General features: G+C 72.5%; 57 protein-coding genes (2 of these 57 cut by a window edge). 27 read left to right on the top strand and 30 right to left on the bottom strand.

Annotated features, from left to right (window positions below; translation table 11 throughout):
• On the top strand, positions 1-1310 hold the 3' portion of the coding sequence (gene pgm, locus OHB00_RS04315; RefSeq protein ID WP_406431388.1) for a phosphoglucomutase (alpha-D-glucose-1,6-bisphosphate-dependent). It extends 331 nt beyond the left edge of the window; 1310 of the gene's 1641 nt are visible here — the last part of the coding sequence; the start codon falls outside the window, past its left edge; it ends in the stop codon at positions 1308-1310.
• A 229-nt stretch (positions 1311-1539) separates the two neighbouring features.
• Here pgm and OHB00_RS04310 read toward each other — a convergent pair whose 3' ends face one another.
• The 6 genes from OHB00_RS04310 to OHB00_RS04285 form a co-directional block, all read right to left on the bottom strand.
• Positions 1540-3072 (bottom strand): alpha/beta hydrolase, encoded by a 1533-nt coding sequence (locus OHB00_RS04310; RefSeq protein WP_406431386.1) that lies wholly within the window; start codon positions 3070-3072, stop codon positions 1540-1542.
• On the bottom strand, positions 3069-4235 hold the full coding sequence (locus OHB00_RS04305; RefSeq protein WP_406431384.1) for a serine hydrolase domain-containing protein: 1167 nt from the start codon (positions 4233-4235) through the stop codon (positions 3069-3071). Before OHB00_RS04305 ends, OHB00_RS04310 begins: the two co-directional genes overlap by 4 nt.
• Before the next feature lie 104 nt (positions 4236-4339).
• Complete coding sequence (locus OHB00_RS04300; protein WP_406431382.1) at positions 4340-5599, bottom strand: RNA polymerase sigma factor; 1260 nt, start codon at positions 5597-5599, stop codon at positions 4340-4342.
• Positions 5596-5937, bottom strand: a complete 342-nt coding sequence (locus OHB00_RS04295; RefSeq protein ID WP_406431380.1) for a YciI family protein — start codon at positions 5935-5937, stop codon at positions 5596-5598. Before OHB00_RS04295 ends, OHB00_RS04300 begins: the two co-directional genes overlap by 4 nt.
• Complete coding sequence (locus OHB00_RS04290) at positions 5934-6668, bottom strand: nuclear transport factor 2 family protein (RefSeq protein WP_406431378.1); 735 nt, start codon at positions 6666-6668, stop codon at positions 5934-5936. Before OHB00_RS04290 ends, OHB00_RS04295 begins: the two co-directional genes overlap by 4 nt.
• A gap of 106 nt (positions 6669-6774) precedes the next feature.
• The gene (locus tag OHB00_RS04285; RefSeq protein ID WP_406431376.1) at positions 6775-8127 is read right to left on the bottom strand and encodes an FAD-binding protein; all 1353 of its coding nucleotides are present in this window, start codon (positions 8125-8127) and stop codon (positions 6775-6777) included.
• A gap of 184 nt (positions 8128-8311) precedes the next feature.
• On the opposite strand from OHB00_RS04285, the gene OHB00_RS04280 reads away from it, so the two are divergent.
• The 8 genes from OHB00_RS04280 (at position 8312) to hypE (ending at position 17363) form a co-directional block, all read left to right on the top strand.
• On the top strand, positions 8312-9472 hold the full coding sequence (locus OHB00_RS04280; protein ID WP_406431374.1) for an acyltransferase family protein: 1161 nt from the start codon (positions 8312-8314) through the stop codon (positions 9470-9472).
• Positions 9473-9492: 20 nt separating this feature from the next.
• A complete protein-coding gene (locus tag OHB00_RS04275) occupies positions 9493-11163 on the top strand; it encodes a hydrogenase maturation protein (protein ID WP_406431372.1) in 1671 nt (556 codons plus the stop codon).
• Positions 11160-11741, top strand: a complete 582-nt coding sequence (locus OHB00_RS04270) for a hydrogenase maturation protease (protein WP_406431370.1) — start codon at positions 11160-11162, stop codon at positions 11739-11741. The genes OHB00_RS04275 and OHB00_RS04270 overlap by 4 nt, the downstream gene beginning before the upstream one ends.
• Before the next feature lie 67 nt (positions 11742-11808).
• On the top strand, positions 11809-12531 hold the full coding sequence (gene hypB, locus OHB00_RS04265; protein ID WP_406431368.1) for a hydrogenase nickel incorporation protein HypB: 723 nt from the start codon (positions 11809-11811) through the stop codon (positions 12529-12531).
• Positions 12528-14888 carry a carbamoyltransferase HypF gene (hypF, locus tag OHB00_RS04260; protein ID WP_406431366.1) on the top strand — a complete coding sequence of 787 codons (2361 nt, stop codon included), beginning with the start codon at positions 12528-12530 and terminating at the stop codon, positions 14886-14888. Before hypB ends, hypF begins: the two co-directional genes overlap by 4 nt.
• Positions 14889-14891: 3 nt before the next feature.
• Positions 14892-15182 (top strand): HypC/HybG/HupF family hydrogenase formation chaperone, encoded by a 291-nt coding sequence (locus OHB00_RS04255; protein ID WP_406431364.1) that lies wholly within the window; start codon positions 14892-14894, stop codon positions 15180-15182.
• Positions 15179-16306 carry a hydrogenase formation protein HypD gene (gene hypD, locus OHB00_RS04250; RefSeq protein WP_406431362.1) on the top strand — a complete coding sequence of 376 codons (1128 nt, stop codon included), beginning with the start codon at positions 15179-15181 and terminating at the stop codon, positions 16304-16306. The genes OHB00_RS04255 and hypD overlap by 4 nt, the downstream gene beginning before the upstream one ends.
• A 67-nt stretch (positions 16307-16373) precedes the next feature.
• On the top strand, positions 16374-17363 hold the full coding sequence (gene hypE / locus OHB00_RS04245; RefSeq protein ID WP_406445611.1) for a hydrogenase expression/formation protein HypE: 990 nt from the start codon (positions 16374-16376) through the stop codon (positions 17361-17363).
• Between the two features lie 52 nt (positions 17364-17415).
• On the opposite strand, the gene hypA is transcribed toward hypE, so the two are convergent.
• From hypA to OHB00_RS04195, 10 genes are all read right to left on the bottom strand, one after another.
• Positions 17416-17754 (bottom strand): hydrogenase maturation nickel metallochaperone HypA, encoded by a 339-nt coding sequence (gene hypA / locus OHB00_RS04240; RefSeq protein ID WP_406431360.1) that lies wholly within the window; start codon positions 17752-17754, stop codon positions 17416-17418.
• Positions 17755-17761: 7 nt separating this feature from the next.
• Positions 17762-17938 carry a hypothetical protein gene (locus tag OHB00_RS04235; RefSeq protein ID WP_406431358.1) on the bottom strand — a complete coding sequence of 59 codons (177 nt, stop codon included), beginning with the start codon at positions 17936-17938 and terminating at the stop codon, positions 17762-17764.
• A gap of 22 nt (positions 17939-17960) precedes the next feature.
• A complete protein-coding gene (locus OHB00_RS04230) occupies positions 17961-18167 on the bottom strand; it encodes a hypothetical protein (protein WP_406431356.1) in 207 nt (68 codons plus the stop codon).
• A 53-nt stretch (positions 18168-18220) separates the two neighbouring features.
• Entirely contained in the window at positions 18221-18829 is a 609-nt protein-coding gene (locus tag OHB00_RS04225; protein ID WP_406431354.1) for a DUF5947 family protein, read from the bottom strand.
• On the bottom strand, positions 18826-19371 hold the full coding sequence (locus OHB00_RS04220; RefSeq protein ID WP_406431352.1) for a NifU family protein: 546 nt from the start codon (positions 19369-19371) through the stop codon (positions 18826-18828). The genes OHB00_RS04225 and OHB00_RS04220 overlap by 4 nt, the downstream gene beginning before the upstream one ends.
• Entirely contained in the window at positions 19364-21154 is a 1791-nt protein-coding gene (locus OHB00_RS04215) for a nickel-dependent hydrogenase large subunit (protein WP_406431350.1), read from the bottom strand. The genes OHB00_RS04220 and OHB00_RS04215 overlap by 8 nt, the downstream gene beginning before the upstream one ends.
• 59 nt (positions 21155-21213) lie before the next feature.
• Positions 21214-22308 carry a hydrogenase expression protein HypE gene (locus OHB00_RS04210; RefSeq protein ID WP_406431348.1) on the bottom strand — a complete coding sequence of 365 codons (1095 nt, stop codon included), beginning with the start codon at positions 22306-22308 and terminating at the stop codon, positions 21214-21216.
• Positions 22309-22311: 3 nt separating this feature from the next.
• Positions 22312-23943: a hypothetical protein gene (locus OHB00_RS04205; RefSeq protein WP_406431346.1), complete on the bottom strand. Its 1632-nt coding sequence runs from the start codon at positions 23941-23943 to the stop codon at positions 22312-22314.
• 316 nt (positions 23944-24259) lie between these two features.
• Complete coding sequence (locus OHB00_RS04200) at positions 24260-25084, bottom strand: maleylpyruvate isomerase family mycothiol-dependent enzyme (RefSeq protein WP_406431344.1); 825 nt, start codon at positions 25082-25084, stop codon at positions 24260-24262.
• 69 nt (positions 25085-25153) lie between these two features.
• Positions 25154-25642, bottom strand: coding sequence for a TetR/AcrR family transcriptional regulator (locus tag OHB00_RS04195; RefSeq protein ID WP_406445610.1), 489 nt, complete (start codon positions 25640-25642; stop codon positions 25154-25156).
• A 186-nt stretch (positions 25643-25828) separates the two neighbouring features.
• Here OHB00_RS04195 and OHB00_RS04190 point away from each other — a divergent pair, with 186 nt between their 5' ends.
• Entirely contained in the window at positions 25829-27277 is a 1449-nt protein-coding gene (locus tag OHB00_RS04190; protein ID WP_406431342.1) for an aldehyde dehydrogenase, read from the top strand.
• 185 nt (positions 27278-27462) lie between these two features.
• On the opposite strand, the gene OHB00_RS04185 is transcribed toward OHB00_RS04190, so the two are convergent.
• From OHB00_RS04185 to OHB00_RS04165, 5 genes are all read right to left on the bottom strand, one after another.
• Entirely contained in the window at positions 27463-28611 is a 1149-nt protein-coding gene (locus tag OHB00_RS04185) for an ABC transporter substrate-binding protein (protein ID WP_406431340.1), read from the bottom strand.
• 111 nt (positions 28612-28722) lie between these two features.
• Entirely contained in the window at positions 28723-31245 is a 2523-nt protein-coding gene (locus OHB00_RS04180; protein WP_406431338.1) for an ATP-binding cassette domain-containing protein, read from the bottom strand.
• Positions 31246-31257: 12 nt separating this feature from the next.
• Positions 31258-32127, bottom strand: a complete 870-nt coding sequence (locus OHB00_RS04175; RefSeq protein WP_406431336.1) for a branched-chain amino acid ABC transporter permease — start codon at positions 32125-32127, stop codon at positions 31258-31260.
• Between the two features lie 164 nt (positions 32128-32291).
• Positions 32292-33671 carry an FAD-dependent oxidoreductase gene (locus tag OHB00_RS04170; protein ID WP_406431334.1) on the bottom strand — a complete coding sequence of 460 codons (1380 nt, stop codon included), beginning with the start codon at positions 33669-33671 and terminating at the stop codon, positions 32292-32294.
• 118 nt (positions 33672-33789) lie between these two features.
• Positions 33790-34881, bottom strand: a complete 1092-nt coding sequence (locus OHB00_RS04165; protein WP_406431332.1) for an NAD(P)-dependent alcohol dehydrogenase — start codon at positions 34879-34881, stop codon at positions 33790-33792.
• 70 nt (positions 34882-34951) lie between these two features.
• Here OHB00_RS04165 and OHB00_RS04160 point away from each other — a divergent pair, with 70 nt between their 5' ends.
• From OHB00_RS04160 to OHB00_RS04080, 17 genes are all read left to right on the top strand, one after another.
• Positions 34952-35758 carry an SDR family NAD(P)-dependent oxidoreductase gene (locus tag OHB00_RS04160; protein ID WP_406431330.1) on the top strand — a complete coding sequence of 269 codons (807 nt, stop codon included), beginning with the start codon at positions 34952-34954 and terminating at the stop codon, positions 35756-35758.
• 11 nt (positions 35759-35769) lie between these two features.
• On the top strand, positions 35770-36903 hold the full coding sequence (locus OHB00_RS04155) for an acyl-CoA dehydrogenase family protein (protein WP_406431328.1): 1134 nt from the start codon (positions 35770-35772) through the stop codon (positions 36901-36903).
• Positions 36904-36994: 91 nt separating this feature from the next.
• A complete protein-coding gene (locus OHB00_RS04150; protein ID WP_406431326.1) occupies positions 36995-37783 on the top strand; it encodes an enoyl-CoA hydratase/isomerase family protein in 789 nt (262 codons plus the stop codon).
• Complete coding sequence (locus tag OHB00_RS04145) at positions 37768-38139, top strand: Zn-ribbon domain-containing OB-fold protein (RefSeq protein ID WP_406431324.1); 372 nt, start codon at positions 37768-37770, stop codon at positions 38137-38139. The genes OHB00_RS04150 and OHB00_RS04145 overlap by 16 nt, the downstream gene beginning before the upstream one ends.
• Positions 38136-39284: a thiolase family protein gene (locus tag OHB00_RS04140; protein ID WP_406431322.1), complete on the top strand. Its 1149-nt coding sequence runs from the start codon at positions 38136-38138 to the stop codon at positions 39282-39284. The genes OHB00_RS04145 and OHB00_RS04140 overlap by 4 nt, the downstream gene beginning before the upstream one ends.
• A gap of 43 nt (positions 39285-39327) precedes the next feature.
• Complete coding sequence (locus tag OHB00_RS04135; RefSeq protein WP_406431320.1) at positions 39328-40539, top strand: acyl-CoA dehydrogenase family protein; 1212 nt, start codon at positions 39328-39330, stop codon at positions 40537-40539.
• Positions 40536-41516, top strand: a complete 981-nt coding sequence (locus tag OHB00_RS04130) for a phosphotransferase family protein (protein ID WP_406431318.1) — start codon at positions 40536-40538, stop codon at positions 41514-41516. Before OHB00_RS04135 ends, OHB00_RS04130 begins: the two co-directional genes overlap by 4 nt.
• Positions 41517-41528: 12 nt before the next feature.
• Positions 41529-42743, top strand: coding sequence for an acyl-CoA dehydrogenase family protein (locus tag OHB00_RS04125; RefSeq protein ID WP_406431316.1), 1215 nt, complete (start codon positions 41529-41531; stop codon positions 42741-42743).
• Entirely contained in the window at positions 42740-43516 is a 777-nt protein-coding gene (locus OHB00_RS04120) for an SDR family oxidoreductase (protein ID WP_406431314.1), read from the top strand. The genes OHB00_RS04125 and OHB00_RS04120 overlap by 4 nt, the downstream gene beginning before the upstream one ends.
• Positions 43513-44283 carry an SDR family NAD(P)-dependent oxidoreductase gene (locus OHB00_RS04115; protein WP_406431312.1) on the top strand — a complete coding sequence of 257 codons (771 nt, stop codon included), beginning with the start codon at positions 43513-43515 and terminating at the stop codon, positions 44281-44283. The genes OHB00_RS04120 and OHB00_RS04115 overlap by 4 nt, the downstream gene beginning before the upstream one ends.
• Entirely contained in the window at positions 44280-45068 is a 789-nt protein-coding gene (locus tag OHB00_RS04110; RefSeq protein ID WP_406431310.1) for an enoyl-CoA hydratase-related protein, read from the top strand. The genes OHB00_RS04115 and OHB00_RS04110 overlap by 4 nt, the downstream gene beginning before the upstream one ends.
• Before the next feature lie 115 nt (positions 45069-45183).
• Positions 45184-45810: a TetR/AcrR family transcriptional regulator gene (locus OHB00_RS04105; protein ID WP_406431308.1), complete on the top strand. Its 627-nt coding sequence runs from the start codon at positions 45184-45186 to the stop codon at positions 45808-45810.
• Between the two features lie 128 nt (positions 45811-45938).
• Positions 45939-46289, top strand: a complete 351-nt coding sequence (locus OHB00_RS04100) for a nuclear transport factor 2 family protein (RefSeq protein ID WP_406431306.1) — start codon at positions 45939-45941, stop codon at positions 46287-46289.
• The gene (locus tag OHB00_RS04095) at positions 46286-46669 is read left to right on the top strand and encodes a nuclear transport factor 2 family protein (RefSeq protein WP_406431304.1); all 384 of its coding nucleotides are present in this window, start codon (positions 46286-46288) and stop codon (positions 46667-46669) included. Before OHB00_RS04100 ends, OHB00_RS04095 begins: the two co-directional genes overlap by 4 nt.
• 19 nt (positions 46670-46688) lie before the next feature.
• Positions 46689-47009, top strand: a complete 321-nt coding sequence (locus tag OHB00_RS04090; RefSeq protein WP_406431302.1) for an EthD family reductase — start codon at positions 46689-46691, stop codon at positions 47007-47009.
• Positions 47010-47072: 63 nt separating this feature from the next.
• Positions 47073-48614, top strand: a complete 1542-nt coding sequence (locus OHB00_RS04085; protein WP_406431300.1) for a class I adenylate-forming enzyme family protein — start codon at positions 47073-47075, stop codon at positions 48612-48614.
• Entirely contained in the window at positions 48611-49699 is a 1089-nt protein-coding gene (locus OHB00_RS04080; RefSeq protein ID WP_406431298.1) for an MBL fold metallo-hydrolase, read from the top strand. Before OHB00_RS04085 ends, OHB00_RS04080 begins: the two co-directional genes overlap by 4 nt.
• A gap of 109 nt (positions 49700-49808) precedes the next feature.
• Here the strand turns inward: OHB00_RS04080 and OHB00_RS04075 are convergent, their stop codons facing one another.
• From OHB00_RS04075 to OHB00_RS04035, 9 genes are all read right to left on the bottom strand, one after another.
• Complete coding sequence (locus OHB00_RS04075; RefSeq protein ID WP_406445608.1) at positions 49809-50558, bottom strand: SDR family NAD(P)-dependent oxidoreductase; 750 nt, start codon at positions 50556-50558, stop codon at positions 49809-49811.
• A gap of 16 nt (positions 50559-50574) precedes the next feature.
• Complete coding sequence (locus tag OHB00_RS04070; RefSeq protein WP_406431296.1) at positions 50575-51378, bottom strand: SDR family NAD(P)-dependent oxidoreductase; 804 nt, start codon at positions 51376-51378, stop codon at positions 50575-50577.
• Between the two features lie 114 nt (positions 51379-51492).
• Complete coding sequence (locus OHB00_RS04065) at positions 51493-52272, bottom strand: polysaccharide deacetylase family protein (RefSeq protein WP_406431294.1); 780 nt, start codon at positions 52270-52272, stop codon at positions 51493-51495.
• 30 nt (positions 52273-52302) lie between these two features.
• Positions 52303-53376, bottom strand: a complete 1074-nt coding sequence (locus OHB00_RS04060) for an acyltransferase family protein (RefSeq protein WP_406431292.1) — start codon at positions 53374-53376, stop codon at positions 52303-52305.
• A gap of 81 nt (positions 53377-53457) precedes the next feature.
• Entirely contained in the window at positions 53458-53727 is a 270-nt protein-coding gene (locus OHB00_RS04055; RefSeq protein ID WP_406431290.1) for a hypothetical protein, read from the bottom strand.
• An 83-nt stretch (positions 53728-53810) separates the two neighbouring features.
• The gene (locus OHB00_RS04050; RefSeq protein WP_406431288.1) at positions 53811-54767 is read right to left on the bottom strand and encodes a transporter; all 957 of its coding nucleotides are present in this window, start codon (positions 54765-54767) and stop codon (positions 53811-53813) included.
• Positions 54764-55678, bottom strand: coding sequence for an ATP-binding cassette domain-containing protein (locus tag OHB00_RS04045; protein WP_406431286.1), 915 nt, complete (start codon positions 55676-55678; stop codon positions 54764-54766). The genes OHB00_RS04050 and OHB00_RS04045 overlap by 4 nt, the downstream gene beginning before the upstream one ends.
• Entirely contained in the window at positions 55665-56105 is a 441-nt protein-coding gene (locus tag OHB00_RS04040; protein WP_406431284.1) for a GntR family transcriptional regulator, read from the bottom strand. The genes OHB00_RS04045 and OHB00_RS04040 overlap by 14 nt, the downstream gene beginning before the upstream one ends.
• Before the next feature lie 129 nt (positions 56106-56234).
• On the bottom strand, positions 56235-56281 hold the final stretch of the coding sequence (locus OHB00_RS04035; RefSeq protein WP_406431282.1) for a flavin reductase family protein. It continues 562 nt past the right edge of the window; only the last 47 of its 609 coding nucleotides appear in the window; its start codon lies off the right edge, out of view — the gene reads right to left on this strand; it ends in the stop codon at positions 56235-56237.

Genomic DNA, 56281 nt, shown 5'->3' with positions numbered 1-56281 from the left:
ACAGCGCCGACGGCTACACCCCCACCCCCGCCGTCTCCCACGCCGTCCTCACCCACAACCGGGGCCGTACGGCCGGTCTCGCGGACGGGGTCGTGGTCACCCCCTCGCACAACCCGCCGGCCGACGGCGGCTTCAAGTACAACCCGCCCAGCGGTGGCCCCGCCGCATCCGACGCCACCTCCTGGATCCAGGACCGCGCCAACCAGATCATCGCCGGCGGGATGAAGGACGTACAGCGGATCCCGTACGAGCGCGCGCTCGCCGCCGCGGCCACCGGCCGGTACGACTTCATGGGCGTCTACGTCGACGACCTGCCCAGCGTCCTCGACCTCGACGCGGTCCGGGCGTCCGGACTGCGCATCGGCGCCGACCCGCTCGGCGGCGCCTCCGTCGCCTACTGGGGACGGATCGCCGAACGGCACAGCCTCGACCTCACCGTGGTCAACCCCTACACCGACCCCACCTGGCGGTTCATGACGCTGGACTGGGACGGCAAGATCCGCATGGACTGCTCGTCGCCGTACGCGATGGCCTCGCTCATCGAGAAGCGGACCGAGTTCCGCGTCGCCACCGGCAACGACGCCGACGCCGACCGGCACGGCATCGTCACCCGCGACGCCGGCCTGATGAACCCCAACCACTACCTCGCCGTCGCCATCTCCTACCTCTACCGCCACCGCGAGCAGTGGGCGGCCGGCGCCGGCATCGGCAAGACCCTGGTCTCCTCCTCGATGATCGACCGGGTCGCCGCCGACCTCGGCCGTCGGCTGGTCGAGGTCCCGGTCGGGTTCAAGTGGTTCGTGGACGGACTGGTCAGCGGTGCCATCGGGTTCGGCGGCGAGGAGTCGGCCGGCGCCTCCTTCCTGCGCCGGGACGGCTCCGTGTGGACCACCGACAAGGACGGCATCCTGCTCGCCCTGCTCGCCTCCGAGATCACGGCCGTGACGGACAAGACGCCGTCCGAGCACTACGCCGACCTCACCGCACGCTTCGGCGAACCCGCCTACGCCCGCATCGACGCCCCCGCCACCAGGGAGGAGAAGGCCCTCCTCGCCAAGCTCTCCCCGGCCCAGGTCACCGCGGAGACCCTGGCCGGCGAGGCGGTCACCGCGGTGCTCACGGAGGCACCGGGCAACGGCGCCGCGATCGGCGGCATCAAGGTGACCACGGAGAACGCCTGGTTCGCGGCCCGCCCGTCCGGCACCGAGGACGTCTACAAGATCTACGCCGAGTCCTTCCAGGGCCCCGACCACCTCGCCCGGGTGCAGGAGGAGGCCAAGGCGGTGGTGATGACCGCACTCGGCGGCTGACGCCTCGGCACCTCCGGAAGCTCCGCGACGGAGCGGTGGTCAACTCGCGTAGGCACGGCGGCGGGCACGGACCGGGGCCAGGTCCGCCGCGCCCCGGCCGGTGCCCACGGACGAGAGGTTCGCGGCCGGGTGAGCGGCGCGGTGAGCGCGCTCCGTGGCACGAGGCGGGCCACCGACCGCTGTCCGGGCCGGCGCGGCCCGCCCCGGCCACGGGTGCGGTGGGAGGAGCTCAGGGCGTCGGCGCAGAACGCGCGGCGCAGGTGACGTCCGCGGCCGGCAGCCGGCCGGTGGCGAGATACGCGTTGACCGTCGCGTCGACGCAGCCGCTGCCGTAGACCCCGAACACCGCGTGCTGGTCCGCACCGCGCAGGGTCACCAGCCGGGAGGCGGGCCAGTCGCGGTGCACCGCCTGGGCGCCCTCGTAGACGGTGCGAGGGTCGCCGGTCGCGTTGACGAGGAGGGCGGGCAGGTCGTCCCTGATGGTGGTCGGGCGTTCGCGCGGCGGGTCCCAGAAGGCGCACGGCCCGATGTTGTTGGTCACCGGCCCGAACAACGGGTCCTGCGCGCGGGCTAGTCGGACGTCACGCCAGTAGGTCTCCGGGTCGCGGGGCGCGCCCACGTCCCCGCAGAGGAAGGCCATCTGCACACTGCCGTACGCCGACTCGGAACCGGTCAGCATGAACCGGAGCGTGTCGGCGAGCCATGGACCCGGGTCGACCGGCCTGCCGTCGGCCGCGTCCCGCAGGTCGCGGACGGCCGCCGCGAAGTCGCCGTACGCCGCGTCGTTGTCCTGGGAGAGGCCGCTGAAGACGACCATCGGTGTGACGCTGTCGTCCACCCGGTAGCCACCGACCCGCAGCGGGGCGCGCTCGGCCGCGGCCTGGACCCGGTCCACGACCGCCAGTACCGCCTTCGGGCTACGGCCCAGGCCGTAAGTCGTGTCGCGGGCGGCGGCCCAGGCGGCCCAGTCCCGCAGTGCGTGCCGGTTGGCGGGCTCCGAGCCGCGCAGCAGGCGAGGGCTGTACCGGTCGGGGTCGGCCACCCCGTCCAGCACCACCCGGTCCGTGCGCTTCGGGAACATCGTGGTGTACACCTCGCCCAGGTAACTGCCGTACGAATAGCCGAGGTAGGAGATCCGCCGCTCACCGAGCGCCGCACGGATCACGTCCATGTCCCGCGCGGTGTTCCGGGTGGTGACGTACGGCAGGACGTCGCCCTCGTACTTCCGGCAGTCGCGGGCGAGTTCCTCGGCGAGGGCGGTCGAGCGGTCGAATCCGGCCCGGTCGTGACCCGGACCGCGGATCCCCGACCCCGTGGGCCAGTGGCAGTCCAGGGTCGTGCTGCGGCCGACGAAACGCGGGTCCACGCCGACCACGTCGTACCGCTTGCCCACGCCTTTCATCGCCTCCCGCACCCACGGCGGGTCACCGATCGTCTGCCCGCCGGGCCCGCCGCTGTTGAGCAGCAGCGCACCCACGCGGTGGGCGGTGTCGGTGGCCCTGATGCGGGAGACGGCGACGGTGACGGTACGGCCGCCCGGGTCGTCGTAGTCCAGCGGCACGGTGACGTCGGCGCAGCGGGCGCCCGCCTTCCGCAGCGCCTTGCCGGTGTCGTCGCCCGGGCCGAGCACACAGCTCTTCCAGGTGAGGCGCTGGTGGTGGTAGCGGGCCAGCGGGTCCGGGGCATGGGTGGCGGCCGGTGTGGTGCCGAGGGCCAGGGCACTCGCCAGGGCCAGGGCGGCCGTGGCCGCGAAGCCGGTCATGCGGAGCTCCTTTCGGTGGCGCAGACAGACGTGTCGATGAGGTTCTGGAAGTCCAGTTCGGCCTGGAGACTGTCCGGGACCCGGTTCAGGGCGACGGCCACGCTGTGCCCGCCGGGGCCGACGGCGACCAGCGCGCGATGCCCACCGGGCACGGTCCCGGCGTGCCCCCACCACACGCCGCCGCACGACAGCGGCGACGAGATCAGCCCCAGCCCGTACCGGGCACCGGGCCACAGCCGGTCCGGATCGGCGGCCACCGTCCGTTTCATCTCCGCCAGTCCGGCCGCGGGCAGCAGCCGGCCGCCGAGCAGCGCGGTGGCGAACCGGGTGAGATCGCCCTGCGTGGAGACGAGGGCACCGCCGACCCCGCCGAAGGTCATGTTCCAGTCGGTGCCGTCGACGCGCCGCCCGTCGGCGGACGTGAAATAGCTGTGGGAGTACGGCCCTTGGATGCGGGTCTCGTCCCCCGGCCAGTAGGTGTCGCGCAGCCCGAGAGGTCGCATCACCCGGCGGCTGATCTCGTCCTCGGGGCGGTGTCCGGTGACCTTCCGGACGAGCAGGCCCAGCACCAGGTAGTTGGTGGTGGCGTAGTGCCAGCGCCGTTGCGGGTGCGGGAGTTCGAGGGCTCGGGTGATCAACTCGCGCGGTGCGAAACGGCGGTACCGCACCCGGTCCGGGTGCTCCCACTCCGGTGCGTCGAGATGGTCGGGCAATCCGCTGGTGTGCCGCAGGAGTTGCCGCACGGTGATGCTCCGGCCGTCGTAGCCGTGGGCGTCGATCAGGCCGGGCAGGTAGTGGTCGACGGTGGCGTCGAGCGCGAGCCGGTGCTCCGCGGCGAGCTGCAGGACCACCGTCGCGGTGAACGTCTTGGTGACGCTGCCGACGCGCAGCCGGTCGGTGGTGTTCATCGGGCGGCCGGTGCGCAGGTCGGCCGTGCCGGCGGCCGCGGTCCAGCGCCCGCACGGGCCGTCGGCGAGGACCGAGGCGCCGGTGATGTGATCGTCGGTGGTCAGTTCGGTCAGTGCCCGGCGGACACCGGCGTGCGGGCCGCAGCGCTCGGCGAGCTGCGCAGGCGACGACCGTGCGACGGCCGCCGGTGCGGACGCCAGCACGAGCGCCGCCACCGATAACGCCAGGGCGGGCTTGAGGGAGAACGTTGCCATGTGCCCTCACGCTAGGCACGGACCGCCCCGCGATCACTCCGGTGGGCTGCCGCATCCAGCCGGGGGTCAGCCCCCGTCGGAGCCTGCGGCGAACCCCCCGGCGGCTACGCCCGCCGGCACTCCGCGAGGCGCTTCTCCAGGAACCTGCGCTCCGCCGCGTTCTCCGCCGACTCCAGCGCCCGCGCGTACGACTCGGCCGCCTCCCGCATACGTCCCATGCGCCGCAGCAGGTCGGCGCGGGTCGCGGGCAGCAGGTGGTAGCCGGCCAGGTCGCCCGCCGCCTCCAGCTCCGCCACCAGGGCGAGCCCCGCCGCACCGCCCTCGGCCATGCCCACGGCGACCGCGCGGTTCAGCCGGACCACGGGCGAGGGGACGTACCGCTGGAGTTCGCCGTAGAGGCCGGCGATGTCGGCCCAGTCGGTGTCGGCGGCCTTCGGCGCGGTGCTGTGGCAGGCGGCGATGGCGGCCTGGATCTGGTAGGGGCCGGGGCGGCCCCGGCGCAGCGCGCCGTCCAGGAGCGCGGTGCCCTCGTCGATCTCGGCGCGGTCCCAGGCCGTGCGGTCCTGGTCCTCCAGGGTCACCAGGTCGCCGGCCGCGTCCACCCGGGTGTCCCGGCGGGCGTCGTGCAGCAGCAGGAGCGCGAGCAACCCGACGACCTCCGGTTCGTCGGGCATCAGCCGGGCCAGCAGCCGGGCCAGCCGGATCGCCTCGGCGCACAGGCCGGTCCGCATCAGGTCGGCGCCGGCCGTGGCCGCGTACCCCTCGTTGAACAGCAGGTACAGCACGCCGAGGACGCCCGTCGTGCGTTCGGGCAGCAGATGCGCGGGCGGCACCCGGTACGGGATGCCGGCGTTGCGGATCTTCCGCTTGGCCCGCACCAGACGCTGCGCCATCGTCGCCTCGGGAACGAGGAAGGCGCGCGCGATCTCGGGCGTGGTCAGCCCCGCCAGGGTACGGAGCGTCAGCGCGACCCGGGCCTCGATCGGCAGCGCCGGGTGGCAGCAGGTGAAGACCAGCCGCAGCCGGTCGTCCACCACACCGCTGTCGTCCCGTTCACCGAACGGGTCGTACGGCTCCTCGTCCCGTGCCAGCACCGCTGCCTCCCTCAGCTTCCTGGCCCCCACCGTCTCCCTGCGCAGCACGTCCAGGGCGCGGTTGCGGGCGGTCGTGGTCAGCCAGGCGCCGGGGCGGCCCGGCACTCCGTCGCGCCGCCACCGTTCCAGCGCCTGGGCGAAGGCGTCCTGCGCGCACTCCTCGGCGAGATCCCAGTCGCCGGTCACCCTGATCAGGGTGGCGACGACCTGGGCCCACTCCTCGCGGAAGGCTGCGGCGACGGCCTCCTCGACCTCGTCCGTGGTGCTCACTCCCAGACCGGCCGTACCTCTACCGAGCCGCCGGCGAGCGCCGCGGGGTGCCGGGCGGCCAGCGCGATCGCCTCGTCGAGGTCGGCGACCTCGATGACGTCGAAGCCCGCGATGTACTCCTTGGTCTCGGCGAACGGCCCGTCACCGAGCAGCACTTCGGCGCCCTGGACCCGCACGGTCGTGGCGTCGGCGGCGGGCCGCAGCCGGGCGCCGCCCCTGACGACGTCCCGGGTGCGGACGTCGTGAAGGTACGAGGCGAAGCGCGGGTCCTCGGCGATCGCGGCGGGGCTGAGCTCCTCGCCGCCCACGGGGGTGCAGATGAACATGACGTACTTCATGACGGACTCCCCGCCACGGGCAACGAGACATGTTCGTGGGCGATCAGCCAGCTGAAACCGGTGTCCCGGTAGCCGGTGGTCACCCGCACCACCCGGTCCAGGGGCTCCCCGGTCGCACGGGTGCCGTGGATCCTGACGAGGGCGTGGCTGAAGGTGCTGCCCTCCCCGGGGCGCACCCGGAGTTCGAGCACCTCGCGGTGGACCGGCCCGCTCAGCGTCGCGAACCAGGCCTCGGCCGCCTTGCGCAGCGCGCCGATCCCCGACTGCCCCTGCAGACCGGCGGGTCCGAAGAAGTCCACGTCGGGCGCGTAGCAGGCCGCCATCCGGTCGATGTCCCGGGCGCGGGCGGCCGCGGTCAGTTCGGCGTCGATCCGGCGGACGGCCTCCTCGGCGTCCTCCATGAGCCCCTCGTCCCAGAACGGGCGCACCTCCATGGCCCCGATGGTGGCCACCGGGTGCTCGGCGGCGATCCGTACGGCCTCCTCCAGACCGGCGCAGTCGACGACGTCGAACCCGGCCACGTACTCCTTCGTCTCCGCGAACGGCCCGTCGGTCCGCAGCACCTCCCCGTCACGCACCCGCACGGTGACCGCCTGGTCCGGCAGCTGCAGGCGGTGGCCGTACAGCCGGGCCCCACGCCGGACGCCGTGCTCCTCCACCCACGGCTCCACCGGCGCCATCCCGGACGCGTCGGCGGTGTCGTCACCGCAGACCAGCAACATGTACTTCATGATTCCTCCCGGTCCTCAAGAGCTTCCTGCACCCCACCGACGAACGGAGCCGGCCGGAATCGACACCCCGGTGGAACCCGATGCCGACGTCCCTGCCCGCTCCCCCTCACGATGCTCCCCCCAGGCCGTGCCCGCGGCCCAGGACGCCGTGCGGGTCGTGGACGGTCTTGACCTCGGTCAGGGTGCTCCACCGGCTGCCGTAGTGCTCCCGCCAGTCACCGGCGGACATCGGCAGCGCGTTGGCCGGATAGGCGACCGCCCCTTCGGCCCGCGCGTACTCGTACGCCGTGCGGTTGGCGGCCACCATCGGGCCGGCCGCACCCGGGGCGGCGGTGCGCAGCAGGGCGAGCAGATGGACGACCTCGCCACGCGGGCGCCGGAACAGCGGGGCGCGCAGGGTGCGGGTGAGGAGGGGATAGAGCAGGACCAGGCCGTTGACGCGCAGGTCCCGGAAGCCGGGGTCGGTGAGGATGCCGGTCACGACGGACGCGGCGGTGTCGTCGGGGAGGAGCAGGTTCAGCCAGGGGTGCGGGTGCAGCCACTCGCCGGTTCCGCGCAGGATCTCCTCGTCGGTGGCGACCCGGTCGGCGAACTCGGCGTACCCGAGGTCCGTGATCTCGGACGCGGCGAAGGAGAGGCCGCCGAGGAGGCTCCTGTCGTCGGGCGGGGTCGGTCCCCGGTGGGCGGTGACCGCCTCGACCATGTACGTCCAGTCGCCGGCGGAGTCCTCGGTGGGGCGGGCCTGGCCTTCGAGGTAGCCGAAGCGCCGGTCCGTCGCCAGCAGACGCTGGTCGGACAGGTAGGCGTCGAGGTCGGGGTAGAACAGGCAGTAGCGGCGGACCAGCACCGGCGCGGGGGACAGGCGCAGGGTGGCCCGGATGATCACGGCGACCTGTCCCAGGCCGGCCAGGACGGCGTGGAAGAGGGCGCCGTGGTGTTCCGGCGAGCAGACCAGGTGCTCGCCGGCGCCGGTCACCACCTCCAGCTCCAGCACCGAGTCCGCGACCAGGCCGTGCCGGTGACTGGCGCCGCCGAGCCCGCCCACGCTCAGCACACCGCCGACGCCGGCACCGAGGTAGTCGGTGAGGACGGGCGGGGCGAGCCCGTACGGGAGGGTCGCCGCGAGCACGTCCCGCCACAGCGCCCCCGCCTGGACCTCCACCCGGTCCCCGGTCACCGGCCCGACCGCGTTCAGGTCACGCATGTCGAGGACGATCCCATCGCGGGCCTGCCCCTGGCCGTACATCGAATGCCCGCCGGCCCGCGCCGCCACCGGGACCCCGCGCGGCCCGGCATACGCCAGCGTGTCTCTCACCTCGGCCGCCGACCGGGGCCGCACCACCCCCAGGGGCGGCGCGGACACCAGGTGGCCGAAGTCCTCCGCGGCCTCCCGCAGGACCTCCGGGCGGGTGTCCAGTAGTTCCACGAATCGTGCGGAGACACGGTCCGACGACGTCACGCGGCACGCTCCAAAGAGGCCTCGGTCGGCAGGGGCACACCCATCTTCGCGGTGCGGACACGGCGGACGGTCACCGTTTCCCGCACCGACACCTGAAAACCACGACGGGTTTACCCCGGCGGAATCCGGAGAGCAGCGTGACCGGAGTACTGCCCCCGTCCCCGCCCGCCGCTCCCCGGAGCGCATGCCGTATGAGAGGTGTTCTGGTCTGTCCGGCTCCCACGAGACAGCAACCGCACTCGACACGCCGTCCCCTGCCGGCACATCGTCCTCCGCCGGCCCACCGGCCGCCCGCCGCGACGCCTACTTCGACAACGCGAAGTACCTGGCGATCGTGCTCGTGGCCGTCGGGCACGCCTGGGAGCCACTGCGCTCGGACAGCCGTACCGTCACCGCGCTCTACACGTTCGTGTACGCCTTCCACATGCCGGCGTTCATCGTCATCTCCGGCTACTTCTCCCGCAACTTCGACGCGAGCCCGGCCCGGATCAGGCGCCTGGTCACCGGGGTCGCCGTGCCCTATGTGGTGTTCGAGGTCGCCTACACCCTCTTCACCCGCTGGAGCGACCACGCCCCGGACCGCGAGATCAGCCTGCTGGACCCGCTGTATCTGACCTGGTTCCTCGCGGCCCTCTTCGTCTGGCGGCTGACCACGCCGATCTGGCGGCAGCTGCGCCGGCCGCTGCCCGTCGCGCTCGTCGTCGCCGTGCTCGCGAGCCTGTCGTCGTCCATCGGCAACGACCTCGACCTGCAGCGGGTCCTGCAGTTCCTGCCGTACTTCGTGCTCGGCCTGTGCCTGCGCCCGGAGCACTTCGGTCTGCTGCGCCGCTGGAGCGTGCGCGTGGCCGCGGTGCCCGTCGTCGTCTGCGCCCTCGCCATGGCGTACTGGTCGGTGCCGCACCTCGGCTACCGCTGGTTCTTCCACCGGGACAGCGCCGAGCAGCTGGGCGTGCCCGCCTGGTACGGGCCCGTCATGACGCTGGCCACCTTCGGCTGCTCCCTGGTCCTGGTCGCCTGCTTCCTCGCCTGGGTCCCGGGCCGCCGCACCTGGTTCACCGCCCTCGGCGCGGGCACGCTCTACGGCTATCTGCTGCACGGCTTCGTCGCGCAGGGAGCCAAGCCCGCCCATTGGTACGACCCGGCCTGGATGCACGGTCCGCTGGGCGCGCTGACGGCCACCGCCGTCGCCGCGGTGGTGGTGACCCTGCTGTGCACACCGCCGGTGCGCCGGATCTTCAGGTGCGTGATGGAGCCCGGGATGGAATGGGCGTTCCGGGGCTGGGAGGGCCGCCCGGCCCAGGACGGCCGGCGAAACGCCGCGCGGGTCCTTTCCGGGAGCCGTTGAACCGGCGAACATGCCGGATCATGGACATTCTGCTCATCGCGAGCGCGTTCAACAGCCTGTCCCAGCGGGTCTACGCCGAACTGTCCGACCTCGGCCACCGGGTGGACGTCGTCCTCGCCGGCCAGGGCCCCGACGCCGTCCGCCGCGCCGTAGGGGACCGGCGCCCGGAGCTGATCGTCGCGCCGATGCTGAGGACGGCGCTTCCCGAGGACGTCTGGCAGCGGCACACCTGCCTGATCGTGCACCCGGGCCCGCTCGGCGACCGGGGCCCCTCCGCCCTCGACTGGGCCATCGCCGGCCAGGCGGACCGGTGGGGGGTGACCGTGCTCCAGGCCGAGGCGGCCATGGACGCGGGCGCGGTCTGGGCGAGCGAGCCGTTCCCGGTGGCACCGGTCGGCAAGAGCGACCTCTACCGCAACGAGGTGGCCGACGCCGCCCTCACCGCCGTCCACCAGGCCGTACGACGGTACGCGGACGGCTCGTACAAACCGCGGCCGCAGAGCGATCCGGCGATCCACGGGCAGGTCGTCTGGCGGGACGTCTTCCGGCAGGAGCGGCGGCGGATCGACTGGGCGGCCGACGACACCGCGACGGTGCTGCGCAAACTGCGCGGGGCCGACTCGCAGCCGGGGGTGCTGGACGAACTCCTCGGCCGTGAGGTGTTCCTGCACGGCGGCCACCCCGAGGACCGGCTGCGGGGAGAACCAGGGGAGTTGCTCGCGACCCGGGCGGGCGGCGTCTGCCGGGCCACCCGCGACGGCGCCGTCTGGATCCCGGAACTGCGCCCCCGCAGGAACTCCGGCGACCCGGCGCCCTTCCGCCGCCCCGCCACCGACGTCCTCGCCGGTCCGGCCCTCCCCGCGGACCCGGTCCCGCTGGAACTGCCCGCGGACCGCCGGACCTGGACCGACATCCGCTACCGGCAGCACGGCGAGGTCGGCCTCGTCACCTTCTCCTTCCCCGGCGGCGCGATGAGCACCGACCACTGCCGGCGCCTGCTCGCCGCCTACCGGTACGCCCTCGCCCGGCCCACCCGGGTCCTGGTGCTCGGCGGCCGCCGCGACTTCTTCTCCAACGGCATCCATCTCAACGTCATCGAGGCCGCCCCGGACCCCGCCGAGGAGTCGTGGACCAACCTCGACGCGATGGACGACCTGGTCGAGGCCGTGCTGCGGACCACCGACCGGCTCGTCGTGGCCGCGCTCGGCGGGAACGCGGCGGCCGGCGGTGCCATGCTCGCCCTCGCCGCCGACGAGGTCTGGTGCCGCGCCGGTGCCGTGCTCAACCCGCACTACCGGCGGATGGGCCTGTACGGCTCGGAGTTCTGGACGTACTCGCTGCCGCGCCGCGTCGGCGCGGACACCGCCCGGCGGCTCACGGACGAGGCCCAGCCGGTGAGCGCCGCGACGGCCGCCCGGATCGGGCTCGTCGACCGGCTGGTGCCGGTCCCCGCGCAGGGCTTCGCCGCCGAGGTCGAGCGGCTCGCCGCCACGCTCGCCGGCTCGCCGGATCTCACGCGCCGGATCGCCGCCAAGGCCGCGGCGCGCCGGGCCGACGAGGAGGAACGGCCGCTCGCCGAGTACCGGAGCGACGAACTCGCGCGGATGCACGCGCTGTTCTTCGACCCGGACGCCGCCTACCACTCGCTGCGCTCCGAATTCGTCCGCAAGATCCCGGGCGGTGCCCGGTGACGCGCCTGCTGGTGGCGGGCGTCGGCAACATCTTCCTCGGCGACGACGCCTTCGGCCCGGAGGTGATCCGCGCCCTGGAGCAGCGCCCGCTGCCGCCCGAGGTACAGGTCCGGGACTTCGGCATCCGCGGCATGGACCTCGCCTACACCCTGCTCGACGGCTGGCCGGTGGTCGTGCTCGTGGACGCGGCCGTACGCGGCGAACGCCCCGGCACGCTCTCCCTGGTCGAGCCCGAACTCCCCGACGGCCGCCCCGCCGCCCCGCCCGAGGCACACGGCATGGACCCGGCCAAGGTGCTCGCGCTCGCCGCCCACCTCGGCGACGAACCCCTGCCCCGCGTTCTCGTGCTCGCCTGTGAGCCCGGGGAGCTGCCACGCGGCGACGAGGACATCGCCCCCGGTCTGAGCGCACCCGTCCGGGAGGCGGTCGGGCGGGCCGTCGAAGCCCTGCACGCCCTGGCCCCGGCCCTGCTCGCCGACCCCAGGACCACGCCCGCATTGGCCCGCCCGGAGGAATCCGCGGCCCCCGCCCCGCCCGGTCGCCCGCCTACAGCCACCACCGGCGCGCAGGATCGCTAGCGGACCAGGACACGGAACCACCCGCGCCCCCGGTCCGTCCCGCCGGCCCAGCGACCGAGGAGCGCCCATGTGTCAGTCGGAGGAGGTCACCCGGGCCGTCCTGGCCAGGAACGACGGCCTGGCCGCGAGCCTGCGCGGCGACCTGGCCGCACGCGGGGTCGCGGTGGTGAACCTGCTCTCCAGCCCCGGCAGCGGCAAGACCGAACTGCTCGGCCGGGTGCTGGCCCGGGCGGGGGAGCGGGGTGTCCCCGTCGCCGCCTTCACCGCCGACCTCGCCACCGAGAACGACGCGAAGCGGCTGGCCCGTTCCGGAGCGCCGGTGAAGCAGCTGCTGACCGACGGGCTGTGCCACCTGGAGGCCCGGCAGGTCCGCGGCCACCTGGAGGGCTGGCTGCCGCCTGACACCGCGCTGCTGTTCGTGGAGAACGTCGGCAACCTGGTCTGCCCGGCCTCCTACGACCTCGGCGAGCATCTGCGGATCGTGTTGATGGCGGTGACCGAGGGCGAGGACAAACCGTCGAAGTACCCCACCGCCTTCGGCTCCGCGCACCTGGTCGTGCTCACCAAGACCGACCTCGCCGGGCCGGCCGGCTTCGACGAGACCGCCTTCGCCGACCATGTGCGGCGGGTCAACCCCGGCGTGGAGATCGTCCGTTCCTGCGCCCGCACCGGCGAGGGCGTCGACACGGTTCTCGACCGGGTGCTCGCCGTACGCGACGGTGCCCCGGCGCACCGGCCGCCCCTCGCCCCGCACCCGCACGGCCACATCCACGCCTCCACCGCCTCGTGACCGCGCCCAGCACGACGGCGGCGGCGGTCCGCCGGCGGGTCACGGTCCGCGGGACCGTGCAGGGCGTGGGCTTCCGCCCGTACGTCCACCGTCTCGCCGCCGACCTCGCGCTCACCGGATTCGTCAGCAACACGGCGAGCGGGGTGCTCATCGAGGTCGAGGGAGCGGCGGCCGGCGTCGAACGGTTCTGCGAGCGGCTGGCCGGTGAGCCGCCGCCGCTGGCCACGGTGACGGCCGTGGCCGTCGAGGAGGTACCGGCCACCGGGGCGGACCCCGGCTTCACCATCCGCGCCACCGAACAGTCGGCCCCGGGCCGCACCCTCCTCCCGCCCGACACCGCCACCTGCGCCGACTGCCTGCGGGAACTGGCCGATCCGGCCGACCGCCGGCACCGCCACCCCTTCATCACCTGCACCCACTGCGGGCCCCGCTTCACCATCGCCACCGGTATGCCGTACGACCGCGCGGTCACCACCATGTCCGGCTTCCCCATGTGTCCCGCCTGCGCCCGGGAGTACGACGCCCCGGCCGACCGCCGTTTCCACGCCCAGCCCGTGGCCTGTCCGGACTGCGGCCCCAGGCTGCGGCTGGTGGCCGCCGCGGGCAGCGGGGTGAGAGCCGCGTGCGACGGTGACGCCCTCGCACGGGCGCGAGAACTGCTCGCCGCCGGGCGGATCGTCGCCGTGAAGGGCGTCGGCGGCTACCACCTGGCCTGTGACGCCTCCGACGCCAGGGCCGTCCACACCCTGCGCACCCGCAAGGCGCGCGGCGACAAGCCGTTCGCGGTGATGTGCGCGGACCTCGGCGAGGCTGAGCGGATCGCCGAGGTCGGGCCGGCCGAGGGGGCCGCGCTCACCAGCCCCAGGCGCCCCATCGTCCTGCTCCGCCCCCGCCCCACCGCCCGGCTCGCGCCCGGCGTCTGCCCCGGCAGCCCGCACCTCGGCGTGCTGCTGCCCTACACCCCGGTCCACACCCTGCTGTTCGGCCTGCCCGGTGACCCGCCCGGCCCGCGCATCCTGGTCATGACCAGCGGCAACCGTTCGGGCGAGCCCATCGTCACCGACGACGACGAGGCGCTGACCCGGCTGGCGGGACTGGCCGACGCCTGGCTCGCCCACGACCGGCCCATCGCCTCGCCCTGCGACGACTCGCTGTTGCGGGTCCGCGCCGACGGCACCGAGCAGGTCCTGCGCCGTTCCCGCGGATACGCCCCGCGCCCGCTGCGCCTGCCGGTCCCGGTGCGGCCCGTGCTCGCGGCCGGCGGCGACCTCAAGAACGCGCTGTGCGTCGGCGCGGGCGACCTGGCCTGGTTCGGGCCGCACATCGGCGACATGGGCGACCTGGCCACCCTGGAGGCGGCCGGCCGGGCGGAACAGCATGTGCGCCGGCTGACGGGGGTCAGCCCCGAAATCGTCGCCGCCGACCGCCACCCGGGCTACCAGTCGTCCGCCTGGGCCCGCCGCCGGGCCACCCGGCTCGGCCTCGGCGAGCCGGTGTTCGTCCAGCACCACCATGCCCACATCGCCTCCGCGATGGCCGAGGCAGGCCTCGACGGCACCACGCCCGTCATCGGCGTCGCCTTCGACGGCACCGGCTACGGCGACGACGGCACCGTCTGGGGCGGCGAGGTGCTGGTCGCGGACTACACCCGCTGCCGGCGCCTCGTCCACCTCGCCCCGGCCCCGCTGCCCGGCGGGGACGCGGGCGTCGCCAACCCGTGCCGGACGGCACTGGCCCGGCTGTGGGCGGCCGGACTGCGCTGGGACGCCGATTTGCCCAGTGTCGCCGCCTGCTCCCATGAGGAACTCCAGCTGCTGGCAAAGCAGTTGGCGAGCGAGGTCGGCTGTGTGGCGACCTCCAGCATGGGGCGCCTCTTCGACGCCGTGTCGTCCCTCGCGGGCGTGTGCCACCGCGCCGGGTACGAGGCCCAGGCTGCCCTGGAACTGGAGGCGCAGGCCTGCGCGGCCTGGGACCAGGACCCGGCAGCGTATCCCTTCGGCGACCGTTTCAACCCGGCTCCCACCCTGCGCGCGATCATCGCCGACCTGCGGCGCGGCACCCCGGTGCCGGTGATCGCGTCCCGCTTCCATCGCGGGGTCGCCGAGGCGGTCCTGGACCTCTGCCGCGGCGTGCGCCGGGCCACCGGACTGACCACCGTCGCCCTCACCGGAGGTGTGTTCGCCAACGCTTTGCTGGAGAGCGCGAGCACCGAACTGCTGCGCGGCGACGGATTCACGGTCCTGCTGCACGGCGAAGTCCCGCCGAACGACGGCGGGCTGGCACTCGGCCAGTTGGTGGTCGCGGCCCACCGGCGGCCCGGCGACGGACGGAAAACAGTCAGCGACGAGACGGAGTGACCCATGTGTTTGGCAGTGCCCGGCAGAGTCGTGAGCATCGATGACACCGCCGATCCGCTCACCGGCCTGATCGACTTCGGCGGGGTGCAGAAGCAGGCATGTCTGGAGTACGTGTCGGACGTCGAGGTCGGCGAGTACGTCATCGTCCATGTGGGCTTCGCCCTGCAGCGACTTGACGAGCAGTCGGCCCTGGCCTCCCTGAAGCTCTTCGAGGAACTGGGGCTGCTTGAGGAGGAATTCGGCGACGCCTGGCAGCAGGCGGCCCAGCAGGCGGAAGGGAGCGAGACCCGGTGAGGTACCTCGACGAGTTCAACGACCCCAAGCTGGCGCGCCGGCTGCTGGACGAGATCCGGGCCACCGCCACCCGCCCCTGGGCCCTGATGGAGGTGTGCGGCGGCCAGACCCACTCCATCATCCGGCACGGCATCGACCAACTCCTTCCGGACGAGGTGGAGTTGATCCACGGACCGGGCTGCCCGGTCTGTGTCACCCCGCTGGAGTGCATCGACAAGGCACTGGAGATCGCGGCCCGTCCCGACGTGATCTTCTGCTCGTTCGGCGACATGCTCCGCGTCCCCGGCACCGACCGGGACCTGTTCCGGGTCAAGGGCGAGGGCGGCGACGTCCGCGTGGTCTACTCTCCGCTCGACGCGCTCCAGCTCGCCCGGCGCCACCCGGACAGGCAGGTGGTGTTCTTCGCCATCGGCTTCGAGACCACCGCCCCCGCCAACGCCATGGCCGTCCACCAGGCCAAGCGCCTCGGCCTGACCAACTTCACCCTCCTGGTCTCCCATGTCCGGGTCCCCCCGGCCATCGAGGCCATCATGACCGCCCCCGCCTGCCGGGTGCAGGGATTCCTGGCCGCCGGGCACGTGTGCAGCGTGATGGGCATGGCCGAGTACCCCGAACTCGCCGAACGGCACCGGGTCCCCGTCGTCGTCACCGGCTTCGAGCCGCTCGACATCCTGGAGGGCATCCGCCGCACGGTGGGCCAGCTGGAGCGCGGCGAGCACCGGGTGGAGAACGCCTACGCCCGCGCCGTGCGCCCCGACGGCAACCCGGCCGCCATCCGCATGATCGAGGAGGTCTTCGAGGTCAGCGACCGCTCCTGGCGCGGCATCGGCCGCATCCCCGACAGTGGTTGGCGGCTGAACGACGCCTACCGCGACTTCGACGCCGAGCACCGCTTCGACGTCACCGGCATCCGCACCGAGGAACCCGCCGAGTGCCGCGCCGGCGAAATCCTGCAAGGGCTCATCAAACCCACCGACTGCGCGGCCTTCGGCACCACCTGCACCCCGCGCACCCCGCTCGGCGCCACCATGGTCTCCAGCGAGGGCGCCTGCGCCGCCTACTACCTCTACCGCCGGATGTCCGAACCGGCGCTCCCGCGCGAGGAGATGAACCCCGTTGGCTGAGCAGACCGTCGTCGACCCCGCGAACTGGAGCTGCCCGGCGCCCATCCGCGACCAGCCGGTCGTGGTCATGGGCCACGGCGGAGGCGGCGCCCTCTCCGCCGAACTCATCGAGCAGATCTTCGCCCCCGCCTACGGCAACGCCCTCCTCGCCGGGATGACCGACTCCGCCGTCCTCCACCTCGGCGGCGCCCGCCTGGCCCTCTCCACCGACTCCTACGTGGTACGGCCGCTGTTCTTCCCCGGCGGCTGCCTCGGCGACCTCGCCGTCAACGGCACGGTCAACGACCTGGCGATGAGCGGCGCCCGGCCCGCCTACCTCTCCGCCGCCTTCGTCCTGGAGGAGGGCGTCGGGCTGACCGTCGTCGAGCGCATCGCGCAGGCCATGGGCGCGGCGGCCGAGACGGCCGGTGTCACCATCGCCACCGGCGACACCAAAGTGGTCGAGGCCGGGCACGGGGACGGGGTGTACGTCACCACCGCCGGCGTCGGCCTGGTCCCCGAGCGGGTCGACATCCGGCCGCAGCGGGCCCGGCCCGGCGACGCCGTGATCGTCAGCGGACCGATCGGGCTGCACGGTGTCGCCGTGCTGAGCGTGCGGGAGGGGCTGGAGTTCGGCGTCGAGATCGCCAGCGACACCGCGCCGCTGGCGGACCTGGTGGCGACGATGCTGGACGTCACCCCCGACATCCACGTCCTGCGCGACCCGACCCGCGGCGGCCTGGCCGCGTCGCTGAACGAGATCGCCCGCGCGTCGGGAACGGGCGTACGGCTGGCCGAGCGTGCCGTCCCGGTACCGGACGCGGTCGCCAACGCCTGCGGTTTCCTCGGCCTGGACCCGCTGTACGTCGCCAACGAGGGGCGGCTCGTCGCGTTCGTCCCGCCGGCGGAGGCCGAGGCCGTGCTCGCGGCGATGCGCGCCCACCCGCAGGGGGCGGGCGCGGTGGTCATCGGCGAGTGCGTGACCGAACACCCCGGGATGGTGGTGGTGGCGACCGGCCTCGGCGGCACCCGGGTCGTCGATCTTCCGCTCGGGGAGCAGCTGCCCCGCATCTGCTGACGACAGGCGATGACCCCGCCCGTGCCTCGGGTCCCCCCGGGCACCGGCGGGGTCATTCGACCGCGGTGATCTCCAGCTCCCGGCCGCTGCGCAGCTCGGTGGAGGGCCGGTCGCAGCGCGGGCACCAGAAGAACGGCGGCATGCCCACCGCGAACTCCGCGGCGCACGGCCCGCACCAGGCCCGCGCGGTCACCTGCTCGACCACCAGCCGGGCGCCCGCGAGGGCGGTGCCGTCGCGGGCCACCTCGAAGGCGAAGTCCAGGGCGTCGGGGACGACTCCGGACAGTTCGCCGACCCGGACGGTCACCGCGAGGACGCGGTCCGCGCCGTCCGCCCGGGCCCACTCGTCGGCCTGCTCCACGATCGCCGTCGCGATCGACAGTTCGTGCACGACCGGCTCACGGATACCGGTGACCGGCGCGCAGCCCGCCGGCGATCCGCCAGATCTTCATCTCGCGCATCATGCTGGGGATCTCGGTGACGAACAGGGCCAGGAGCAGGGCGCCCACCACGGCGACCTCGGCGGTCAGGACGCGCTGGGCCGCGGTGCCTGTTCTCTTGCGTTGGATCTTCATAGCGGGCACTTTCTGTTCGGTGTCATCCGGGTGGGATGTTCGGCATGACGTCCAGCAGCACGTCGTGCCGCTTCCAGTGGATGTTGGTCGAGCGCCGCGCGTCGGCGGTGCCGTCCGGGTGGTGTCCTGTCTGCTTCTTGTACGGGCCCTCGTTGCCCTGGTGCATGCCGGGCACGTGGGTCGGCGTGTCGGGCCTCGCCTGGGCGCGGCCGACTCTGATGCTGCCCATGGGGTCTCTCCTTCCTGGGCTTTCTGTGTTGCCGTTCCTCAAGGCCGCTCGGCTCAGGGCCGCTCGGTGAGCTCCTCGAAGAAACGCTCCACGGCCGGCCACATCCGGCCGCCGCCGGACAGGCCGCGCCACTCCCGGCGGACGACGGCGAGCATGCGGAAGCAGTCGTCGACCGGGACGATCCAGTGGTGGTCGAGGCCGTGCACCGTGTTGACCAGCAGCGCCTCGACGTCGGGGGTCATGGTGGCGAGGGGCGGGCAGCCCGCGACCGCCTGCTGCCAGGCCGTCGCCGCCACCTCCCAGCGCATGGCGCCGGCCGGGCTCGGTCCTTCGGCGGTGACCGAGCCGTCGGCGCGCGGCACGAAGAAGACCAGGCCGACCGGGACGCCGAGGGCTGCGGTGTCGACCTTCGGGAGGCGGACCCGGCGGGTGGGGATCAGCCGGAGCCGGTCGTCCCCGGCCCCGGCGCCCTGCCGGGTGTCGGCGAAGAGCACGGAGCAGGCGCGGCAGGCGCAGCGGACCTCGGCCTGCCCGGTGTCGTACAGGTGCGCATGGTCCTCGGACACCGGGGCGGCGCACAGGTCGCACACCTCCGCCCCGGCCGCCGGCTGCCGGTCGGCCGAGGAACGGATGAGGCGGGCCAGGGCTCCTTCGGTGGTCACCGGGCCTCCTGTGGCCGGCGCAGGGAGTCCAGGGGGAAGAAGGCGGGCGCCGGGGCCTCGGGCACCGGCTGCACGTCGGCCAGCTCGGGGGCCGCCGCGAGCACCGCCTCCCGGACGGCGTCGGTCACCTCCGTGGTACCTCCGCCGCACCCCGAGCCGCAACCGCCGCCCGTGGCGAGCCGCACTTGGCCCACCTCGCCCTCCACGCCGGCCCACTCGACGTCACCGCCGCGTTCCCGCACGGCGGGGCGCAGCCGCTCGACCGCGCGGGCGGCCCGGAGCTCGGGCGGGTCCGGATGGATGTCGTGCAGGACCAGCAGGTGGTCGAGGAGCTCGTCGTCGGCGAGCTCCCGGACGACCTGCGTGTCCGCGCGGTCGAGGACGCGGGCGAGCGCCTCGCCGTAGACCTCGGTCAGCAGCCGTACCGCCTCGACGGCCGAGCCGCCGGTCGGACCGGGCGCGGACTCCAGGCTCTCCAGCAGCGTGTCGAGCCGGGCCAGCCGGGCCTCGACCGCCGGGCCGTCGAGCCGTCCGTCAGCCATGGTTCGCCCCGTACACCGGCGAGTGCGTGACGCTCAGAGTCTTGCCCTTGCCCGTGTACATGTGGACACCGCACGGCAGACAGGGGTCGAAACTGCGGACCGTGCGCATGATGTCGACGCCCTTGAAGTCGTCCGGGCCGTTCTCCTCGAAGATCGGCTGGCCCATGACGGCGTCCTCGTACGGGCCCGGGGTGCCGAACTTGTCCCGGGGGCTGGCGTTCCACGGAGTCGGCGGGTACGGGTGGTAGTTGGCGATCTTCTTGTCCTTGATCACCAGGTGGTGCGAGAGCACCCCGCGCACGGCCTCGTGGAAGCCGCAGCCGATCGCCTCGTCCGGCACCTCGAAGTCCTCGAACACCTTGGTGTCGCCGGACCGGACCAGCCCCATCGCCTCGTCCAGGAACTGCAGGGCCATGGCGGCGGCGTAGGCCACGAAGTACGGCCGGGCGCGGTCCCGTTCGAGGGTGTTGGACCACTTCGGGATCTTCCACTCCAGGGTGGTCTCCGGCAGCGTCTCGCCCTTGGGCAGCGAGATGCGCACGCTGTGCCCGGTGGCCTTGATGTACGGCGTGTCGACGATGCCGCTGAGCGCGGTCGACCAGAGCCGGGCGAGCGGGCCGCCGCCGGTGTCCAGGGCGAGGTGGTCGCCGGTGCGCTGGTCGAACCAGCGCGGGCTCATCACCCAGCTGTAGTTGCCCTCGAAATCCCGCTTCTGCGGCACCGGGAGCGTGGTCTGGTTCCACGGGTGGCGCATGTCGACGGGGTTGCCGAGCGGGTCGTGGGTGACGAACGGGTCCTCGTTGACCCAGTCCTCGTAGAACGAGGAACCCAGCATGATCCGCAGACCCAGGTTGATGTCGACCAGGTTGTTGGTGACCAGCTCGCCGTCGACCACGATGCCCGGGGTGACGTACATCGCCTTGCCCCAGCGGTCCATGTTCTCGTACTTGTAGTCGACGACCTTCGGGTCCTGCCAGGCGCCCCAGCACCCGAGCAGGACACGGCGCTTGCCGACCTCCTCGTAGCCGGGCAGCGCCTCGTAGAAGAAGTCGAAGACGTCGTCGTTCATGGCGACGGCCTTCTTCACGAAGTCGATGACGTGCATCAGCCGGCTGAGGTAGTCGGTGAACGCGGTCGGCGACGGCATGGTGCCGACACCGCCCGGATAGAGGGTGGAGGGGTGGACGTGCCGCCCCTCCATCAGGCAGAACATCTCACGGGTGGTACGGGAGACCTTCAGGGCCTCCTTGTAGACCTCGCCCTCGAAGGGGTTGAAGGCCTTCATGATGTCGGCGATGGTCCGGTAGCCGTGGATGTCACCGCGCGGCGCGTTGGTCTTCTGCGCGCGGGCCAGGAGGCTCGGGTTGGTGGCCTTGACCATCTGCTCGCAGAAGTCCACGAAGACCAGGTTGTCCTGGAAGATCGTGTGGTCGAACATGTACTCGGCCGCTTCGCCGAGGTTGACGATGTGCTCGGCGAGCGGCGGCGGCTTCACGCCGTACGCCATCTGCTGGGCGTAGTCGGAGCACGTCGTGTGGTTGTCGCCGCAGATGCCGCAGATGCGGGAGGTGATGAACCCGGCGTCGCGCGGGTCCTTCCCCTTCATGAAGACGGAGTAGCCGCGGAAGAGGGAGGAGGTGCTGTGACACTCCACCACTTCCCGGTTGGCGAAGTCGATCTTCGTGTAGATGCCCAGGTTTCCGATGATCCGGGTGATCGGATCCCAGGACATGTCCACGATCTGCGCGGGCTTGCGCCCCTTTTGCCGGGCCTCGGTTGTCATCGGCGTTCGCTGACCTTTGCTGTGGGGGGACGGGGGTTGGGGGGACTGGCCGTTGCGTGTCAGGGGCGCCAGCGCGGGGCGTAGCCGCTGGTGAGCTTGCGCTTGTTGTGGCGCCACTTCGGCTCGTGGTTGACCAGCTCGTTGGTGAAGCCGCGCAGCCTGCGGATGACCGCCCCGTACGGCTTGATCGCGAGCGAGGAGAGGGTGCCGCCGGGCGGCTCGTCCATGAACGGCATGAACGCGTCCGGGAAGCCCGGCATGGTGCAGCCGATGCAGATTCCGCCGACGTTCGGACAGCCGCCGATGCCGGCCATCCAGCCCCGCTTGGGCACGTTGCAGTTCACGACCGGACCCCAGCAGCCGCCCTTGACGAGGCACTTGGGCGAGTTGTAGTCCTTCGCGAAGGTTCCCTGCTCGTAGTAGGCGGCGCGGTCGCAGCCCTCGTGCACCGTCTTGCCGAACAGCCACTGCGGCCGCAGCATGTGGTCCAGCGGCGGCGGGGGAGCGGTGCCGGCGGCGTGGTAGAGCACCCAGATCAGGGTCTCCATGAAGTTCTCCGGCTGGACCGGGCAGCCCGGGACGTTCACCACCGGCAGCCCGCCCTGCGACTTGAAGTCCCAGCCCAGGTAGTCCGCGAGGCCCATCGCGCCGGTCGGGTTGCCGGCCATCGCGTGGATACCGCCGAAGGTGGCGCAGGTACCGATGGCCACCACCGCCCAGGCCCGGGGCGCCAGTTCGTCGATCCAGTCGTTGAGGGTCTGCGGCTGACCGGTCTCCGGGTGGTTGCCGAAGGACGTCCAGTAGCCCTCGCCCTCGATGATGTTCTGGTTCGGGACGGAGCCCTCGATGACGAGGATGAACGGCTCCAGCTCGCCCCGCGCGGCCGCCCGGTACGGCGCGAGGAAGTCCTCGCCGCCCAGGCTCGGCGAGAGCACCTTGTTGACCAGGTTGACCTTCGGGATCCCCGGGATCAGACCCAGGACCACGTCCTCGATGGAGGGCTGGTCGGCCGCGGTCACGGAGACGGTGTCGCCGTCGCAGCTCATGCCCTCGGAGATCCAGAGGATGGTGATCTCGTCGAACCCCTGGTGCTCGCCGTCGGCGCGGCCGGGTTCGCCGCGGACGGCCGTGGTGCCGTTGTTGCTGGTGCTCATGCGCTAGGCCTCCGATGGAGTGGGCCCCGGGGACGGCTCGGCTGCCGTCGCTGGATCCGGGACGTCGGTGCCCCCGAGCGGCTCGACTTCGTCGGGCCGGAAGTAGTGGAAACGGCCGTACCAGCCGTGCAGCTCGGCCGCCGGATCGTCGTCCACGGTGACGGCGAGGTGGGTACTGCCGTCCACGTCGTGGAAGACGGCGGCCACGGTCGCGGTCCGGCCGGCCAGGAACATGTCCTGGGCGTCGGCGCCCCTGCCGCGCGGGCGCAGCCGCACCGGGCTGCCGCCGCCGACCCGCACCCCGCCGAGGAGGACCGTGTCGGTGGCCGGGGAGAACCCGTCGTCGCCGCCCTCCTGCCACCAGGCGGGACGCTCGGCGCGCGAGCTGTCGCCGCCGGGGCGTGCGCGGCCGGGACCTCGGGTGCCGGGAGCTGCGCCGAGGGAGCCGCCATCGGTTGAGGTTGCGGCTTCGGCTTCGGACGGTGTGCCTGCCGAGGCTTCGCGTGCTGCGGCTTCGCCGAGCGGGCTGAGGGAGCGGATGGCGCCGTGCAGACGCTCGAAGACCTCCGGTGGCATGGTGTCGACCCGGTCGAGGATCTCGGCGGCCCGCGGGTCGGTGGCCCGGGCCTCCCGCTTCTCCTCCTCCGTCAGCAGCATGGTGCGCAGGGTGAGGATCTCGTCGATCTCACCGGCGTCGTGCAGATCCCCCGGGCTCTCCGGCGCCACCTGCGGATGGTCGGGGAGGATGATCGGCGAGGAGAGCAGCAGAGCGGACACCGAGCCGTCCTCGGGGGCGTTGGCGGGGGGAGCGCCACCGAGCACAGGGAAGGTGAAGTCGTTGCGGCAGTTCCGGGCGGCCTCCTGGAGGGCCGGGCCCGGATCGATCAGGGAGACGAACTCCGCGCCCTCGGCGCCGAGAAGGGTGTGGGTGGCGATGAGCGCGTGCCGCAGGGCCCGGTCGCGTGAGGCGTGCCGATCCCCGGCACGCCCTTCGTTCGCGGTCCGCACCCGGAGCCGGAAGAGGTCCTCGCCGAGCCGCTCGGCCACCAGCACGGTACTCGCCCGTACTTCCTCCCGGCGCCGCACGATCCGCCCCGCGCCCGAAGGCAGCTCCTGCGTGTCGGTGCCGGCCGGGGACCCCACCGGAAACCGGTGCTCGTCCTCGTCCAGCGGGATCGTGAGGTCGGCCTCGCGCGCCACCGCCTCCTCGAAGGTCAGCCGCACGGTCCCGTCGTCACACGCCAGCGACTCGACAGGCCGCCCGGCACCGTCCTCGACCTGCTTGTGCTGCACCTGCAGATACCGCACCCGCACCCGCACCCGCAGCCGTTCGGCCGCATCCGGCCGGCGCACCCGCAGCAGACACTCCGTCTGCTGGTACCAGGAGTCCGCCGAACCCGACACCCCCGGTCTGACCGGACCGTCCGCCTCCACCCAGTCCCGGGGGAAGAGGACCCCGAACTGCCAGCGGGCACGATTCTTCGGCGAGGACCGCCGATAGGGGTAGAGGAGGTAGCCCTCGTAGAGCACGGCATCGGCAACGGCACTCATCTGTTCGAAGGTCGGCGCGGGGCGGCCGGAGCCGTCCACCGGGGCAGTGCGGGGCGCTCTGCCGTCGACCAGTCCCTCGGTCATGCAGCCTCCTCGGATCCGTGCGCGCGCCCATACCTTCCACCACCGTCACACCGGTCACGCCCGCTCGCCTCCTCTGGCCGAGCGGCGTTAGGCCGGACGGGGGGTGCTGCCTGGGGGCACGCCGGGTCGGCGGGCGGAGCATCGGATCAGCGGCCGACACACCGGATCACAAGGTGAAACACCGCATCACAAGGCGAAACACCGGATCACAAGGAGAAACACCGGATCACAGGGTGGAGCGCCGGATCAGCCGCCGGACTGAGAGCACGATGCCGGCGACCTGGGCCACGACTGCGTCCCCGCACGCGACGCGAGGTCAGGGCGCGACGAAAAGGGCGGGGAAGCGAGGCCCCAGCCAGGGCTTGCGTCCGTAGGCGAGCACCTGCCCCCGGCTCATCGCCAGCCACGGGTTGCGGCGGCCGAGGGCGATGAGCAGGAAGCCGACGGGATCGATGACGATCGTGCAGTCCGGGCGGTCGCGCGGTTCCGGTGCCACCTCCACGGCACCGTCCGCGAAGGTGACGCCGAAGGCGCTGCCGCCACCGCGCAGCCGGACGGCGTAACGCGCGCTCAGACCGGCGGTGGCCGGGCCGTCCGCCACGGCCGGCATCACCGAGAGCAGGAACGGCATGCACAACCTGACCCGTTCGGCGTCGATCATGTGCGGGCGGCGCAGCGCACGGGCGAGATCGTAGCCGTGGCCCAGCATGTGGGTGAGCAGATAGGAGGCGAGGACGGACCGCTCCATGGGGCCGAACGGGGTCACCGGCGGCGGGCCGTCGGCCGTCACGGCCAGCGCGTCGGCGCAGCGCTCCGCCTGCGCAGTGATCATCGCCGCGAGCGGCGCCGCCCCGCGCTCCCCGAACCCGGCCAGGGACTGGGCGTTGGCCGCCGCCAGGCCCTGCGGCGTGCCGTCCCCGTACGGGCGCTCCCGCCCTTCGGCGAGGTCGGCCATCAGTTCGTTGGCCAGCGCCAGATGGGCGGCCGCCTCGCCGACCGTCCACTGCGATCCCGGTACGGCGGTACTCGTCTCGGCGACGCCGTCGAGCACGGCCGCGATGTCGGCGGCGGTCTCCCCTATCGCCCGTCCGAGCCCTGCGGGCAGCGCCCCGCCGACGTCCTGCCCTGCCGCCTGATCCACGCCGGTCCCCCCTGTTCTGTCGCGCGGTACCCAATCAGACGCGTGGGCGCACCACAACCCCCGCGGCGATCACCGCGCCCCGAGCCCCCGCAGGAAGGTGTCGACGACCGTGTCGGCGGCCTGGGCCGCGGTGAGCTCGGGCAACTGCTGCGACGCCAGATGCATGAGCTGGGGCAGCAGTGAACTCGCCCAGGCGAGAGGCAGGTCGTCACGGAGCAGCCCTTCGTCGGTGGCCCGCCGCAGGAAGGCGTCGACCTCCCGGACCAGGGCGTCGCGCCGCTCCCGGATCACGTCGTCCGCGCGCAGCCGGGTGAGCTCCACCGGCCATCTGCGATTGACGTCGATGATCTCCTCGACGTACCGGTGCAGCGCCACGGCGACCGGGGCCTCCCGCAGCCTGGCGTGCTCGACGGCCCGCTCGACCGCGTCGTACCGCGCCTCGTAGATGGCCGCCAGCAGCTCCTCGCGGGACGCGAACCGCCGGTAGACGGTGCGCCGGTCGACACCGGCCTCGGCGGCGATCGCGGCGATGCTCGCGCCGGGATCGACGGCGAGCATACGGGCCCCGGTCGTCAGAACGGCTTCCAGATTGCGTGCTGCGTCGGCTCTCACGCGCAGAGCATATCCGGAGATGTGGAACCTGACTGGCCTGCTGCCTCAATGATGCGACTGTGACAGGCGTAAGTGCTACATTGGAGTGACAGATATCGGCACCGGCTCGCTCGAATTCTCGGGAGAGGACACATGATCACTTACGACCGTCTCTACATCGCGGGCTCGTGGACGGCGCCCAGCGCCCCTGAGCTCCTCGCCATCCGTTCGCCGCACGACCAGGCGGTCATCGGCCGTGCCGCGCAGGCCCGGCCCGCCGACGTCGACCGTGCCGTGGCCGCCGCCCGAGCCGCTTTCGACGAGGGCCCCTGGCCGCGCACGGCCCCGGCGGAGCGCATCGCCGCCATACGGCGGCTGAACGCCCTGCGGGAGGCCGCCGCCGACAGGATCGCCGACCTCGTCTCGGCCGAGAACGGCTCGGCCCGCTGGTTCACCAGGGCAGGCCAGCCGGGGCTCACCCGGCAGGCCGAGGCCTATCTCCGGGCGGCGGAGGGGTTCGGCTGGGAGGAGACGCTGGACTCCGCCGCCGCGGTCCGGACCGTGGTGCGCCGCGAGCCCATCGGTGTCGTGGCCGCCGTCATCCCCTGGAACTCCCCGTTCTCGGCGGCCATGGCGAAGATCATCCCCGCGCTGCTGGCCGGGAACACCGTCGTTCTGAAGGTGTCGCCGGAGAACTCGCTGAGCATGGGGCTGCTCGCGGAGCTGCTGGAGCGGACCGGGCTGCCGGAAGGCGTGATCAGCGTGCTCCCGGCCGACCGTGAGACCAGTGAGTACCTCGTCTCGCACCGCGATGTCGACAAGATCGCGTTCACCGGCTCGACCCGGGCCGGCCGCAGGATCGCCGCCATCGCGGGCGAGCAGCTGAAGCGGGTCAGCCTGGAGCTGGGCGGCAAGTCGGCCGCGATCATCCTGCCGGACGCCGACCTCGACCGGGCGGTACCGGGACTGAAGTTCGCCTCCCTCCTCAACAACGGCGAGTCCTGCATCGCCCAGACCCGCGTCCTCGCGCCGCGCGGCCGGTACGAGGAGGTCGTCACCGCCCTCAAGGACCTCGTGGAGTCGCTCAAGGTGGGCGACCCGGCCGACCCCGGCACCTTCATCGGCCCGATGGTCCGCCGGGACCAGCAGCAGCGCGTGCGCGACTACATCGAGCTCGGCATCAAGGAGGGCGCCCGGCTCGTCACCGGCGGCCCCCAGGTCCCGCCGGGGCTGGAGAACGGCAACTACGTCACACCGACCGTGTTCGCCGACGTCGACAACTCCCTGCGGATCGCCCAGGAGGAGATCTTCGGCCCGGTCCTCGTGGTCATCGCCTACGACGACGAGGACGACGCCGTGCGCATCGCCAACGACTCCGAGTACGGGCTCTCGGGAGGCGTCTGGTCCGCCGACGAGACCCGTGCCCTGGACGTCGCCCGCCGACTGCGTACCGGCACGGTCACCGTCAACGGCGCCCCCATCTCCTTCGACGGCCCGTTCGGCGGCCACAAGGCCAGCGGCATCGGCCGCGAGTACGGCGCCGTGGGGCTCGCCCAGTACGTCGAGTACAAGGCGGTGACGCTGGCGGCATCCGGCTCCTGATCCGGCACCCGCCCCGGGCCCGGGCGGCGGTTGCGACGCCGCCGCAGGCAGCGCCGACCCCGTTCCGGAACCGGAAGAGTGCGATCTCGTGCGCTGACGCCGAGTCGACCCGGACTACCGGACATGCGCGGTGGCGCGGCGTGCCCGTTCGGGGCGAACCGCACCACCGCGGCGGGGCCAAGGGCTCAGTCGCGTGCCGGGGGTGTGTAGAAGTCGCCCACCGATGTCCAGACGCCGTTCTTCACCTCTACTTTCTGCACGCTGCGCGTCCCCAGGTGGTTGCTCGCGCTGAAGCTCATGACCGGCGACACCCCCGGGTCCACATCGGTCGCCTTCTGGTAGGCGGCGGTGAGGGACTGGGCCGTGACGGGTCCCTTGACGGTCTTGGCGATCTCGGCGAACACCTTGGCGTTGCTCCAGCCCCACAGGGCGAGGAAGCCCGCGGTCTGGCCGGGCTCGTACTTGGCCATCGCGGTCCGGAACTCCTTCACCGCGGGGTCGTCGTCCGAGGGCGCCTTGACCAGTTGGACGGCCTTGAGGCCTTCGGCGGCGTCCTTGGCCAGGGCGATCGTGGACTCCGCCGCCACCGGGGCGTAGGCGTACGTGGGCAGGGAGAGACCCTGCAGCTTGGCCTCCTTGAGGAAGGCGGCCGCCTCCGGCGAGGTGAGGATCAGGATGACCGCCTGCGGCTTCGCCGACTTCACCTTGCTGATCACCGGTGTGTAGTCGGTGGTCTGGTACTTGACCGGCAGCCGGTCGACCTCGACCGACGGGTCCAGCTTCTTCGCGACGGGCGCCACCTGCTCGGCCACGTTCACGAACGCGGCCGGGTCGCTGTGCACGACGAGGATCTTCTTCGCACCGTCCTGCACCGCCCACGCGGCGATCGCGGCGGCCTGGTCCTCGTAGAGGGTCTGGGTGCCGAACAGGCCGGCGCGCGCCGGCCTGTACCAGTTCTCGGCGCCGCCCACCTCGTTGAGGACCGGCACCTTGGACTGGTTGAGGACGAACGGGAAGGCCGCCTCCGCCTGGGAAGTGCCGTTCGCGTTGACGATGGCCACGACCTTGTCCTGGCCGATAAGTTCACGCGCGATCTGCACGGTCTGCTGCGGGTCGGCCGCGTTGTCCTTGACGGTCCACTCGACCTTGCGGCCGTTGATGCCCCCCTGGGCGTTCAGCATCTTGAAGTACGCGTCGGCACCCACCTTCTCGGCCACGCCGTAGGTGGCGGTGGAGCCCGTGAGGGGCAGCCACGCGCCGATGTGGATCTCGGAGGAGTCGCCGCCCGCCGACGCCGAGTCCTTACCCGCGCACGCACTTGCGGTCAGTGCCATGACGGCGAGAACGGCTGTCGCTCCCGCCGCACGGCGGAATCTGCTGGTTGTCCGGAACACGGTCCACCTCGTTCACAAGGTCATAACGGTCACAACGGTCACAACGGGTTTTCACTTCACTCGGGAGGGCCGGGCGGTGGCCGCCGCGGTCGTGGCGGGCTCCAGGCCGCCGTTGAAGTACGCCGACTCGGCCAGGGCCGCGAACCCCGGGTCGCCCGGCAGGCCTTGAGCGGCGACGACGCCCTCGTGCAGGACGGCCACCTCGTGGCAGACGGCCATGGCCCGGCTGAGCGACTGCTCCAGCAGCACCACCGTCAAGCCGTCGTGGGTCAGCCTGACCAGCCGGTCGTAGACCTCGTCCACCAGGGCGGGGGCCAGGCCGAGAGCCGGTTCGTCGACGATCAGGACGTCCGGCCGGACGATCAGCGCGCGGGCGATGGCCAGCATCTGCTGTTCGCCGCCCGACAGCCCGGCGGCCGGGGCGGACATCCGGTCACGCAGCCGGGCAGGCAGCCACTGGACGGTCTCCGCCAGCCGTTCGCGCAGCGCCGGGCCGGTGAGGCCGGCCGCGTACGCCGCGACCTCCAGGTTCTCGCGCAGCGACAGCGTCTTGAACAGTCCGCGGCCCTCCGGAGCCAGACTCGTGCGGACGGAGCCGCCCGCCTCCCGCGCGCCGTGGGCGGGCCGGAGCGAGCCGTGCAGGATTCCGGCGAGGGTGCTCTTGCCCGCGCCGTTGGCTCCCGCGACACCGAGCACGCGTCCTTCGCGGACGTCGAGGTCGACGTCGCGCAGGGCGACCACACCGCCGTACGAGTGGCCTGCCCCGCGCAGCCGGATCAGGCTCTGTTCGCCCACGGCGTCCGGCAGCCGGGCCCGGTTGCCGACCGTTCCCAGGTAGGACGACCGCACCCGCGGGTCCTGGAGCACGGTGTCCGGGGTGCCGTCGCCGATGGTGCGGCCGAAGTCGAAGGCGAGCACCCGGTGGGCGACGGCGAAGAGGTCGTCCAGGACGTGGTCGATGACGACCACGGCGGTGCCGTCGGCGTTCAGACGCCTGATGTGCTGGGCCAGCAAGGCCCGTTCACTCGCGTCGAGCCCGCCGAAGGGCTCGTCCAGGATCAGCAGCCGCGGCCGTTCGGCCATCGCCCGCGCGAGGTCGAGGCGCTTCTGCAGGCCGAAGGGCAGCTCGGCGGGGCGGCGGTCGGCCACGTCCGCCAGGCCCACGGAGTGCAGCAGCCGCGCGACCGCGTCCCGGTCGCGGGCCCTGATACGGCGGCGGGTGCACAACACGTTCTCGGCGACGGTGAGTTCGGAGAAGACCTCGGCGTGCTGGAAGGTACGGCCGATCCCCAGCCGTCGGCGCGCGGTCGCCCTGGCCCTCAGCAGTGGCCGGCCGGCGAAGTCGGCCGTACCGCTCACGCGTCCGTTGCCGGTCAGTCCGGAGAGCACGTTCAACAGCGTCGTCTTCCCCGCCCCGTTGGGCCCGATGACGGCGAGGATCTCGTCCTGCCGCACGGAGAGCGAGGCGTCCTCCAGGGCCTTGAGCCCCCCGTAGGAGACGGACACGTGCTCCAGGTCGAGGAGGGCAGGACCTTCGGAAGCGGGGGCGGGCTCAGGGACGGGCGCGGGCGGTTCCGGGGTCGGAGGTTGCCAGGCATCCGGCCGCCGCAGCACGCGCCGCAGGACCTGCCGCGCGGGCCCGGCGAGGAACGGTACGACTCCTCCGGGCAGGAAGAGGAGGATCGCGATCAGTACGATGCCCTGGACCACCGGCTGGGGCATCCCCACGGTGGAGGAGAGCGAGGGGCTCCAGGTCAGGTAGATGCCGCCGGCCACGGCGCCGAGGACCGAGCCGACCCCGCCGAGTACGCACGCCGCGATCAGTGAGATGCCGAAGGCGAGCGAGAACGGGTCCGGGCTGACGAACCCGGTGATCAGGCCGAGCAGCACGCCCGCGAAGCTCGTGCACGCACCGCTCACCGCGAACGACAGCGACGACTGGGCCTCCGGCGCGATACCGACCGTACGGGCGGCCATGGGATGCGACTTGGCGGCCACCAGCCGCATCCGCAGCGCCGAGGCGCGGGCGGGCACGGCCAGGGCCAGGACCACGGCCGCCGCGCCCACGGCGAGGTACTGGGGCGCGGTGCCGCCGCCCGGGAACGTGCCGAGGCCCAGGGCGCTGCGCAGCTGGAGTACCGGGACTCCCTGGTCGCCGCCGGTCACGCTGCTCCACCGGTTGACCAGTTCCAGGGTCACCGTGGTGAAGGCGAGGGTCAGCAGTGCGATGTAGAGGACCGAGAACCTGGCGCCCGCGTATCCGAGGAAGGCGCCCAGGGCGGCGCCGGCGGCGATCGCCCCCAGCATCACCGTCTCCAGGGCCCAGCCGTGTGCGCTGCCGTACGCGGCGAAGTAGGCGCCGATGGCGAAGAACGCGGGGTGGCCCACCGACCAGATGCCGGACCAGCCCGCGAGCAGGCCGACCGACAGGACGACGATCGTGTACACGGCCGCCAGCGCCACCGAGTACATCTGGTAGGCGGGGATGGCCCCGGCCGCCATGAACACCATGAGCACCGCGCCGGCGGCCGGTCCCAGGGCGGCCCTCGCCAGGACGGAACGGTTGAAGACCATGGATGCGACCCCTCAGACCCGCTGGAAGGTGCGGGTGCCGAACACGCCCTGGGGGCGGATCAGCAGCACCAGCACGGTGAACGAGAACACGAACGTGTCGCGGAAGCTGGCGGAGACGTAGTTCGCCGCCAGGTTGTCCAGGACACCGATGGCAAGCCCGCCGACGACAGCGCCGTACATGCTGGTCAGACCGCCCAGGAAGATCCCGGCGAAGGCCCGGAACAGCGGTGCGGTGAGCGTCGTGGTCGCCAGGCCGGAGCGCGGCGCGTACAGGCACGCGGCCAGCGCGGCCAGAGCGAGGCCGAGGGCCCAGGAGATCCGGGCGAGACGCTGGGCGCCGAGGCCGACGACCCGGGCCGTCCCGGGTGACTCGGCCACGGCGCGCATGGCCGAGCCGAGCGTGGTGCGGGAGAACAGCCAGCCCACCAGCGCCATCGCCGCCGCGGCGACACCGATCGTCACCAGGCTCTGCACCGGCAGCGCCGCGCCCGACCAACGCACCGTGCCGCTCACCAGGTCGGGGAAGTCCCGGGGCTGCTCGCCCCAGACCGATCCGGCCAGATTCTCGGCGATCAGCGAGACTCCCATGGTCACGACCAGCGCGGAGAACAGCTGTCCCTGACCCAGTGGCCGGATCACGGCCTCGCGCACCAGCAGGCCCGCCGCCACGGTGACCGCGACGGCGGCGAGGAGGCCGAACGCGGTCGCCACGCCGCGGTCGTGGAGCGAGACCGCCACGTACAGGCCCAGGGTCGCGAGCGACGCCATCGCGAAGTTCACGACATCCGTGGCCCGGTAGATGATGACCAGCCCGAGGCCCAGGAGGCCGTACACGGCTCCACTCGCCACACCGCTGACCAGGACAAGCAGGAACTGACTCACAGTCCCTCCCTCGGGGAAGAGCGCGTTTCACGCCACGCGTGCGGGTTTTCCCGGCACGGCGGGCGGCGCCGAATCAAAGTGAACTCAATTCAGTACGCTAGGCAGTGCCGGGCCGGGCGGGCAAGACTCGTGCACCGGATTTGTGTGCGCCGCCCGGCCCGGTGTCAGCTCCCGCCGGCCGTCGGCTTCCCGGCCAGCGCGGTCCGGGCCGCCGACAGCCCGAAGACCAGCGCCGGGGCGAGGCCGCCCGCGTAGGCGCGCCGGTACAGCCCGCCCGCGTCCGCGCCGGCCGCGAGCAGTCCGGGGACCGGCCCCCACCCGCCGGTGCCCACGCCACCCGCTTCTCCTTGTCCGGCCAGGACGCGGGCCTGCGCGTCGATCAGCAGGCCCCCGAAGGTGAACGTCACCGCCGGGGCGGCCTCGATGACGTAGAAGGGCGGTTCGTCCAGCGGGCGCAAGTCCAGCAGGCGCCCGGGTGCCGGGGCGCCGCCCGAGGCCGCGGTGGCGTTGAACTCCTTGATGCGGTCACGGATCACGGCGCCGGGATAGCCCCACTCCGCGGGCATCGACGCGAAGTCCTCCAGGTCGTCCGCCACCGCGCAGCGGGCACCGGCGCGATGGCACAGCTGGAACTTGTCCACACCAGGGATCCCCTCGACGTACGAGGCGCTGATCCACTCCCGGTGCACGCGCGCGTCCGCGACCAGCAGGCCGCGGGCCTGCGGCCGGTCCAGCAGGGCCATGGTGGTGAGGTGGTCGCCGATCGTCTCGTCGACGAAGCGCTCGCCCGTCGTGTCGAACAGCAGGGCGTGCTCGCTGTAGTAGAGGGCGAGGTCGACGAAGCGCGCGGGGTCGGCGAGGGAGACGCCCGCCGGCATCAGATGGCCGTAGAAACCGGCGTCCTTCTTGCCGAACCGGGCCCCCGCGGCCCGGCCGAGCGCGAGTCCGTCGCCGCGGCTGTGCGGGTTGGCCCGCACCGCGAGGTCCGCGGCCTGCGGGTGGAGGTGCTCGGCGCGCAGACCGGGATCGCCCTGGAAACCGCCCGTCGAGAGCAGGGTCCAGGTCGCCTCGATCCGGCGTGCCGAGCCGTCCGGCAGCAAGCACTCGGCCCCCGTCACCCTGCCGTTCTCCGTCAGGAGAGCCTGGGTCCAGATCCCGGTCAGCACCTCCTGGCCCCGGTCCCGGACGAGCCGCTCGCAGGTGTCGAGGTAGTGGTTGGTGTCGACCTGGTGCCCGCGGCCGAAGCCGAGAACGGGTACCTGCGGCCGGCATTCCACGCCGAGCGACCGGACCCAGGCCACACCGTCGGCGAACCCGTCCACCAGGGCCGCGGCCAGCTCCGGATCACCGTCCGGATTGACCCGGCGCAGCTCCTCGATCGTCGGGGCGGTCCAGATGAAACCGGCGAAGCGGGCGGATCCTCCGGTGCGCTCCGCCTTCTCCACCAGCGCCACCGAGCCGCCCTCGGCCGCCACCCGGGCGGCGGCCGAGAGCCCGGCCATGCCGCCACCGATCACCAGCAGATCCACTGTGTCCGCGCCCATGGGCCGTCCACCGCCTTTGCGTCAGTGAGTGGGACAAGACGCTAATTGAACTCACTTCTGTAGTCGAGGGGTCGGTGGGAGTGCGCCGCGTCGGTGCGGTTTCGGCCGGGTCGGCGCCTCAGTCGAGGACTCCGCCGGGAACTCGGTCGGGAACGACGACGGCGCGCCCCCGTACCGCGCCCGCGCGCAGCCTTTCGAACGCTTCCGGCGCGCTCGACAGTGCGTACCGCTCGGCCTCCACGCGCAGGGAGCCCGCACGGGCCAGCGCGACGACGCGTTCGAGTTCGGGCACCGTGCCCCAGAAGGGCAGCGAGATCCGCGTCCCGGGAGGGAGCGCCCCTGGCTTCCGGACCGTCAGTGCGCCGCCCCCGCTGCCGACCACGGCCAGTTCCCCGCCCGCCCGCAGCACGCCGACGGCGAGCTCCAGACTGGAGCGGCTGCCGACGAAGTCGAGCACGGCCACCGCCCCGGCCCCGCCCGTCCGGGCCCGCAGGACCTGGGCGGTGTCGGACCGCGACAGCGTCCCGAAGTGCGCGCCGCAGGCCTCGGCCAACGCCAGCGCCTCCTCCCGTACGTCCACGGCCAGCACCTGCGCGGCCGTCGTGGCCCGCAGGATCTGGACCGCGAGGTGTCCCAGTCCGCCGATGCCGAGAACGACCACGCTCGCGCCGTCGGTGAGCGAGTGCCCTACGGCGGTGACGGCGTGGTACGCGGTGAGCCCGGCGTCGGTCAGAGGTGCCGCCTGGACCGGGTCCAGGTCGCCCACCGGGACCAGCAGCCGTCCGGACGGGACGAGCAGCGTGTCGGCCATCCCGCCGTCGCGGCCCAGTCCCGCGCCGGTGCCGGTCCGCGCCTGGTCGAGCGCCGTGCGCAGGTCGCAGTAGTTCTCCGCCCCCGACGCGCAGTTCGCGCACGACCCGCAGCCCCACGGGCCGTACACGGCCACGCGTTCCCCGACGGCCGGACCCACCGCCCGTGGGCCCCGCGCCAGCACCCGGCCGGCGACCTCGTGGCCGAGCGTGAACGGAACGCGATAGGGGAGGCCGCCCGGAGCGGCGTCGATGACATGCAGGTCCGACCGGCAGAGCCCGGCTGCCTCGACCCGCACCAGCACTTCCTCGCCCGTGGGCACGGGCCGCGGCACTTCGGTGAGGACGGGCGGCCCGCCCCAGCGCGTCAGCCGGACCGCTCTTGTCCTGCCTGTTGACATGACTGAGACGCTAACAAAAATGAAGTCAGTTCAGTAGGGTCGAGAGGGCATCGAGCGAGAGGTGACCGGTATGGACGACGACGTCGGTGACGGGCGGGCGGGCCGCTTCGGCGGACGGGTCGCTCTGGTCACCGGAGCGGGCTCCGGCATCGGAGCGGCGGTCGCCCGACGGCTGGCCGGGCAGGGCGCGCGGGTCTTCGCGGCCGACGTCGACGGCACCGCCGTCGCGGCCGTGGCCGAGGAACTGCCCGGCGCGTACGCGCTGACGATGGATGTCGCGGACCGCGCACAGGTCGACCGTGCGTTCGCGGAATCGACCGCGGTGCACGGACGGCTGGACGTGGTGGTGCACGCGGCCGGTGTGGACGACCCCGTCGCGAAGGAGTGGATCGCCGAGGCGCTGCTCGACGACCGGCCGCCCGAGGTGACCGCGAGGCTGGGCGACGACGCGTGGGGACGCGTGCTGCGGGTCAATCTCGACGGCACTTTCCATGTGCTGCGCGCCGCACTGCGCGTCATGGTGCCCCGCAGGTCCGGCGCGATCGTGACTGTCGGATCCTCCTCGGCCTTCGACGCGGTGACCGGCTATCCGCACTACGCGGCGTCGAAAGCCGGTGCGCACGCGCTGAGTCAGGCCGTCGCCAAGGAGGCGATCGCGTTCGGCGTCCGCGTCAACACGGTCGCGCCCGGACCGACGGACACGGGCATGGCGGCGCGCACGCCCGCGGCGCTGCGGCGGGGCTTCGCCGACCCGCGGGTCCGGCCGTACGCCACGCCGGAGGAGATCGCCGGCGTCGCGCTGTTCCTGGCGAGCGAGGAGGCGGCGAATCTCGTGGGCGCGGTCCTGCTGGCCAACGGTGGACGGTTCACGGTGTGAGGGAGGTTCGGATGGTCCGGCTCGATGTCGATCCCGCGCTGCTGCTGGAGACCGAGGAGCAGCGCCAACTGCGAGCGGTTCTACGGGATGTGCTCACCGGTTCCTGCGGGCCCGGGCAGGTCCGCGAGCAGGCCGCGAGCCCGCGCGGATTCGACCGGGCGCTGTGGGACCGGCTGGGTGGCGAGATCGGAGTGCACGGCCTCGCCGTTCCCGAGGAGTACGGCGGCGCCGGCTACACCTTCGGTGAACTCGCCGTCGCCCTGGAGGAGACGGGGCGGGTCCTGTGCCCCGCGCCGCTGCTGCCGAGCGTCGTGCTGGCCGGGGAGGCCCTGCTGGCCAGTGGCGACCGGCGAGCCTGCGAGCGCTGGCTGCCCGGCATCGCCTCGGGAGCCCGCACGGCCACCGTCGGCGGAGTGCTGCACCCGGCCCACGTCACGGCCGAGCGCGGTCCCGGCGGCTGGGTGCTGCGCGGCGAGGCGGACTTCGTGCCCGACGGCGAGGGTGCCGATCTGCTGCTGGTCGCGGCCCGCGCCCCGGACGGGGAGCGGTTGTTCGCCTGCGCTCCCGACGCGGCGACCTGTCGTCGCACGGCTCGCCGCGTGCTCGACCCCACCCGGCGCCAGGCACGGGTCGGTTTCCAGGGTGCCGCGGCCGAGCCGGTCGGCGAGCCGGGGCAGGCCCCGGCGATCGCCGCCGCCGTGCTGGACGCCGGACGGGTGGCACTGGCCGCCGAGCATGCGGGCGGCAGTGCGCACGCGCTGGAGGCCACCCTGGACTATGTATCCCACCGAACTCAGTTCGGTCGGGCCATCGGATCCTTCCAGGCGGTCAAGCACCGGCTGGCCGACCTCCTCGTCGCGGTCGAGGGCGCCCGCTCCGCGTCGTCCTACGCGACTGCCTGCCTGGCCGCGCGAAGGTCGGAGCTGCCCGTGGCCGCGAGCGCCGCAGCGGTCGCCTGCGGCCATGCCTATCGCCTGGCCGCCACCGAATACGTGCAGCTCCACGGCGGGATCGGCTTCACCTGGGAGCATCCGGCCCACCTCTATGTGCGGCGCGCCAGGGCCGACGAAGCGCTGTTCGGGACGGGTGACGACCACTCCCTGCGTCTGGCCGGCCTGCTCGGTCTCGCGGGCCGCGGCGACTGATCCCTCGCCGGTAACCGATCTTCCCGACCATTGACAGGGGCATCCACCGCCCCCAGAATCGAACTCAATTCAGTTCAGTTTGGAGGGGCTCATGGCAGTCGAAGACGAGATCCAGTTCGAGCGTGACGGACACGTGGCGCGGGTCTGGCTGAACCGCCCGCACAAGAAGAACTGTGTGACCGTGCCGATCCTCAACCGCCTCGACGAGATCATCACCGAGGTCGACGCGGACCCCGAACTGCGGGTCCTGGTGCTGCGCGGGCGCGGCAACACCTTCTGCTCCGGGTTCGACCTGGACAGCCTCAAGGCCGACTTCGTCGGCAGGTCCAACGCGATCGACGTCGCGGTGCTCTCCGCCAAGGTCTGCGACCGGCTCTACTCGATGAAGACACCGTCGATCGCCGTCCTCGAAGGACATGTCACCGCAGGCGGCTTCGAGCTGATGATCTCCTGCGACTTCGCGATCGCCGCGGACGACGCCCTGATCGGCGACTTCCACATCCGCCGCGCCCTGTTCGGCGGGGCGGGTCCGATCTACCGGGTGCCGCGCATGATCGGCGTCCGCAAGACCAAGGAGCTCATGCTCACCGGCAAGCTGCTCACCGGCGTCGAGGCCGCCGAGTTCGGTCTGATCAATTCCTCGGCGCCCACGGACAAACTCGACGCCACCGTCGAGGAGTTCGCCGACCAGCTCATCGACAAGAGCCCGTTCACCATGTGGATCACCAAGATGACCATCGACCGGAGTCTCGACGCGGACATCCAGTCCCTGATGGTCATGGAACACCTCGCCGTCGGCGTGATGCTCAACTCCGAGGACGCGGCGGAGGGTGTGGCGGCCTTCCTGGAGAAGCGGGAGCCGCAGTGGAAGGGCCGCTGACCGTCGCCGCGGAGACCGGGAGCCGGCTGCGCGGCTCCCGGTGCGCCGACTGTGCGGTCGCCGCCTACCCGGCCCGCCCCGGGTGCCCCCGCTGCGGGGGACCGGCCGAGCCGGTCGTGCTCTCCGCCACGGGCACGCTGTGGACATGGACCGTGCAGCGCTACGCACCCAAGTCACCGCCGTACGTCCCGCCCGCCGCCGGGTTCACGCCGTTCACCGTCGGATACGTCGAACTCGCGGAGGGCGTAAGGGTGCTGGCCGCCCTCGACATCAGGCCCGAGGACGCCGAGATCGGCATGCCGGTCACCATCACGGCGGGGGACGGTGTGCCGAGGGCCACCGGAGCCGTCGTATGAGCGGCGCGGACGTGCTCGTCTGCGGGGCCGGGATCACCTCCTTCGCCCGGACGGAGGCGAGCGGCCGGGAGCTGGCCGTGCGGGCCGTGCGCGCCGCGCTCGACGACGCGGGACTGCCGTGGTCGCGGGTGCGGGCCGCGTACGGCGGCAGTGACGCCGCCGGCAACGCCGACACACTCGTCTCCGAACTCGGCCTGACCGGAGTGCCGTTCACCAACGTCCGCAACGGCTGCGCGACCGGCGGCAGCGCACTGGTGTCGGCTGTCCACGCGATCCGGTCGGGCGCGGCCGACGTGGCCCTCGCCGTCGGCTTCGACAGACACCCGCGCGGCGCCTTCGACCCACGGCCCGCCGACTGGGGGCTCGAAGACGCCTACGGCCGTGACGGGCTGATGGTCACCACACAGTTCTTCGCGATGAAGATCCAGCGGTACATGCACGACCACGGCATCAGCCCCCGCACCCTCGCCCTGGTCGCCGAGAAGGCCTACGCCAACGGCACGCTCAACCCCCACGCCTGGCGGCGCAAGCCGCTCGACGCCGACGAGATCCTCGCCTCCGGCATGGTCAACGACCCGCTGACCCGTTACATGTTCTGCTCGCCCGGGCAGGGCGCCGTCGCCCTGATCCTGTGCAGCCGTGCCGTGGCCCGCGAGCTCGGCGGCACGCCCGTCACCCTGCGGGCGGCCGTCGTACGGACCCGCCGGTTCGGCTCCTTCGAGGTGTTCAGCCCCTGGGCGCCGCCCGGAACCCCGGTGAGCGTGAGCGCGGACGCCGCCCGACACGCCTTCGAGGAGGCCGGGTTGGGACCTGGAGACATCGACGTGTGCCAGCTCCAGGACACCGAGAGCGGTGCCGAGGTGATGCACCTGGCCGAGTGCGGGTTCTGCGCACACGGTGAGCAGGAGTCGCTCATCCCGTTCGGGGCGACCGGGATCGGCGGCTCGCTGCCGGTGAACACCGACGGCGGCTGCATCGCCAACGGCGAACCCGTCGGCGCCTCCGGGCTGCGCCAGGTCCACGAGGTCGTACAGCAGTTGCGCGGCCGGGCGGGGAGACGTCAGGTGCCGGGTGCTCCGGCGGCCGGCTTCACCCATGTGTACGGGGCGCCGGGCGTCAGCGCCTGCACCGTGCTCACCCGCTGAGCCGATCCAGGCATCGAGGAGAAGGAAGGGAGGTCCGGGCACCATGAGTCGCATTCCCGCGCCCGCGGAGTTCCGCGCCGAGGCCCGGAACTGGCTGACCGGCGTGGCGAGGGAGCGCGCCGCGCACCAGGACTGGGGCCGCGGCGACGACTCGGTGGCCGTCTTCGAGAACTGGACCGAGGCACAGGAGCGCGCCCACACCGACCTGACACGCCAGTGGGAGCGCACCCGGTACGACCAGGGCTGGGGCGCCCTCGACTGGCCACCGGAGTACGGGGGCCGCGAACTGCCCTCGTACTACGAGCAGTTGTACCGAGCCGAGGAAGCCGCCTTCGAGGTGCCGCGGCGCACCGAGGTCTTCCCGGTCACCCAGCAGCTCGTCGCTCCCGCCATCCGCGTCTGGGGCACGGACGAACAGAAGCGGCGCTGGCTGCGTCCCATGCTCCGCACCGACGAACTGGCCTGCCAGCTCTTCTCGGAGACCGAGGCGGGCTCCGACCTGGCCGGCGTCCGTACCCGGGCCGTACGCGAAGGCGACGGCTGGCTGGTGCGCGGCCACAAGGTCTGGACGTCCGGTGCCCGGGTCGCCACCTGGGGCGTGGCCGTCTGCCGCACCGACCCCGACGCCCTCAAGCACGCGGGCATCACGGTTCTCCTGGTCCGGATGGACGCGCCGGGCGTGACCGTACGGCCCATCCGGCAGATGACCGGCGGCTCCAGCTTCAACGAGGTCTATCTGGACGACGTCTTCGTGCCCGACACCGACCGGCTCGGACCGGTCGGCGAGGGCTGGCGGGTCACGCTGACCGTGCTCGCCGCCGAACGCCTCGACTCCGGCGGTCTCGGCCTGGACAACGCCGAGCGCGCCCTCGACCTCGCCCGGCATCTGCCGCGCCCGCTCACCGGTGGAGAGCGGCAGCAGGCGGCCGACCTGTACGTCCGCGCCCTCGTGCAGCGCCTCACCGGACTGCGGGTGACGGCAGCCCTGGCGGCCGGCCGCGAACCGGGCTCCGAGGCCTCGGTCGGCAAGCTCCACGCCACCGCGACCATGCGCGCCACCACCGACCTCGTGCAGCAGCTCCTCGGACCGCGGCTGGCCGCCGACACGGGGGAGTGGGGGACCTTCGCCTGGACCGAGCACCTGCTCGGCGCCCCCGGCTACCGCATCGCAGGCGGCAGCGACGAGATCCAGCGCAACATCCTGGCCGAGCGAGTGCTCCGGCTGCCCAAAGAGCCCAAGGGAGCGGCCAGTTGAGTACGACGACCGAAGTGGCCGAACTCGGACGGCGGGTCCGTGAACGGCTCGCCGACCGGCATCCGCACGAGCCGCCAGGGGAGCTGCGCACCCTGCCGGGCGGACATTCGGGCCTCACCTACTCCCTCACGGCGGGAGAGGTCTCGTACGTCGTGAAGGCGGTGCCGCCGGGGCAGCGGGCCGTCGGCCGCAACGACGTGCTGCGGCAGGCCCGGATCCTGCGCACGCTCGCCGGATCACCGGTGCCCGTCCCCGCCGTCGTCGCCGTGGACGAGACCGAACCCGCCTGGTTCGCGATGGAGTTCGTGGACGGCCAGGCCGTCGAGCCGGTCCTCGACGAACACCGCCTGGACCCCGGACTGTGCCGCACCCGCATGCTCGCCCTGGCCGGCGTGCTGCGGGATCTGCACGGGACGGCGAGTCCGGAGGTTCCCGAACCTCTCGGCCCGGCGGAGGAGCTGGCGCGCTGGAGCCGCACCATGCGGGCGGTTCCGGACGAACTCCGCCCCGGTTCCGAGGAACTGCTGCGCGCCCTGGCCGCACGCATCCCCGAGCCCGCATCGCTGACCCTCACCCACGGCGACTTCCGCCTCGGCAACGTCCTGTGCCGGGGCGAGCGGCCGGCGGCCGTCGTCGACTGGGAGATCTGGGGGTACGGCGATCCACGCATCGACCTCGCGTGGTTCCTCCTCTTCACCGACCACCGAAACTTCCCCCGCCTTGGCCGCGCCGTCCCCGGTCTGCCCACCGAGGAAGAGCTGCTCACCGCCTACCTCGACGGCCGTCCCGAACCTCCCGCTCTCGACTGGTTCCGTGCCCTGGCCCGCACCAAGATGGCCGCGATCATGGGGCACAACCTGCGCAGGCACCGCGAGGGCAAGCACCACGATCCCGACCAGGAGCGGTTGCCCCCGACCATCGCGGCGATGATCCGCACGGCCGGCGACATCCTCGCCCAACGGTCCCGACGGTCCTGAAGGAGCCGCACCATGGATTTCGGACTCTCCCCGAGGGCCGAGGAACTCCGTTCGCGCATGGCCGCGTTCATGGCGGAGTACGTCCTGCCCGCCGAGCCCGTCCACGAGCGTCAGCTCGCCGAGGCGGACGACCCGCACCGACTCCCCCCGATCATGCGGGAGCTGCGGGAGAAGGCACGCGCCGAGGGACTGTGGAACCTCTTCCTCGCCCACGGCGCATGGGGCGCGGGCCTCACCAACCTTGAGTACGCCCCACTCGCCGAGCTGGCGGGCCGCTCCGTCATCGGCCCCGAGGTCTTCAACTGCTCGGCCCCGGACACCGGCAACATGGAACTCCTCGCCCTCTTCGGCACACCGGAACAGCAGGACCGCTGGCTGCGGCCGCTCCTGGCCGCCGACATCCGCTCCTGCTTCGCCATGACCGAGCCCGAGGTGGCCAGCTCCGACGCGCGCAACATCCGCACCCGCGTCACCCGGGACGGCGACGAGTACGTCGTCAACGGCCACAAGTGGTACACCTCCGGGATCCTCGACCCGGACTGCAGGCTGATCATCCTGATGGGGGTCACCGACCCCGACGCGCCCGCCTACCGGCGGCAGAGCATGCTGCTGATCCCGCGCGACACCCCCGGCATCACCGTCCTGCGCGACCTGCCGATGTTCGGCTACACCGACCGCTGCGGCCACGGCGACGTGCTCTTCGAGGACGTACGCGTGCCCGTGTCCGCGCTGCTCGGCGGCGAGGGCGACGGGTTCGCGCTGGCCCAGGGGCGGCTCGGGCCCGGCCGTATGCACTACGCCATGCGCGCGGTCGGATTCGCCGAACGTGCCCTGGAGCTGATGTGCCGCCGGACCCTGACCCGGACCGCCTTCGGCGGCCCGCTCGCCGAACAGGGCGTCGTGCGCGAGTGGATCGCCCGCAGCCGGATCGAGATCGAGCAACTCCGCCTGCTCGTCCTGAAGTCGGCGTGGCTGATGGACACCTCGGGCAACGCGGCCGCCCGTACCGAGGTCGCCGCGATCAAGGTGGCCGCGCTGGAGGTGGCCCACCGGGTGGTCGACCGGGCGGTCCAGGCGCACGGGGCGGCCGGGGTCAGCGACGACACCGTGCTGGCACGGCTGTACGCGATCACCCGGGCGCTGCGGATCGCGGACGGGCCGGACGAGGTGCACCTGCGCACCGTCGCCCGGCGCGAACTGGCCAGGTATCCCGAGGAGTCGGCATGAACGCACCGGTACTGGACGGACGGGTGGCCGTGATCACCGGCGGCTCGCGGGGGATCGGCCTCGGGATCGCGAAGGCATACCGCGAGGCGGGTGCCCACGTGGTCATCGCCGCCCGCAAGCCGGACGGACTGGCCGCCGCCCGCGCGGAGTTGCTGCGGGTCAAGGGCGACGGCGAGGTGCACGAGGTGGTCGCCCACGCGGCCCGGCCGGAGGACGCCGAACGGTGCGTCGAGGAGACCATGGGCCGGTTCGGCCGGCTCGACGTGCTGGTCAACAACGCGGCCACGAACCCCTACATGGGCCCCCTCCTCGACCTCGACCCACCGCGGGCCCAGAAGACCGTCGAGGTCAACCAGTACGGCATGGTCGTCTGGACCCGGTACGCCTGGCAGGCATGGCTGCGGGAGCACGGGGGAGCCGTCGTCAACATCGCCTCCGTCGGCGGGCTGGTCGTCGATCCGCACATCGGCTGGTACAACGCGACCAAGGCGGCGATGCTCCATCTGACCCGGCAGCTCGCCTACGAACTCGGCCCGCACGCCAGGGTCAACGCGATCGCGCCCGGCCTGATCAAGACCGAACTGGCGCGGGCCGTATGGGAGCCCAGGGAGCCGATCCTGACCGCGAGACTGCCCCTGCGCAGGCTGGGCACGGTCGAGGACGTGGCGAACGCGGCGGTGTTCCTGGCGTCCGGGGCCTCGTCCTGGATGACCGGCCAGACGCTCGTCCTGGACGGCGGGGCGACCGCGCTGCCGATCGGGGTCGACGGGTGACCGGCGCGACCGCGAACCTGTTCTCGCTCGAAGGCCGCACGGCCGTGGTCACCGGGGCCTCGTCGGGGCTGGGCGCGCGCTTCGCCACCGTGCTCGCGGCCGCCGGCGCCACCGTGTTCGCGGCGGCCAGGCGGCCGGACCGGCTGAAGGAGCTGGCCGACCGCGACCCGCGCATCCACCCGGTCGTCTGCGACGTGGCGCGGCAGGCGGACCGCGTCCGGCTGGCCGAGACCGCCTTCGAGCACAGCGGCCGGCTCGACGTGCTGGTCAACAACGCGGGGGTACCCGGCGCCGTACGCGCGCAGGACGAGAGTCCCGGCGACTTCGAGACCGTCCTGGCCGTCAACCTCGTGGCCCCGTTCCACCTCGCCCGGCTGCTCGCCGAGGCACGGCGCGATCATGACCGTACGAGATCGATCGTCAATGTCTCCTCCGTCCTGGGGCTCGTCTCCGGTGCCCCGCTCGGAGGGGCCGCCTACGCCGCCTCCAAGGCGGGGCTCCTCGGCCTGACACGCGAACTGGCCGGACAGTGGGGAAGGTCGGGGGTGCGCGTGAACGCCCTCGCTCCCGGCTGGTTCCGCTCCGAGATGACCGACGGGCTGTTCGCCGACGAACGCTCCCGGCGCTGGGTGGAGCGCGGCACGATGCTCGGGCGCGGAGGCGCACCCGGAGAGCTCGACGGAGCGCTGCTCTACCTGGCCTCGGACGCGTCCTCGTACTGCACCGGCCAGGTGCTCACCGTGGACGGCGGGTGGACCGCGCGATGACGATCACGACCGAGATCGACGACGACGGGGTGGCCCATGTCGAGATGTGCCGGGGCTCGGGCAACGCGATCGACCTCGCGATGGCCAGGGGGCTGCTGGAGGCGGCGCGGGAGTGCGCGGCGGCCCGGGTACGGGTGGTGCTCCTCACCGGGCGGGGGCCCTCCTTCTGCGTGGGAGGCGACCTGAAGGAGTTCGGTGCCCTGCCCGTGGAGCGGCTGGCCGGACACCTCGTCGACGTCACCGACGCACTGCACGGGGCGCTGCGGATCCTCGCCGGCCTCGACGCGCCGCTGGTGGCGGCCGTGCAGGGGGCCGTCGCCGGGGCCGGACTCGGGCTCGCCATGGCCGCCGACCTCGGCTTCGCCGCCGCGGACGCCCACTTCACGGCGGCGTACACCGCGATCGGGTACTCGCCGGATGCCGGGGTGAGCTGGCTGCTGCCCCGCCTCGTCGGCCCCAAGCGGGCACTGGACCTGTTGCTGACCAACCGGCGGGTGCCCGCCGCGGAGGCGCTGGAGACGGGGCTCGTGAGCAGGGTCGTCGCACCGGAGCGGCTCCAGGAAGAGGCCGCGGGCGCCGCACGGGCGCTGGCGCGCGGCGCCACCGAGGCGTACGGCGTCACCCGGCGCCTGGTCGCCGGCGCGTTCTCGGCCGGGCTGGACGAACAGCTCGACGCGGAGGCCCGCCGACTGGCCGCGGCCGCGGTGTCCGGGGAGGGACGCGAGGGCATGGCGGCGTTCCTCGACCGGCGGGCACCGGACTTCACACGTGCCGCTCGACGGTGACGGGCGGGGCCGCCCGTCGCCTGCGTCCCGTCGATTCGAAGCCAACCTGAACTTGGGTCTACTCTCGGACGACCGGACGGTGATCGGAACCGGCCGTGGAGCAGAGGGAGAGGCGATGGCAAGGGCACGGATCGTGGATCCGGAGGAGGGGCCCAGGTCGAAGCGGGCGGCCATCCTGGTGGCCGCCGTGGAGCGGTTCGGGGAGGACGGCTACGAGAGCACCAAGTGGTCCGAGGTGGCCGACCGGGTCGGCATCGGCCAGACGGCGCTCTACCACTACTTCGAGTCCAAGGCCCACTGCCTGCTCACCATCATGCGCCTGGAGCTGCAGCGCTCCCACGACCAGTTCGTCGAGGCCACGAAGGACGTGACGGAGCCGGTCGAGGAGGTCCGCGCCGCGGTGCGCTCCGCCTTCGCGGTCACCGAGCAGGAGATCCGCCAGATGCGCATCCTGCAGGCCAACATGTCCCTGCTGGCCAACCCGCGCAAGTCCAAGCGGGAGGAGACCGAGCGGGTCGCGGCACGCCAGCTGGTGCAGATGGTCGAGCGGGACTGGACGAACCTGCTGATGCGGGGCATGTCCAAGGGCGCCTTCCCGCTGCGGGACGCGCACACGCTCGGCCTGGCCGTGCTCGGCATGATCGTCAGTGTCTGGCGCTGGTACCGCCCGACCGGAGCGATCCCGCTCGCCGAGATCAGCGAGATGATCGAGGGGTGTGTGGTGCGCATGGTCGCCGAATAGCCTCCGGCTCCGTCCCGCCTCTTGTCCGGGCCGGGGCGGTCGTCTTACAGTCAAACTGAACTGAACTCAGGTTGTTTCTCGGTTCTCGAGGTTCTTGGTTTTCACGTTCGTAGGGAGAGCGATCGGCAATGGTGCTTCGCGAATACATGGCCCGTATGGACGGCCAGGATCCGGAGAAGGCCCTGGAGCTGGTGGAGCCCGGATTCCGTTTCCTCATCGCCCTGCCCGGCGGTGAGCGGAGCGGCACGTCGCGCGAGGAGTTCGCCGCGTACATAGCAGGGCGTCAGGCCGCGGACCGTACCCATGAGATCAAGAGGTACGCGGTCGACGGCGACGTGGAGACCGCGTACGGCTTCGTTGTGGAGCGGGGTGTGACCACGGGGGCCTTCCTCTCCGCCGTACAGGTCTCGCCCGCCGGGCTGATGGCCCGCTACCAGTCCTTCTTCACCACCGGCTTCGACCTGGTGGACCGGCCGTGACGGCCCCCGCCCCGCAGGCCACCGCGGCGTTCCTGACCCGGTGGTTCGCCATCCTGGACGGCGAGGACGCCGACCGCATCCTGGACCTGATCAGCGACGACTTCTCGTTCTCCATCCTCTTCTCGACCGGTGGCGGCGGCGCCGCCGACTTCCACGGCGGCCGGGCCGAGATGGAGGGCTATCTCGCGCAGCGCGAGGTGGGCGTCCGTACGCATCACCTGCTCACGGCGGGCACCGTCGGCCGGGACGAGCTGTTCCTGGGCGAGGTCCGGCGCTCCGGGGTGCCGGAGGCGACCTTCGTGGCAGGGGCCCGCCTGGACGAGGCCGGCCGGCTACGGCGGCTGATGATCGGACGCTCGCCCGAGGTGCTGTTCACCTGAGAAGCCCGAGGAGGGCCCGATGTACAACCTGATCCTGCTGGCCGCCCGGCCCCCCGAGTGGACACACGAGCGGTTCATCGTCTGGTGGCGCGGCGAACACGCCGAACTCACCCGCGCCCTGCCCGGCCTGCGGTCCTGGCGCCACACCGACCTCGACGCGGCCCTCGAACCGCGTTCCGAGGGCTGGGACGGGGTCTCGGTCCTGAGCTTCGACACCGCCGAGGACCTGCGCAAGGCGCTGGACAGCCCCGCGTGGGCGGCAGCGGTCGCCCAGGTCGGGGACATGCGGGGCCGGCGGATCGCCGTGATGGGCGGCGAGGCGGAGATGTACCCCGGCTGAGCTGCCCGGCGGAGACGGGACAGCCACCACCACCGTTCGCTCGACGAGGCGAGGAAGCAGCGGATGCGACAGACAGTTCGGGAGTTCCAGCGACGCGCGGAGGCTGCCGACTTCACAGCCGTGGTCGACGACACGGGCCGGCACAGCGCGCGCGAGCTGCTGGCGCGCGCGGCCGAACTGGCCGACGTCATGGCACCGGACGGATCACCCGGCGGAACCCTCCTGCTCCAGGCCGACAACTCCTGGCGCACGGTCGCCGCGACCCTCGCCGTGGGGATGACCGGCGGGGTCCTGGCCCTGGTCAACCGCCACACGACCCGGACCGAGTTCGCGGCGGCCCTGGAGGACATCCGCCCCGACACCGTCATCGCCGAACCGTCCGCGGCCGAGGCGTGGCAGGCGCGAGAGGGCGTCGCGGGCGCCGCGGAGTCCGAGGCCCTCGACGGGTGGGCGCTCCTCGCGGCCCGCGGCCCGCGCGATGTCTCCCGCTGGTCGGGCGGCACGCTCATCGGCCTCACGTCCGGCTCCACCGGGCGTCCCAAGGGGGTCGTCCAGTCCGAGAGCGCCCTGCGCTACGCGTGCGCCCGCACCGCGGACATCAACGGGCTGCGCGACGGCGACGCGGTGGCCGCCGTCGTGCCCCTCTCCTCGACCGCCGCGTACTGCTTCGGCGTGTGCATGGCACTGGTGCTCGGCGGCCCGCTCGTCCTGAGCGGCCGCTGGGACCCCGAGGAGGCGCCGGCGCGGATGTCCGCGAACGAGGTCCGATGGACCATGTGCGTGCCCACCATGGCGCTTCAGATGGGCTCGGCGGCCGCCGGGTCACGGGTCCTCGAAGGCGTCCGCTCGATCACCGTCGGCGGCGGTCCCATGGACCGCGGCGCCCTCGCCCGTGCCGAACGCTCGCTCGGGACCCGGATCCTGCGCGTCTTCGGCATGTCCGAATGCCTCGGGCACACCTCCCCGCGGCCCGACGACCCCGAGGAGATCCGGCTGGGCTGGGACGGCCGCCCGTTCCCCGGCACCGAGCTGCGCGCGGTCGCCGCCGACGGCACCGTCCTGGGCCCCGGCCTCACCGGCCGGGCCGAGGTCCGCGGCCCGTCCCTGTTCCTGGGATACGCCCGCGACGGCAAGGTCGAACCGCCCGCCCTCACCGGCGACGGGTTCTTCCCCACCGGAGACCTGCTGGTGACCGGAGACGACGGGACGGTCACGATCATGGGCCGGGAGAAGGACGTCATCATCCGGGGCGGCCGCAATCTCGACATCACCGAGATCGAACGTGCCGTCGCCGCCCATCCGGGGGTCGCCCGCGCGTGTGTGGTGCCGGTACCGGACCCGCTGCTCGGCGAACGGGCGGCCGTGCTCGTGGTCGCCGAGGACGGCCACGCCGGTATCGACCTCGACGCCATCACCGCACACCTCGACCACACCGGTCTGTCCAAGGCCAAGTGGCCGGAATTCGCTTTCACCGTAGCCGAGTTGCCGCAGACGACGGTGGGCAAGCTGGACCGCCCGGGAGCCCGCACACTCGCACACGAACTGCACGCCCGGCTCTCGCCGGAGCCGACGGCCCGGCAACCGCACCCGCGAGGAGACGCATGACCACCCCCATGGCCCGTACCTCCCACACCCCCCACTTCGACCGCGGCCGGTGGTCGGAGGCGGGAGCCGAGACGGTACGGCCCGGCGTCCACCGCATCCCGCTCCCGCTGCCGGACGACGGGCTGCGCGCGGTCAACGTCTACGCGCTGGAAGGCCTGGCCGAGGGGCTGGTCCTGATCGACGGCGGCTGGTCGATCCCCGAGTCCCGCAGGGCGCTGGAGAACGCGCTCGCCGGTCTCGGCCACGACCTCGGCGAGATCAGCCACATCCTGGTCACCCACATCCACCGCGACCACTACACCCAAGCCGTCGCCCTGCGCGGGCTGCTCGGCTCCCGGGTCTACCTGGGCTCCGGCGAACGTCAGGGACTGGAGCTGCTCGGATCACTGCGTACGACACAGCCGGCCGGTTCGCTGGAGACCCTGACGCGGGCCGGCGCGGGCGAACTCGCCGAGCGGGTGGCCGCGATGGACCACGGCGACTTCGACCCGGGCGTGTGGGAGGCTCCCGACCGCTGGCTGGAGGCGGAGGAACTCCGCTTCTCGGACGCGAGCCTGCAGGTCATCCCGACCCCGGGCCACACCCGGGGACATGTCGTCTACCTGGACCAGGCCCGAGGCCTTCTCTTCTCCGGGGACCACGTACTGCCGCACATCACCCCGTCCATCGGCTTCGAACTCGGCCCGGCCGAACTGCCGTTGGGGGACTACCTCGACTCGCTGCGGATGATGACAACGCTCACGGACGCCCGGTTGCTGCCCGCGCACGGCCCGGTGGGCGACAGCGTGCACGCCCGGGTCGGTGAACTGCTGGCCCATCACGACGACCGGCTCGCCCAGACCCTCGCGGCCCTCGGCGACCGCACGCTCAACGCGTACGACGTGGCGGGGGAGCTGGGGTGGACACGCCGCAAGGTGCCCTTCGCCGATCTGAACCCCTTCAACCAGATGCTCGCGGTCAACGAGACCGCGGCCCACCTCGACGTGCTGGCGGCCCGCGGTCACGTCCGGCGCACTCGGTCGGGCGAGGGCGTCGACCACTACACCGCGCACCCTCGCGTCACCGCCGAAGAGCAGGCCGGGTGAAGCCGACTGCGGTTCGGCGACGCCGCAGCGGGGCGCGGGGAACTGCGCGACCAGCCACTGCGGCGCCGCGGACGCCGGACGACCCGGTTCGGCACTGCCGGCGGAGCGCTCAGCGTGCCGTCCAGCCTCCGTCGACATACAGCTCCGAGCCGGTCATGAAGCTCGCGTCGTCGGAGGCCAGGAACGCCACGGCCGCCGCCACCTCCTCGGGCGTGCCGAGCCGGCCGAGCGGTGTGCCGTCGAGCATCGCGGCCAACCGCGGTGTGTCCCGCCACAGTTCACGGGACCGAGGCGTCTCGATGAACCCGGGGTGCAGGGAGTTCACCCGGACACCGCGCCTCGCCCAGTGCAGGGCGGCGTTCTTCGTCATGAGACGCACGGCGCCCTTGGCCGCGTGGTACGAGAACTGGGAGCCGAAGCCGCCGACCGTGCCGAAGATCGACGCGACGTTGACGACCGAGCCGCCGCCGGATCGCCCGATGGCCGCGCCGGCGTGCTTCATGCCGAGCCAGACACCGGTCTGGGTGACCGCGATCACCTGGTCCCAGGACTCCCGGGTCTCCGTCTCGACGGTGCGCATCGCGGCGATGCCGGCGTTGTTCACCAGGACGGACAGGGAGCCGAGCCGGCCTGTCACCCGGTCCACGACGTCCTTCCAGGCCGACTCGTCCGTGACGTCCAGTGCCAGCCCGACAGCCCCGCCTCCGACCTCGTCGGCCAGCTTCTCGCAGCGCTCCGCGTCGACGTCCGTCACCACCACCATGGCGCCCTCGGCCGCGAACCGCCGTACCACGGCGTCGCCGATGCCTCCGGTCGCGCCGGTCACCAGGGCCACCCGGCCGGCCAGCCTCGCCTCCATCACGCCCGTCCCTCCCTCAGCCCTTGACGCCGCGCCAGGCCAGCGCGCCGCCGTCGATCACATAGGCGGCGCCGGTGATGAACGCGGCGTTGTCCGAGGCCAGGAAACAGGCGAGCCGGGCCACCTCCTCCGGCCGCCCCAGCCGGTCCACCAGCTGCGGGGCCAGCAGAGCCCGTTCCGTCGCCTCGCGGTCCTCGGACGCGGCGAAGTGGTCCTGCGTCAGCTGCGTGTCGATGACGCCGGGGCAGAAGCAGTTGCAGCGCACCGGGGCCAGGTCGACCGCGGTGACCTTGGTCAGATGGATGACACCGGCCTTGGTGACCCCGTAGGCGGGGCAGTTGGGGAAGCCGACGAGGCCGGAGACGGAGGCGGTGTTGACGATGGCCGGGCCGCGGGTGGAACGCCGCAGATGAGGTGCCGCGAACTTGGTCGTCAGCCAGACGGCCTTGAGATTGATCTCGTACACGGCGTCCCAGACCTCTTCGGGGAGCGAGCCGACCCCGTGGTCCGGGTCGGTCGTGAACGCGGTGTCGATCACTCCGGCGTTGTTGACCAGCACGTCAAGGCCGCCGAAGCGCTCGGCCGACCGTGCCACCATGGCCTCGATGTCATCGCGCATGCGCAGATCGCACCCGATCGTCTCGGCCTTCGCCCCTTCGGCGCGCACCCTTTCGGCGGTGTCGCCGGCGGCCGTCTCGTCGAGGTCGGCGACGGCCACCGCCGAGGCGCCCTGCCGGGCCAGCTCCACCGCGATGGCCCGGCCGATGCCCCGGCCCGCGCCGGTGACGAGAGCGACCCTGCCCTTGAGGGGACCATCCATCGTCCGCTCCCTTCGACCCCGAGACGGATCCTGAACTGAACCAACTTCAGTTCACTCCCGGAGTCTAGGTTCCCGCGGGGAGAGCGACAAGGGGCGGGCTCGCGTCGAGGTGCCTCAGGGCCGGTAGACCATCCCCGGCTGGGGCTTGGCGGGGGCGAGCAGTTGCGACACGGTGACGATGGTGTAGCCGCGCTGTTCGAGTGCGTTGAGAATCCCGGGGACGGCGGGCACGGTCCCCTTGTGCAGGTCGTGCAGCAGGATGATGCCGTCGCGGTGGGTCTGGTCGAGCACCCGCTTGGTGATCAGGGCCGAGTCGGTCGTCTCGTAGTCCTTGGCGGTGACGCTCCACAGCACCTGCGCCAGCCCCAACTCCTTGCAGATCTTGGCCACTTTGCGGTTGGTGCGGCCCTCCGGCGGACGCATCAGGACAGGCCTTCTGCCGGTGATCTTCTCGATGGCGTCCTGTGTCCGGGTCAGCTCCGCACGGGCGTCGGCCTCGTCGAGGTCCGTCAGCCTCGGGTGGGTCCAGGTGTGGTTGCCGATCTCCTGCCCCTCGTCCGCGATGCGGCGCAGGATGTCGGGGTACTTCGAGATGTGCCCCCTGCCCTGCACGAAGAACGTGGCGTGCAGGCCCCGCTGCTTGAGGATGTCCAGCAGCTTGGGGGTCGTCGGGCTGGGACCGCCGTCGAAACTGAGGGCCACGCACTTCGCCTTGCGGCAGTCGATGCCTCCGGTCACCGATCCCGATGCCTTGGCCCGGGCGGCGCGCGGCGAGGTGTGATCGTAGGTCGTCACCGTCAGGGCCAGAGTCACGGCGACGGCCAGGACGGCCGCCGCCGCTGTCGTGACGGCGATGAGTATGCGTGAGCGTCTGGTGCGTGCCTTGAAGAGCATACGAGTCCTTTCTTCGGTGGAGACGCGGGACTACCGCGTGCGGGTGAGAGCCGGCTGCGCTGCGAGGTCCCGCGGCCGGATGTCGAGCGTCAGGCGATGCCTCAGACGGCGTCCGAGCCGACGTTCCACCAGGGTGTGGACCAGCAGGGACAGCCCCAGCATGCAGATGACGGACAGCGCCGTCGAGGCCGTCGGCCCCAGCCTCGGGAACGCCTGGACCAAGCCCTTGGCCAAGGGGATGCCGAGGCTCTGGTGGACGAGGTAGAAGGGGTAGGTGAGTGCTCCCGCGGTGACCGGCCAACGCCATCGCAGTCCGGTGAGCGGGCCGATTCCTGCGAGGGCCAGCAGCCCGAGGCAGAGCGTGAGTACGACCGCGCAGACGGCCCAGGAGGGGCGGCCCTCGCCAGGGGGCACGGCGGCGTGGTCGGCCACCCGTAGCTGGAGCACGGTGAGCTGGTAGCACCAGGCGAAACCGAGCAACAGCCAGAGCAGGAGGCTCTGTCCGAACCTGTGCATGAGGTGGAGCACGATCCCGGCGACGAACAGGCCGGTGTACCGGGTCAGTACGAATTCGTCGAGCACGGGTGAGTGGAGTTCAAGGGCGATGACACCGGCCAGGAGCCAGACTCCGCAGAAGGCCACCACCCGCCGGTAGGTCAGGCCGAAGACGAGGAGTGCGGCCATCAGGAGGTAGAAGCGTGCTTCCACCCACAGGGTCCAGCTGACTCCGTCGACCGGATCGAGCCCCAGCGGCCCCGGGGCCATCGTCAGGTTGCCCAGCACCGTGCGAGGGTCGATGCGCGTGGCGGCGGGCCGATCGCCCAGTCGCGAGACCAGGACGAGCAGGACGACCAGGAGCACCGCGCACCAGTAGGCCGGGAAGAGCCGTGAGATCCGGGAGACGGTGAACTGGGCCGGGGTCCTTCCCCAGCAGCTCATGCAGATCACGAAGCCGCTGATGAGGAAGAAGAACTCGACGCCGAGCCAGCCGTAGCGGCTGATCTCGTGCAGGAACGGGGCGGAATCCCGGAGCTCGGTCCTGCCCCAGAAGTGCGGGGTGGGCGTGCCCAGGAAGTGGTAAGCGGCCACCATCAGCGCTGCCACCAGGCGAAGCCCGTCGATCGCCGTCAGGCGCGACTGCCCACTGTGAGGTTCGGGGGACGGCATGTCGGAACCGGCGCCGCGTCAGCAGGCGGTGGGCAGCGACGAGCGGCTGACACGTATCTTCGACCGGCCGTGCGGCCGCTTCTCCCGGTGGCGGCGGGTGTCCGAGGCCGGCACGGCCCGGTGGTGGCCGACGTGGTCGGGATGCTTGAGACGCAGCCACGCGTCCCGGCCGGCCCGGCTGAGATACGGGACGACGCGCCCCGGGTGGCGCAGGGCGTAACCGGTCCTGTGGGTGAGGGCGGCACGGTTGTGGCGCAGTTTCTTCGGCGACATGGCGTCGGCGGGCATGGCGAAGCGACCTCCGTACGGAGCAAGGGAGAAATCCGGGTGTGGGGTAGCGCGTGAGAGAGGGAGACGGCACGGCGACGGCGTCAGACGCGGCGGCGCAGGAGCAGCGCGGTGGCGATCGTGAGCAGCGCGGCCAGGCCGCCGAGGACCGCGGTGTCGGTCCACTGGAAGGCCCAGTAGTCACCGGCCGGGTTGGCCTCGTAGAAGCGGGCCACGTACCCGTGTGCCGCCATGCACTCCCTGAGCTGGGTACCTGACGGGAAGGGGCAGTTGAACACGGATTCGTGGCGGCCGGAGGCGGTGATCAGCCCGTAGTCGCCGGCCGACCACTTGTCGCCCATCGGTGCCTTGGGGGTGATGCCGGCGCTGACGTATGTGTGCGGCGGGACCAGAAGCCGGGTCCAGTGCGTCCACTCCAGCAGGAGTGCCGTCGCCCCCGTCACCAGCAGGGTCAGGCCCATCGCCGCCAGGACCCGGCGGGCCAGCAGGCCCAGCAGGGTGCCGGCCGCCAGGCCGAACAGGGCGGCCGCGACGACGCGGGGGCCCGAGCCGCTCAGGGCCGTGTTGTCGTACCAGAACAGGCCGTAGCTGTGGTCGGCGGCCGGTCGCCACCACCAGGCGAACACCCCCGCGAGCAGGCCGGAGAGGGCGGCCGTGGTCGCCGCGGCCAGGGCGAACCGGGAGGCGAACCACTGACCGCGGCTCGGGCCCTGGGCGAGGATCAGGCGATGTGTGCCCAGTTCCCGGTCGCGGCCCAGCAACGGGGCGCCCCAGAAGACGCCGATGACGACGGGCAGCACGATGTTCAGCGCCCCGAGGTACTTCAGCGGCTCGACGTCCAGCAGGAGTGGCAGGCCGGTGTCCGAGCCTGTGCAGTACAGCGGCCCGGGGGCGCAGTGGTCGAACAGCCCGCTGTGCAGGGCGTCCAGCATGTCCGAGCGGTAGTACGCCGCGATCGCCGCGGCGAGGACCAGGGTGGCCGCACCGATGGCGGCCAGGACGCGCTGCTGGCGCCAGGCGAGCCAGAGGGAGCCTTTCACGCCGCCACCTCCGTCCGCCGGTCCGCGGCGGGCCGGACCGGCTCCTCCTCGGGCTGGAGATAGCCGATCAGGATGTCCTCCAGACTGGGCCGTGCCGTGTGCCAGTCGCCGCGCAGTGGTCCGCGTTGCCGTACCAGGGCGGTCAGCTGTCTGCCGGCGGTGCGGCGCTGTACGACGGTGTGCTGTGCGGCCAGGGCACCGGCTCGGTCGACGGGTCCGGTCAGTACGACGTGGCTCTCGCGCAGTGCTTCGGTGTCCTCGCTCAGCTCGGCGCGGCCCTCGCGCAGCACCAGCACCCAGTCGCAGGTCTGCTCCAGTTCGGGCAGGACGTGCGAGGACAGCACGATGCTGGTGCCACGCTCGGCGGCCTCGGCCATGAGCTCCGCCATGATCTCGCCCCGCGCCACCGGGTCGAGGTCGGCCAACGGCTCGTCGAGCAGCAGGAGTTCGGGTCTTTTGCCCAGGGCCAGGGCGAGCGCGACACGGGTGCGGCGCCCGGGGGACAGTTCGCCGACGCGGGCGTGGAGCGGGATGCCGCCCGCGTGCACGATCCGTTCGGCGGCCGTCCGGTCCCAGGAGGAGTTCAGCTTCTCGCCCATCAGCAGGGTGTCCGCCACGGTGAACCGGGGGTAGAGCGGCTTGTCCTGGGTGAGCAGGGCGACCCGGGTGCGGGCCTCGGCGGTGCCGGGCGCGGCGCCCAGTACGCGCAGTTCCCCGGAGCCGGGCCGCAGGAGGCCACCGGCCAGGTGCAGCAGGGTGCTCTTGCCGGCGCCGTTGCGTCCGACGAGGGCGGCTATCCGGCCGCCGGGCACGGTGAACTCGCAGTCCCGCAGGGCCCAGCCGCCCCGCCTCCGGTACCGGAATCCGAGTCCCGTGGCGCGCACCGCGGCCGGCGCGTCAGGCCCGGTCATGCGTCCTCCTTCTGCCGTCCCGGTCGTCCGGGGTGCGGCTGTGGTGTTCGTTGTCGTAGGCGTCCAGGACCGCTGTGACCATGGCGAGGACATCGGCCCGTTCCAGGCCTGTGGCCCGGGCGCGGTCCACCCAGTCGGTGACCTCCCGGCGCAGCGGCGAGTCGTCCTGCGCGCCGGGCCGGGCGAGTGATCGCGTCACGAAGGTTCCGAGGCCGCGGCGCAGTTCGACCAGGCCGGCCTGCTCCAGATCGCGGTAGGCCCGGAGCACGGTGTTGGGGTTGATGGCGGTCGCCGCCACCACCTCCTTGGCCGTGGGCAGCTTGTCCCCGACCTTGAGGAAGCCCATCCGGAGCGCTCGTTCGGTCTGCTCGACGATCTGCACGTAGGCCGGTACGCCGCTGCCACGGTCGATCCGGTAGTCGATCACGTCGCCTTCCTCGGTCTCCCACCATGCTTGTGCTAATGAATTAATGGAAGCATGGTGGATGTCCGGCGGCGCTGTCAAACGCCTGTGGGCGCGTGCGCGGGAGCGGGGCCGGCGGTGGGCGTACGGGAGTCAGGCGGTGCCGGGTTCCTCGTACGGGATGCGGTTCAGGTGCAGGA

This window comes from Streptomyces sp. NBC_00631, assembly GCF_045206895.1.
Lineage (GTDB): Bacteria > Actinomycetota > Actinomycetes > Streptomycetales > Streptomycetaceae > Streptomyces.
The sequence above is the reverse complement of the archived record's forward strand: the minus strand, read 5'-3'. Positions and strand labels throughout refer to the sequence as shown.

Coding starts and splice junctions, on each gene's coding strand:
- OHB00_RS04310 (WP_406431386.1), bottom strand. CDS start 3,072: ATGACCGGCTTCGCGGCCACGGCCGCCCTGGCCCTGGCGAGTGCCCTG.
- OHB00_RS04305 (WP_406431384.1), bottom strand. CDS start 4,235: ATGGCAACGTTCTCCCTCAAGCCCGCCCTGGCGTTATCGGTGGCGGCG.
- OHB00_RS04295 (WP_406431380.1), bottom strand. CDS start 5,937: ATGAAGTACGTCATGTTCATCTGCACCCCCGTGGGCGGCGAGGAGCTC.
- OHB00_RS04290 (WP_406431378.1), bottom strand. CDS start 6,668: ATGAAGTACATGTTGCTGGTCTGCGGTGACGACACCGCCGACGCGTCC.
- OHB00_RS04280 (WP_406431374.1), top strand. CDS start 8,312: ATGCCGTATGAGAGGTGTTCTGGTCTGTCCGGCTCCCACGAGACAGCA.
- OHB00_RS04275 (WP_406431372.1), top strand. CDS start 9,493: ATGGACATTCTGCTCATCGCGAGCGCGTTCAACAGCCTGTCCCAGCGG.
- hypB (WP_406431368.1), top strand. CDS start 11,809: ATGTGTCAGTCGGAGGAGGTCACCCGGGCCGTCCTGGCCAGGAACGAC.
- OHB00_RS04255 (WP_406431364.1), top strand. CDS start 14,892: ATGTGTTTGGCAGTGCCCGGCAGAGTCGTGAGCATCGATGACACCGCC.
- hypE (WP_406445611.1), top strand. CDS start 16,374: ATGGGCCACGGCGGAGGCGGCGCCCTCTCCGCCGAACTCATCGAGCAG.
- OHB00_RS04235 (WP_406431358.1), bottom strand. CDS start 17,938: ATGAAGATCCAACGCAAGAGAACAGGCACCGCGGCCCAGCGCGTCCTG.
- OHB00_RS04230 (WP_406431356.1), bottom strand. CDS start 18,167: ATGGGCAGCATCAGAGTCGGCCGCGCCCAGGCGAGGCCCGACACGCCG.
- OHB00_RS04220 (WP_406431352.1), bottom strand. CDS start 19,371: ATGGCTGACGGACGGCTCGACGGCCCGGCGGTCGAGGCCCGGCTGGCC.
- OHB00_RS04215 (WP_406431350.1), bottom strand. CDS start 21,154: ATGACAACCGAGGCCCGGCAAAAGGGGCGCAAGCCCGCGCAGATCGTG.
- OHB00_RS04210 (WP_406431348.1), bottom strand. CDS start 22,308: ATGAGCACCAGCAACAACGGCACCACGGCCGTCCGCGGCGAACCCGGC.
- OHB00_RS04205 (WP_406431346.1), bottom strand. CDS start 23,943: ATGACCGAGGGACTGGTCGACGGCAGAGCGCCCCGCACTGCCCCGGTG.
- OHB00_RS04195 (WP_406445610.1), bottom strand. CDS start 25,642: ATGCTCGCCGTCGATCCCGGCGCGAGCATCGCCGCGATCGCCGCCGAG.
- OHB00_RS04190 (WP_406431342.1), top strand. CDS start 25,829: ATGATCACTTACGACCGTCTCTACATCGCGGGCTCGTGGACGGCGCCC.
- OHB00_RS04185 (WP_406431340.1), bottom strand. CDS start 28,611: ATGGCACTGACCGCAAGTGCGTGCGCGGGTAAGGACTCGGCGTCGGCG.
- OHB00_RS04180 (WP_406431338.1), bottom strand. CDS start 31,245: ATGGTCTTCAACCGTTCCGTCCTGGCGAGGGCCGCCCTGGGACCGGCC.
- OHB00_RS04170 (WP_406431334.1), bottom strand. CDS start 33,671: ATGGGCGCGGACACAGTGGATCTGCTGGTGATCGGTGGCGGCATGGCC.
- OHB00_RS04165 (WP_406431332.1), bottom strand. CDS start 34,881: ATGTCAACAGGCAGGACAAGAGCGGTCCGGCTGACGCGCTGGGGCGGG.
- OHB00_RS04160 (WP_406431330.1), top strand. CDS start 34,952: ATGGACGACGACGTCGGTGACGGGCGGGCGGGCCGCTTCGGCGGACGG.
- OHB00_RS04155 (WP_406431328.1), top strand. CDS start 35,770: ATGGTCCGGCTCGATGTCGATCCCGCGCTGCTGCTGGAGACCGAGGAG.
- OHB00_RS04150 (WP_406431326.1), top strand. CDS start 36,995: ATGGCAGTCGAAGACGAGATCCAGTTCGAGCGTGACGGACACGTGGCG.
- OHB00_RS04140 (WP_406431322.1), top strand. CDS start 38,136: ATGAGCGGCGCGGACGTGCTCGTCTGCGGGGCCGGGATCACCTCCTTC.
- OHB00_RS04135 (WP_406431320.1), top strand. CDS start 39,328: ATGAGTCGCATTCCCGCGCCCGCGGAGTTCCGCGCCGAGGCCCGGAAC.
- OHB00_RS04125 (WP_406431316.1), top strand. CDS start 41,529: ATGGATTTCGGACTCTCCCCGAGGGCCGAGGAACTCCGTTCGCGCATG.
- OHB00_RS04120 (WP_406431314.1), top strand. CDS start 42,740: ATGAACGCACCGGTACTGGACGGACGGGTGGCCGTGATCACCGGCGGC.
- OHB00_RS04110 (WP_406431310.1), top strand. CDS start 44,280: ATGACGATCACGACCGAGATCGACGACGACGGGGTGGCCCATGTCGAG.
- OHB00_RS04105 (WP_406431308.1), top strand. CDS start 45,184: ATGGCAAGGGCACGGATCGTGGATCCGGAGGAGGGGCCCAGGTCGAAG.
- OHB00_RS04100 (WP_406431306.1), top strand. CDS start 45,939: ATGGTGCTTCGCGAATACATGGCCCGTATGGACGGCCAGGATCCGGAG.
- OHB00_RS04090 (WP_406431302.1), top strand. CDS start 46,689: ATGTACAACCTGATCCTGCTGGCCGCCCGGCCCCCCGAGTGGACACAC.
- OHB00_RS04085 (WP_406431300.1), top strand. CDS start 47,073: ATGCGACAGACAGTTCGGGAGTTCCAGCGACGCGCGGAGGCTGCCGAC.
- OHB00_RS04080 (WP_406431298.1), top strand. CDS start 48,611: ATGACCACCCCCATGGCCCGTACCTCCCACACCCCCCACTTCGACCGC.
- OHB00_RS04075 (WP_406445608.1), bottom strand. CDS start 50,558: ATGGAGGCGAGGCTGGCCGGCCGGGTGGCCCTGGTGACCGGCGCGACC.
- OHB00_RS04070 (WP_406431296.1), bottom strand. CDS start 51,378: ATGGATGGTCCCCTCAAGGGCAGGGTCGCTCTCGTCACCGGCGCGGGC.
- OHB00_RS04065 (WP_406431294.1), bottom strand. CDS start 52,272: ATGCTCTTCAAGGCACGCACCAGACGCTCACGCATACTCATCGCCGTC.
- OHB00_RS04055 (WP_406431290.1), bottom strand. CDS start 53,727: ATGCCCGCCGACGCCATGTCGCCGAAGAAACTGCGCCACAACCGTGCC.
- OHB00_RS04045 (WP_406431286.1), bottom strand. CDS start 55,678: ATGACCGGGCCTGACGCGCCGGCCGCGGTGCGCGCCACGGGACTCGGA.